58 protein-coding genes and 1 pseudogene are annotated in these 52950 nt (G+C 61.9%); 32 read left to right on the top strand and 27 right to left on the bottom strand.

Annotation, left to right across the window (positions count from 1 at the left end; all coding sequences use genetic code 11):
- Nucleotides 1-165: 165 nt before the first annotated feature.
- The 3 genes from CSZ94_RS17715 to CSZ94_RS27680 all read right to left on the bottom strand — a co-directional run bounded on the left by CSZ94_RS17715 (nt 166) and on the right by CSZ94_RS27680 (nt 1983).
- Complete coding sequence (locus CSZ94_RS17715) at nt 166-543, bottom strand: cytochrome c (RefSeq protein WP_102122721.1); 378 nt, start codon at nt 541-543, stop codon at nt 166-168.
- Nucleotides 544-803: 260 nt separating this feature from the next.
- On the bottom strand, nt 804-1250 hold the full coding sequence (locus CSZ94_RS17710) for a hypothetical protein (RefSeq protein ID WP_102122714.1): 447 nt from the start codon (nt 1248-1250) through the stop codon (nt 804-806).
- Entirely contained in the window at nt 1237-1983 is a 747-nt protein-coding gene (locus CSZ94_RS27680) for a hypothetical protein (protein WP_146009833.1), read from the bottom strand. The genes CSZ94_RS17710 and CSZ94_RS27680 overlap by 14 nt, the downstream gene beginning before the upstream one ends.
- Before the next feature lie 536 nt (nt 1984-2519).
- On the opposite strand from CSZ94_RS27680, the gene CSZ94_RS17705 reads away from it, so the two are divergent.
- The 3 genes and pseudogenes from CSZ94_RS17705 to CSZ94_RS17700 all read left to right on the top strand — a co-directional run.
- Nucleotides 2520-2717 carry a DUF3079 domain-containing protein gene (locus CSZ94_RS17705; protein ID WP_102122713.1) on the top strand — a complete coding sequence of 66 codons (198 nt, stop codon included), beginning with the start codon at nt 2520-2522 and terminating at the stop codon, nt 2715-2717.
- A 69-nt stretch (nt 2718-2786) separates the two neighbouring features.
- Nucleotides 2787-2939, top strand: coding sequence for a hypothetical protein (locus tag CSZ94_RS28065; RefSeq protein ID WP_180977523.1), 153 nt, complete (start codon nt 2787-2789; stop codon nt 2937-2939).
- Nucleotides 2940-2957: 18 nt separating this feature from the next.
- A pseudogene (locus tag CSZ94_RS17700) lies at nt 2958-3281 on the top strand (YbaK/EbsC family protein); the annotation flags it as partial.
- A gap of 7 nt (nt 3282-3288) precedes the next feature.
- Here CSZ94_RS17700 and CSZ94_RS17695 read toward each other — a convergent pair.
- Entirely contained in the window at nt 3289-4434 is a 1146-nt protein-coding gene (locus CSZ94_RS17695; RefSeq protein ID WP_219726018.1) for an MFS transporter, read from the bottom strand.
- A 304-nt stretch (nt 4435-4738) separates the two neighbouring features.
- On the opposite strand from CSZ94_RS17695, the gene CSZ94_RS17690 reads away from it, so the two are divergent.
- Nucleotides 4739-5299 (top strand): TetR/AcrR family transcriptional regulator, encoded by a 561-nt coding sequence (locus CSZ94_RS17690; RefSeq protein ID WP_258001059.1) that lies wholly within the window; start codon nt 4739-4741, stop codon nt 5297-5299.
- Nucleotides 5300-5302: 3 nt separating this feature from the next.
- Here CSZ94_RS17690 and CSZ94_RS17685 read toward each other — a convergent pair whose 3' ends face one another.
- From CSZ94_RS17685 to CSZ94_RS17675, 3 genes are all read right to left on the bottom strand, one after another.
- Nucleotides 5303-5773: a GNAT family N-acetyltransferase gene (locus CSZ94_RS17685; RefSeq protein ID WP_102122709.1), complete on the bottom strand. Its 471-nt coding sequence runs from the start codon at nt 5771-5773 to the stop codon at nt 5303-5305.
- Between the two features lie 33 nt (nt 5774-5806).
- A complete protein-coding gene (locus tag CSZ94_RS17680) occupies nt 5807-6466 on the bottom strand; it encodes an XAC2610-related protein (RefSeq protein WP_146009832.1) in 660 nt (219 codons plus the stop codon).
- Between the two features lie 180 nt (nt 6467-6646).
- A complete protein-coding gene (locus tag CSZ94_RS17675; RefSeq protein WP_258001058.1) occupies nt 6647-7657 on the bottom strand; it encodes a ribonuclease Z in 1011 nt (336 codons plus the stop codon).
- Between the two features lie 200 nt (nt 7658-7857).
- Between CSZ94_RS17675 and msbA the strand changes: the two genes are divergently transcribed.
- Entirely contained in the window at nt 7858-9693 is a 1836-nt protein-coding gene (msbA, locus tag CSZ94_RS17670; protein WP_102122707.1) for a lipid A export permease/ATP-binding protein MsbA, read from the top strand.
- Here the strand turns inward: msbA and CSZ94_RS17665 are convergent.
- Nucleotides 9690-10097 (bottom strand): hypothetical protein, encoded by a 408-nt coding sequence (locus tag CSZ94_RS17665; protein WP_102122706.1) that lies wholly within the window; start codon nt 10095-10097, stop codon nt 9690-9692. The two genes, msbA and CSZ94_RS17665, sit on opposite strands and share 4 nt — an antisense overlap.
- A gap of 77 nt (nt 10098-10174) precedes the next feature.
- Between CSZ94_RS17665 and CSZ94_RS17660 the strand changes: the two genes are divergently transcribed.
- From CSZ94_RS17660 to CSZ94_RS17650, 3 genes are all read left to right on the top strand, one after another.
- Entirely contained in the window at nt 10175-11296 is a 1122-nt protein-coding gene (locus CSZ94_RS17660) for a toxin-antitoxin system YwqK family antitoxin (RefSeq protein WP_180977522.1), read from the top strand.
- 26 nt (nt 11297-11322) lie between these two features.
- Entirely contained in the window at nt 11323-12408 is a 1086-nt protein-coding gene (locus CSZ94_RS17655) for a toxin-antitoxin system YwqK family antitoxin (RefSeq protein WP_180977521.1), read from the top strand.
- 87 nt (nt 12409-12495) lie between these two features.
- The gene (locus CSZ94_RS17650) at nt 12496-12990 is read left to right on the top strand and encodes a MarR family winged helix-turn-helix transcriptional regulator (RefSeq protein ID WP_102122703.1); all 495 of its coding nucleotides are present in this window, start codon (nt 12496-12498) and stop codon (nt 12988-12990) included.
- On the opposite strand, the gene CSZ94_RS17645 is transcribed toward CSZ94_RS17650, so the two are convergent.
- Together CSZ94_RS17645 and nhaR are read right to left on the bottom strand one after the other, a co-directional pair.
- Nucleotides 12980-14314, bottom strand: a complete 1335-nt coding sequence (locus CSZ94_RS17645) for a chloride channel protein (protein ID WP_102122702.1) — start codon at nt 14312-14314, stop codon at nt 12980-12982. The two genes, CSZ94_RS17650 and CSZ94_RS17645, sit on opposite strands and share 11 nt — an antisense overlap.
- 341 nt (nt 14315-14655) lie before the next feature.
- Complete coding sequence (gene nhaR / locus CSZ94_RS17640; protein WP_102122701.1) at nt 14656-15555, bottom strand: transcriptional activator NhaR; 900 nt, start codon at nt 15553-15555, stop codon at nt 14656-14658.
- 157 nt (nt 15556-15712) lie between these two features.
- Here nhaR and CSZ94_RS17635 point away from each other — a divergent pair, with 157 nt between their 5' ends.
- Nucleotides 15713-16675: a TerC family protein gene (locus CSZ94_RS17635; protein ID WP_102122700.1), complete on the top strand. Its 963-nt coding sequence runs from the start codon at nt 15713-15715 to the stop codon at nt 16673-16675.
- 92 nt (nt 16676-16767) lie between these two features.
- Entirely contained in the window at nt 16768-17169 is a 402-nt protein-coding gene (locus tag CSZ94_RS17630; protein ID WP_258001055.1) for a TerB family tellurite resistance protein, read from the top strand.
- A gap of 6 nt (nt 17170-17175) precedes the next feature.
- Here the strand turns inward: CSZ94_RS17630 and CSZ94_RS17625 are convergent, their stop codons facing one another.
- Nucleotides 17176-17529 (bottom strand): YnfA family protein, encoded by a 354-nt coding sequence (locus CSZ94_RS17625; RefSeq protein WP_102122698.1) that lies wholly within the window; start codon nt 17527-17529, stop codon nt 17176-17178.
- Nucleotides 17530-17617: 88 nt separating this feature from the next.
- Here CSZ94_RS17625 and CSZ94_RS17620 point away from each other — a divergent pair, with 88 nt between their 5' ends.
- Complete coding sequence (locus tag CSZ94_RS17620; protein ID WP_102122697.1) at nt 17618-18886, top strand: glycerate kinase type-2 family protein; 1269 nt, start codon at nt 17618-17620, stop codon at nt 18884-18886.
- 2 nt (nt 18887-18888) lie between these two features.
- Here the strand turns inward: CSZ94_RS17620 and CSZ94_RS17615 are convergent, their stop codons facing one another.
- On the bottom strand, nt 18889-19902 hold the full coding sequence (locus tag CSZ94_RS17615; RefSeq protein WP_102122696.1) for a zinc-binding alcohol dehydrogenase family protein: 1014 nt from the start codon (nt 19900-19902) through the stop codon (nt 18889-18891).
- Nucleotides 19903-19997: 95 nt separating this feature from the next.
- Here CSZ94_RS17615 and CSZ94_RS17610 point away from each other — a divergent pair, with 95 nt between their 5' ends.
- The 4 genes from CSZ94_RS17610 to CSZ94_RS17595 all read left to right on the top strand — a co-directional run bounded on the left by CSZ94_RS17610 (nt 19998) and on the right by CSZ94_RS17595 (nt 24935).
- A complete protein-coding gene (locus CSZ94_RS17610; RefSeq protein ID WP_102122695.1) occupies nt 19998-20900 on the top strand; it encodes a LysR family transcriptional regulator in 903 nt (300 codons plus the stop codon).
- 99 nt (nt 20901-20999) lie between these two features.
- Nucleotides 21000-22547, top strand: coding sequence for a DUF1800 domain-containing protein (locus CSZ94_RS17605; protein WP_102122694.1), 1548 nt, complete (start codon nt 21000-21002; stop codon nt 22545-22547).
- A 10-nt stretch (nt 22548-22557) separates the two neighbouring features.
- Nucleotides 22558-23742 (top strand): DUF1501 domain-containing protein, encoded by a 1185-nt coding sequence (locus CSZ94_RS17600; RefSeq protein WP_102122693.1) that lies wholly within the window; start codon nt 22558-22560, stop codon nt 23740-23742.
- Between the two features lie 92 nt (nt 23743-23834).
- Entirely contained in the window at nt 23835-24935 is a 1101-nt protein-coding gene (locus CSZ94_RS17595; protein WP_102122692.1) for an AI-2E family transporter, read from the top strand.
- A gap of 214 nt (nt 24936-25149) precedes the next feature.
- Here the strand turns inward: CSZ94_RS17595 and CSZ94_RS17590 are convergent, their stop codons facing one another.
- Complete coding sequence (locus CSZ94_RS17590) at nt 25150-25374, bottom strand: hypothetical protein (RefSeq protein ID WP_010396348.1); 225 nt, start codon at nt 25372-25374, stop codon at nt 25150-25152.
- 171 nt (nt 25375-25545) lie between these two features.
- Here CSZ94_RS17590 and CSZ94_RS17585 point away from each other — a divergent pair, with 171 nt between their 5' ends.
- From CSZ94_RS17585 to CSZ94_RS17575, 3 genes are read left to right on the top strand one after another with little or no spacing between them, the layout of a single operon-like run.
- A complete protein-coding gene (locus CSZ94_RS17585) occupies nt 25546-26274 on the top strand; it encodes a phosphatase PAP2 family protein (protein ID WP_308410573.1) in 729 nt (242 codons plus the stop codon).
- A 5-nt stretch (nt 26275-26279) separates the two neighbouring features.
- Nucleotides 26280-27194, top strand: a complete 915-nt coding sequence (locus tag CSZ94_RS17580; protein WP_102122691.1) for a diacylglycerol/lipid kinase family protein — start codon at nt 26280-26282, stop codon at nt 27192-27194.
- 4 nt (nt 27195-27198) lie between these two features.
- On the top strand, nt 27199-28017 hold the full coding sequence (locus CSZ94_RS17575; protein WP_102122690.1) for a metallophosphoesterase family protein: 819 nt from the start codon (nt 27199-27201) through the stop codon (nt 28015-28017).
- A gap of 103 nt (nt 28018-28120) precedes the next feature.
- Here the strand turns inward: CSZ94_RS17575 and cls are convergent, their stop codons facing one another.
- A complete protein-coding gene (gene cls, locus CSZ94_RS17570) occupies nt 28121-29497 on the bottom strand; it encodes a cardiolipin synthase (RefSeq protein WP_374703590.1) in 1377 nt (458 codons plus the stop codon).
- 11 nt (nt 29498-29508) lie between these two features.
- Entirely contained in the window at nt 29509-31620 is a 2112-nt protein-coding gene (locus tag CSZ94_RS17565; RefSeq protein ID WP_102122718.1) for a site-specific recombinase, read from the bottom strand.
- A gap of 317 nt (nt 31621-31937) precedes the next feature.
- Here CSZ94_RS17565 and CSZ94_RS17560 point away from each other — a divergent pair, with 317 nt between their 5' ends.
- Nucleotides 31938-33047: a porin gene (locus CSZ94_RS17560; RefSeq protein ID WP_102122688.1), complete on the top strand. Its 1110-nt coding sequence runs from the start codon at nt 31938-31940 to the stop codon at nt 33045-33047.
- Here CSZ94_RS17560 and CSZ94_RS17555 read toward each other — a convergent pair.
- From CSZ94_RS17555 to CSZ94_RS17545, 3 genes are all read right to left on the bottom strand, one after another.
- A complete protein-coding gene (locus tag CSZ94_RS17555; RefSeq protein ID WP_102122687.1) occupies nt 33035-33601 on the bottom strand; it encodes a DUF3617 domain-containing protein in 567 nt (188 codons plus the stop codon). The two genes, CSZ94_RS17560 and CSZ94_RS17555, sit on opposite strands and share 13 nt — an antisense overlap.
- A gap of 67 nt (nt 33602-33668) precedes the next feature.
- On the bottom strand, nt 33669-35216 hold the full coding sequence (locus CSZ94_RS17550) for a TerC family protein (protein ID WP_102122686.1): 1548 nt from the start codon (nt 35214-35216) through the stop codon (nt 33669-33671).
- A 78-nt stretch (nt 35217-35294) separates the two neighbouring features.
- Nucleotides 35295-35570 carry a hypothetical protein gene (locus tag CSZ94_RS17545; RefSeq protein WP_102122685.1) on the bottom strand — a complete coding sequence of 92 codons (276 nt, stop codon included), beginning with the start codon at nt 35568-35570 and terminating at the stop codon, nt 35295-35297.
- Between the two features lie 281 nt (nt 35571-35851).
- Between CSZ94_RS17545 and CSZ94_RS28775 the strand changes: the two genes are divergently transcribed.
- A complete protein-coding gene (locus tag CSZ94_RS28775; protein ID WP_258001054.1) occupies nt 35852-37075 on the top strand; it encodes a M16 family metallopeptidase in 1224 nt (407 codons plus the stop codon).
- A 75-nt stretch (nt 37076-37150) separates the two neighbouring features.
- Nucleotides 37151-38698: a M16 family metallopeptidase gene (locus CSZ94_RS28770; protein WP_258001053.1), complete on the top strand. Its 1548-nt coding sequence runs from the start codon at nt 37151-37153 to the stop codon at nt 38696-38698.
- A 68-nt stretch (nt 38699-38766) separates the two neighbouring features.
- Here the strand turns inward: CSZ94_RS28770 and CSZ94_RS17535 are convergent, their stop codons facing one another.
- From CSZ94_RS17535 to CSZ94_RS17525, 4 genes are all read right to left on the bottom strand, one after another.
- Complete coding sequence (locus CSZ94_RS17535; protein ID WP_102122717.1) at nt 38767-39402, bottom strand: OmpA family protein; 636 nt, start codon at nt 39400-39402, stop codon at nt 38767-38769.
- A 214-nt stretch (nt 39403-39616) separates the two neighbouring features.
- Nucleotides 39617-39763, bottom strand: coding sequence for a lmo0937 family membrane protein (locus CSZ94_RS27675; protein WP_121670992.1), 147 nt, complete (start codon nt 39761-39763; stop codon nt 39617-39619).
- Between the two features lie 184 nt (nt 39764-39947).
- Nucleotides 39948-40193, bottom strand: coding sequence for a hypothetical protein (locus CSZ94_RS17530; protein ID WP_102122684.1), 246 nt, complete (start codon nt 40191-40193; stop codon nt 39948-39950).
- 165 nt (nt 40194-40358) lie between these two features.
- Nucleotides 40359-41021 carry a glycine zipper 2TM domain-containing protein gene (locus CSZ94_RS17525; RefSeq protein WP_102122683.1) on the bottom strand — a complete coding sequence of 221 codons (663 nt, stop codon included), beginning with the start codon at nt 41019-41021 and terminating at the stop codon, nt 40359-40361.
- Between the two features lie 176 nt (nt 41022-41197).
- Here CSZ94_RS17525 and CSZ94_RS17520 point away from each other — a divergent pair, with 176 nt between their 5' ends.
- Nucleotides 41198-41974: a Crp/Fnr family transcriptional regulator gene (locus CSZ94_RS17520; protein ID WP_102122682.1), complete on the top strand. Its 777-nt coding sequence runs from the start codon at nt 41198-41200 to the stop codon at nt 41972-41974.
- A 78-nt stretch (nt 41975-42052) separates the two neighbouring features.
- Here the strand turns inward: CSZ94_RS17520 and CSZ94_RS17515 are convergent, their stop codons facing one another.
- The gene (locus CSZ94_RS17515; RefSeq protein ID WP_034758955.1) at nt 42053-42271 is read right to left on the bottom strand and encodes a glycine zipper 2TM domain-containing protein; all 219 of its coding nucleotides are present in this window, start codon (nt 42269-42271) and stop codon (nt 42053-42055) included.
- 182 nt (nt 42272-42453) lie between these two features.
- A complete protein-coding gene (locus tag CSZ94_RS17510) occupies nt 42454-44502 on the bottom strand; it encodes an AsmA family protein (protein WP_102122681.1) in 2049 nt (682 codons plus the stop codon).
- 270 nt (nt 44503-44772) lie between these two features.
- Between CSZ94_RS17510 and CSZ94_RS17505 the strand changes: the two genes are divergently transcribed.
- From CSZ94_RS17505 to CSZ94_RS17475, 7 genes are all read left to right on the top strand, one after another.
- On the top strand, nt 44773-45177 hold the full coding sequence (locus tag CSZ94_RS17505; protein ID WP_102122680.1) for a DUF4398 domain-containing protein: 405 nt from the start codon (nt 44773-44775) through the stop codon (nt 45175-45177).
- Between the two features lie 25 nt (nt 45178-45202).
- Nucleotides 45203-46102 (top strand): OmpA family protein, encoded by a 900-nt coding sequence (locus CSZ94_RS17500; protein ID WP_102122679.1) that lies wholly within the window; start codon nt 45203-45205, stop codon nt 46100-46102.
- A gap of 87 nt (nt 46103-46189) precedes the next feature.
- Complete coding sequence (locus CSZ94_RS17495) at nt 46190-46726, top strand: ferritin-like domain-containing protein (RefSeq protein ID WP_102122716.1); 537 nt, start codon at nt 46190-46192, stop codon at nt 46724-46726.
- A 58-nt stretch (nt 46727-46784) separates the two neighbouring features.
- Complete coding sequence (locus CSZ94_RS17490; protein ID WP_034786336.1) at nt 46785-47087, top strand: DUF883 family protein; 303 nt, start codon at nt 46785-46787, stop codon at nt 47085-47087.
- An 18-nt stretch (nt 47088-47105) separates the two neighbouring features.
- Nucleotides 47106-47492 (top strand): phage holin family protein, encoded by a 387-nt coding sequence (locus tag CSZ94_RS17485; protein ID WP_070224915.1) that lies wholly within the window; start codon nt 47106-47108, stop codon nt 47490-47492.
- Between the two features lie 75 nt (nt 47493-47567).
- Nucleotides 47568-47906 (top strand): hypothetical protein, encoded by a 339-nt coding sequence (locus CSZ94_RS17480; RefSeq protein ID WP_071078646.1) that lies wholly within the window; start codon nt 47568-47570, stop codon nt 47904-47906.
- A gap of 141 nt (nt 47907-48047) precedes the next feature.
- Nucleotides 48048-49202, top strand: coding sequence for a patatin-like phospholipase family protein (locus CSZ94_RS17475; RefSeq protein WP_102122678.1), 1155 nt, complete (start codon nt 48048-48050; stop codon nt 49200-49202).
- Between the two features lie 28 nt (nt 49203-49230).
- On the opposite strand, the gene CSZ94_RS17470 is transcribed toward CSZ94_RS17475, so the two are convergent.
- From CSZ94_RS17470 to CSZ94_RS17460, 3 genes are all read right to left on the bottom strand, one after another.
- Nucleotides 49231-49539, bottom strand: coding sequence for a hypothetical protein (locus CSZ94_RS17470; protein WP_102122677.1), 309 nt, complete (start codon nt 49537-49539; stop codon nt 49231-49233).
- A gap of 44 nt (nt 49540-49583) precedes the next feature.
- Nucleotides 49584-49736, bottom strand: a complete 153-nt coding sequence (locus tag CSZ94_RS17465; RefSeq protein ID WP_010396415.1) for a DUF3309 family protein — start codon at nt 49734-49736, stop codon at nt 49584-49586.
- 67 nt (nt 49737-49803) lie between these two features.
- Nucleotides 49804-50250, bottom strand: coding sequence for a glycine zipper 2TM domain-containing protein (locus CSZ94_RS17460; protein WP_070278587.1), 447 nt, complete (start codon nt 50248-50250; stop codon nt 49804-49806).
- Nucleotides 50251-50518: 268 nt separating this feature from the next.
- Here CSZ94_RS17460 and CSZ94_RS17455 point away from each other — a divergent pair, with 268 nt between their 5' ends.
- The 3 genes from CSZ94_RS17455 (at nt 50519) to CSZ94_RS17445 (ending at nt 52736) form a co-directional block, all read left to right on the top strand.
- Nucleotides 50519-51073 (top strand): hypothetical protein, encoded by a 555-nt coding sequence (locus CSZ94_RS17455; protein WP_046682431.1) that lies wholly within the window; start codon nt 50519-50521, stop codon nt 51071-51073.
- Nucleotides 51074-51155: 82 nt separating this feature from the next.
- Nucleotides 51156-51467, top strand: coding sequence for a BON domain-containing protein (locus CSZ94_RS17450; protein ID WP_102122676.1), 312 nt, complete (start codon nt 51156-51158; stop codon nt 51465-51467).
- Between the two features lie 72 nt (nt 51468-51539).
- A complete protein-coding gene (locus tag CSZ94_RS17445; RefSeq protein WP_374703589.1) occupies nt 51540-52736 on the top strand; it encodes an AI-2E family transporter in 1197 nt (398 codons plus the stop codon).
- Nucleotides 52737-52950 lie beyond the last annotated feature (214 nt).

The following is a 52950-nucleotide window of genomic DNA, read 5'->3' as shown; positions in this document are numbered from 1 at the left end:
CGGCTGTGAAGGGCTTGGGTCATGGCGCTGGCGGTGAGGTGACAGGAATCAACAGTGTACTCAACAGGCGCCTGGCTTTGAAGTAGGGCAAGCTGCGAATAGGAATATGATCACCCAATTCTAAACATCTAAGGGCAGTATCGCGCGCCCCCTCGGATATCAAAATCATCGATTCTTTGAAATCACACCACTCATGTATTGATTTAAATCGCGGAAATCCTGAATCCTCCATGCGTACGGCGCTATTTTTACGCCATTTTCTCGCAAAGTTTTTGGAATCAAGTCGCCATTTGGGCGAAGTATGACTGATGAAACAATAGCACCCGGATAGTCTTGTAGTCGTTTTTTGAAAGCCGATGTTGTAAGATCAGGTGTTGGAGGATTGCTTTTATTAGCCAATGGTCCGGTTCCTTTGATATCTATTCCATGGCACATGGCACATCTCTGTATATAGAGATTTTTCCCGTTGATATTATCCGCGAAGGCTGGTGGTGTTTGAGTTAGCGATAGAATTCCTAGCGAGACGATGAGTAATATTTTCATATGGTATTGTAATATCAGTAAAATCTGCATCCATTATTATATCTGCCGTTGTTCGCTTTCACTAGCCTGGTGATTTTAGTAGCAAAATTGTGGTGCCATTGGCAAGGCAATGCAGCACGCCGTAAGCGCGGGTTCGTGGTGCTGCTTATCTTCTCGACTGAGCCAGCTTCTACGACAGCCAATGCCTCAGTTCTGGTACAAATGGCAGACCTCCCCCCTTGCGTGCATGGATAGTTGAATCGTTCATGAGCCGGACTTGATCATTTATGCGCCATCGTCCCCTTATCGATTGGTATGAACACTTGCCATTTCTTTTGTGTCGTGGGCTTTACAGTCTTGTCGCAAGTGACAGCAACATTCGGTCCAGACAGGCCTTGACTTTTCGGCACCCATTTCACATGCAAAGATATCGCGCATTTGGCAAGCAGAATCTTCCGGTTCGGCTCCATCGCCTGCCATCTTGTTCCATTTTTCAGATTCTCTGCTGCAATGAATTGTACAGCTGCCTCTCTTACCTCAAACAATCCATGTATGTCACCTCGTGTCCGATCTTCGTCCAGAGTGGTAGCGAGTGCCGATGAGACACCCGCAACAAGAAAAAAGGAGCCAACAAGGGTGGCGTACACGCCCTTATTCAAGCGTGCGACCATTTGCTGGCAAGTGCGAGTTGGCGACTTCCCCGCCATGACAAGGTCACGCTGCTTCATCGCGTCTGAAGACGAATTGTTGGCGATTAATGCCTTGTGTAACAAAGTCTGCATCCGGCGGTATTGTTTCCCAGAAAAATACATGTTTAAAAATTGGAATTTTGTTGAATTTTCGCGAACGGAATATCCATCTGTTTTTCGTGAAATCGCTGTAGCGGTCCCCTTTGAACTGCTGGTGTACAGCCGTGAAAGGAAGCAACCTTTCTGCAATATCCGGAAAGGAAAAACTTGGATTGTCGTCTTTGAGTTTTTCAAAAATTCCAAATTGATCTCTGCAGATGACTTGAATGGCAGTCTCTGGAAAACGATAGCGTGGAGACCATAGAACGTTCCAGCCTGATTCTATTTCATTGATGAAATTTACCAGGCGAGGCGTCAAAATATAGGCATCCGACTCGATATGGATGATTTTATCAACACCTAATTCATTTGCCACGTGAATGGAGTGGAGGAAACTCCGCCACCATCCGGGGTAGTCAGCTCCACTTTGTCGCCCCAGATTGTTGTCGAAGTGAACGATGAGATTTTTATCGGTATTTGCAGCAAGCGAAGTTGTATGGGAAATTGTATTAATAATTTCAGCAGACGGAAGATATGGCGACCCATCATCAATCATTATTTTTTTTATTGCATTGATTGGTATGTTTTCGTAATAGTCGAGCCACCGTTGATACCGACTTTCCCATGACGGGGCATCTTTTATAAAGCTGGTGCAGAATATAATGGCTTTCATTGGCTAAGCACATTCCTTGTATTTGGAAAATCCAGGTTGTTCATGGTCTAATCATTAAAATTTTCAACTATTTTAGCAGATTGGAGGCGGTTTAATAACTGAACGGCCATGCAGGCAATGCATATGTCGTTCGGCGCAAAGATTGGGTTCGCGCTTTCAAGAACTCCGGTGCCTGATGAAACCCGCTTTCGCCCGCGCCGAAGCCCTGGCACGACACCCCAGCCGCATCACCACGATCCACTCCCTCACGCTCGACAGCGCCAGACCCTACACGGGCCTGTAAGGCAGCCACGGCCTGTTCGCCTCCGACGCATGGTGGGAAAGCATCAAAGCGACGAGCTCAAGGCGCAGCCGGCAGGCGATGGCGGTATTCATGTCGCGCGTATCGTGCGGGAAGGGTATGGCGTTTTGCCGCCACACCACCGATCTGCATAGAATTGACCTCGGACAAATTGCTCATTGGAATTCGTTTGACCCGCGCCCGCGCCAGGTCTACAGTTGTTGAAGAGACCTCAACCGATTCCATCGCCCACCCCATGGCCAAGCCTTTTCCTTTAAACCCCAAGAACCCTGAACGCATCTGCTGGGGCTGCGACAAGTATTGTCCGCCGGACGCCATGCGCTGCGGCAATGGTTCCGAGCGCACGCAGCATCCCATCGAGCTGTTCGGGGAAGGCTGGAATGACTGGGGGCTGGCAGCGGCCGATAAAGCAGAGGCGGAGAAAAAACCTTAGCGGCGACAGCAAGCGAACAGCGCAGCAACCACCTACCATCCTTCATCGCGTCCGCGCTGAGGAGTCACCATGCCCAACCCCCTGTCCCGCTGGCTGGCAAGCAACGCCGGCGATCACACCTTGGACGAACACCCGGCCGTGCACACCATCGCCGAAGCGCTCATCCATGTGCCTGCCATGCCCGGCCTGATGGTGAAAAACCTGTTCGTGCGTGACGAGTAGGGCCGCCGGCATTTTCTCGTCATCGTGCCTTCCGACATGCGCATCGACTTGGCGGCACTGGGGCGCTTGCTGCCGGCCAGCAAGTTGAGCATGGCCTCGCCCGAGCGCTTGCTGCAGCACCTGGGCATCACGCCCGGCTCCGTCAGCCTGTTTGCGCTGATCCACGACAGCGCGCAGGTGGTAGAACTGGTGCTGGACCAGGCCGTGTGGGAGGCCAGCCATCTGCAAGTCCATCCGCTGCGCAACACGGCCACGGTGGCGCTGTCGCCCGCTGCCTTGCTCAGTTTCATTGCGCACACCGGACATGTGCCGCACATCGTGACGGTGCCGGCGATTCAATAAGACAATCTCAATGCCCGGCCACGGATGCCGCACCGCTGCGCCGTCCCGGCCGGAAGCCATGTGCGCGGGCGGACCAGGCGAGTACGAACGCCAGCACGAGCAATGCCACCATGGCCCACGGGAAGGCACCCGCGCCCCAGGTTTCCAGCAGGGTGCCACCCACTACGCCCGCGGCCGCAATTGCGCCATTCCACGCCACCACATTCATCGACAGGGCCACGTCGGCGCCGCTGCCGGCCGTGTCGGCCAGCGCCGTTTGCAAGAGCGTTGCCGCGCCGCCAAAGCTCAGACCCCAGACGGCCATGCCCAAGTAGATGACGGCAGGCAGATGTGACGCGACGCCCAGCACGAAGGCGGTGCCGGCGAACACGGCCAGGCTGGCCAGCACGGTGCTGCGCAAATGGCGCTCGACCAGCTTGCCCGTGATCCAGATGCCGGCCATGGCGGCGGCGCCGAAGACGAGCAGGACCAGGTCGATGCGTCCCGTCAGTCCGGCCGGCGCCACGAACGGGGCGATGTAGGTGTAGAGAATGTTGTGCGCCAGCATCCAGGCGATGACGACGGCCAGCACTGGCCGAACGCCCGGCGTCGTGAAAACGCGACGCAGGGGCAGGCGCTCATGGATGGACTGGCCCGGGTAGTCGGGCACCTTCGCCAGCACCCAGGCGATGAGGATCAATGTCAGTGCGGAAATGATCCAGAACGCTGCGCGCCAGCCCACCAGCGAGCCGAGCAGAGTGCCCAGCGGCACGCCCAGGGACAGGGCGACGGGCGCACCCACCATGGCCAGCGCCAGGGCCCGGCCTTGCTGCTGTGGCGCCACCATGCGCCGCGCGTAACCGGCCAGCAAGCTCCACGCCAGCCCGGCCGCCATGCCGGCAAAGAAGCGTGCCGCCAGCGTCAGCCAGTAGTGGGACGACAGCGCTGTGACGGTATTGAACACGAGAAAGCCGATGATGGTCAGCAGCAGCACGTTGCGGCGGCGCCAGCCGCGCGTGGCGATGGTCAGCGGAATGGCTGCCAGCAGGGAGCCGAGGGCATAGGCCGTGACCATTTGCCCGGCCAACGCGGCGCTGATGCCGAGGCCGGCGCTAATCTGCGGCAACAAGCCGGCGGGCAAGGTTTCTGTGACGATACAGATAAAACCCGTCATGGCCAGGGCCAGCAAGCCGGCGACGGGGAGGCGGTCGGCCAGCGCGGGGCTGGTTCCGGTGGTGATAGTGGCGTGATTCACGGCAAACATCCTTGTAAAGTGATCAGGCGCAGGAATGCCCTTGACCATCGTGGCGATACATATGTATCGATCGGTATAAATATAGGCGATGGCACACTCCGTTGTCAATGACTTCTGTATCGAGTAGTATGTAAGTGGCATATAAGTAGATGAGAAGGAGCGATGGATGGCGCAAATGGGGCGGCCGCGCACGTTTGACCGGCGGGCAGCGGTCGAGCAGGCCATGTTTTTATTCTGGCAGCAGGGGTATGAATCGACGTCCTTGAGCCAGCTCAAGGCGAGCCTGGGCGGCGGCATTTCCGCGCCCAGCTTTTATGCGGCGTTCGGCTCGAAGGAAGCGCTGTTCCGCGAGGCGGCGCAATGCTATCTGGACACCTTTGCACGCGTGACGGAATGCCTGTGGGACGATGGCCTGGCGCCGCGCGCGGCCATCGAGCTGGCCTTGCGCCAGTCGGCCAGCATGCAGTCTGAGGCGGGACATCCACCCGGCTGTATGGTGGCGCTCGGTTGCATGAGCGCGCCGACGGCCGAGCATGCGGCCGTGGCTGCACCGCTCACGGCCTCGCGCATGCGCACGCGTGCCGGCTTCGTGCGCTGCGTCGAACGGGGCATGGCCCGCGGAGAGTTGCCCGTTGGTACGGATGCAGCGGCGCTGGCAGCCGTTTTCGACAGCTTTTTATCGGGCGTGGCCATCCAGGCCCGCGATGGCGTTGACTATGCCGTGTTTGACGCGGCCATTACGCAGATCCTGCGCGTGTGGGATGCCAATCGCGTGCCTGGCTAGACGCTAGGCCGTAAAGTGAAACTCCAGCACGTCGTCGCCATACTTGTCCGTCTCCCCCGTCGCGGTCCAGCCCAGGTAGCGGTAAAAGCCGTAGGAGCGCGAGGCGGGGTCGCTGGAGCAGCCCAGGAACAGCCGTTGATGGCCCTGTGCGCGCAGTTCCGTCATCACCAATTCCAGCATGTTCTTGCCGATACCGAGACCTTCGAACTCCGGCAGCAGCGCCAGGACGATGATTTCGCCCGTGTCGCGCTCGCCAAAGCAGTAGCCGACCAGCTGGCCATCGTGATGGCAGACCTGGCCGGGCAAGCTGCCTGAGCGCATCATCTCGGCCCAGGAATCGGCCGTAATGCCCACTTCGGCCAGGCGCTCCGCAGAAATGGCGTTTTGCCGCGTCTTGCCGCGCAATGCGATGAAGGCCGGGGTATCGTCCGCATTGGCGGCATGGAAAGTAATCGATACTGGATGTGTCGTCATGTGTGCGTTAATTGTTGCATGGTAGTTAAGGATTTACTCCCAAGGTTTGCGCATGATTTGCGCCTGGCGCTGCCAGTCAACTGCGTTGGTATTCTCGATGGCCTGCTGGCCGGGATTGCCGCTATCGATGATTTCATCCTTGACGATGATCAAGTCCTGCTTGTCATTCAAGCGGTATTGCCGATAGCGTTCGCAATCCTGTTCGCGCCGGGCGATGGCGATTAATTTGTCAGCTCGCCAGGCATAGCTGTCTTCATAAAAACATTGCGCCGCGCAGCCGCAATTGGCGATGCCGCCTTCGATTCTTTGATCGGCGATGCTGATATCCAGATTCGGAATCGCTGATAATGGCTTGTTGAAACTGTATTGCTTCGCTTGCGCATCCCATAGCCACACATCGGAACAGCGGATGCGCCCCTGGCTATCCGTGTAGCCGGTGACCCACAGGTCGGCATGGCCGTCAAAATTCATGTCCAGCAGCAGCGCGTGCAAATTGCCCGTGCCGCTGCTGCTGCAACTGCCAGGTATCCACTGCTTTCCGATTTTCAGCTGATACGTCTGCTTTTCATCGCGATTCACATAACGGATATCGGCCGCTTGCCGCACTTTTCCTGTCGCGGCTTTTTCCAGGTGCAGCGTGCCGCCATAAGCCGAGGTGGAAATCAGGGATAAAAGCAGAGCAATCAGTTTCATGGAGATATTCTTGGACAGCATCGGGGCAAAATGCCCGGATTACATTATGCGGAGAATGATCATACTGCATGAATCCGGCAATGCGCCACACCGCTCTTTATCGTGCATTCTGCGCGGAACAGTGCTGTGTACAAAGCCATAAAATCCCCGCACAAGGCGGCCATCCCCACTAAACGGTTGTTAGTGGGATTTCGCCGGCAGCTTGCTCAGCACGCCGGCCGCGTCGAGTTCATAGCTGTCGAAATCGCGCGCCAGGAACAGCTCACCCGAGTAATGCAGCCGCGCTTCCGCTTCCAGTTCGGCCATGCCGTCCGCATGGTGATAGCGCGCACTGAAGTGGGTGAGGATCAGGTTCGGCAAGCGTACCGATGCGGCGAACTGCGCCACGCGTTGCACGGAACTGTGCGTGGGGCCGGGGCCCACTTTTTGCAGTATCGCTTCCGTGTAGGTGGCTTCGTGCACCAGCAGTTGCACACCTGCACAAGCCTCGGCCAGCAACGCTGGCGTGTCGTTGTCGCCGCCGATCACCACCGTGGCGCGTTGCGTTTCCACCTGACGGAAAGCGGCGGCGCGCAACACCGTGCCATCGTCCAGGATCGCATCCTGGCCCGTTTGCAAGAGTCCCCAGGCGGGACCGGGCGGCACGCCGGCCGCCTGCAGGGCCGCCTTGTCCAGCTTCCACCTGCTTGTTTCCAGCGCGAAACGATAAGCGACGCTGGGTGCGCGGTGCGACAGCGCGTGGCGCGAGATGGTCAAGCCCGCTGCTTCATGCACGACTTGCGCACTGTCCACGTCGATGTGGATCAGCGGATATGTCAAGAACAGTTCCGTGTGCAGCAGGGTCGCTTCGATCCATGCCTTGATGGCGGCCGGGGCGATCAGCAGCAAGGGCTTCTTGCGCCCCGTCATGGAGGCGCTGGCCAGCAAGCCCGGCAGTCCGTAGCTGTGGTCGCCATGCACGTGGGTGATGCAGATGCCCACCAGGTCGTGCACGGACAAGGGCAGGCGCTGCAGCCGGTGCTGCGTGGCTTCGCCGCAATCGATCATCCACCAATCGCGGTTGTGCGTGGTTTGCAGGGCCAGCGAGGTAACGTTGCGGTGGCGCGTGGGCACGCCGGACGACGTGCCGAGAAAAGTCAGTTTGAACATGCCCGCATTATGCGGCAGGGCAGCGTTTTTGTGCAGTGGCAAGCCATTCTCGCCTCCCACTGTCCTACTGCAGGATGTTGTTGGGCCGTTCCTGATGCGATTTTCGATCAAGAACAGGGAGCGAAGCGCAGCTTCCGCAGCACTGCCCTTGCCAGCGATCTGTACCGGCAGGGCAACGACTTTCTCATAGCTAAGTCTGGCAGCGGTTAGAATCACGCTTTACCCTCACTTTTACCATCTGCATGCAGCAAAGTCGCCTCTTGTTTTTCCGCCTGGTCGGCCAGTTTCGCCGCTATGGCGCCATCGTTGCCGCCACTTTGCTGGCCGTGGGCGTGGCGTCCGCCACCGATGTGTTGTTAATCCGCCAGTTGCAAAACGTCGTCGATGCCATGCGCACGACGGCCAGCGCACAGGTCGCGCCCGCGTCCGGCGTGATGGGCATGCTGCAGGGCTGGGTCGACCGTTTCCTGCCGGCACAGGCAGGACAGGTGGACTTGTGGGTCATCCCCGCCACCATCCTGGGCCTGGCCGTGCTGCGCATGGTCTCCAGTTTTGCCGGCGATTACGGTTCCGTATGGCTATCGAGCCGGGTGCAGGCGGACCTGCGCGAAAAGATGTTCGTCACCATCATGCGCCTGCCCAGCCGCTTTTTCGACACCACCACCACCAGTTTGACGCAGTCGCGCGTGGCCTTTGACGCCAGCCAGGTGTCGCAGGCGGGCTTGAACGTGCTCAATGTGATGGTGCGCGATTCCGTGGCCACCATCGGCTACCTGATCTTGCTGTTCAGCATAGACGTGAAACTGGCCCTGTTCTGCATGGCATCGATGCCCATCGTGGCCATCGTCGTGACCCTGGCGGGACGCCGCATGCGCCACCTGAGCAAGAGCTCGCAGCAAGCCGTGGGCGAGCTGACCTCGGTGCTGGACGAAAGCATCGCCGGTCAGCGCGTGGTGAAAATTTTCGGCGGGCAAGATTATGAACAGGCGCGCTTCGTCGACGTGGTCAAGCGCAACCGCCAGCTGGCCGTCAAGCATGCGGCCACCTCGGCCATGAATTCCGGCTTCATCATGATGCTTGTCGGCATTACCCTGTCGTCCGTGATTTACTTTGCCATGCTGCGCGCGCAAAGCGGCGCCATCACGCCGGGCGCTTTCGTCGCCTTCATGGGTGCGCTGATGGCCATGCAGTCGCCGATCAAGAATTTGACCAAGATCAATGAGCCGCTGCAGCGTGGCCTGGCGGCGGCCGAGTCCGTCTTCGGCCTGATCGACACGCCGCTGGAACCGGACCCCGGCAGCATCGCGCCGGCGGCAGTGCAGGGCAATCTGTCGCTGCAAAACGTGCATTTCCGCTACAACAGCGACGATCCCGATGCGCCCACGGCCTTGAGCGATATCACGCTCGACATCCGCGCCGGCGAAACGGTGGCCCTGGTGGGGGGGTCGGGCGGCGGCAAGACGACCTTGCTGGGCCTGCTGCCACGCTTCTACGACGTCAGCGGCGGCCAGATCCTGCTTGACGGCGTCGACCTGCGCGACTACGCGTTGCTGGCCCTGCGGCGCCAGTTCGCCCTCGTCAGCCAGGATGTGATTTTGTTTAACGACAGCATGGCGGCGAATATCGCGTATGGCGACCCGGCGCCGGACATGGCGCGCATCGAAGCGTCGGCGCGCGCCGCCTACGCGCACGACTTCATCATGCAGTTGCCGCAAGGCTACGCAACGCAGGCGGGGCAGAACGGTTCGCGCCTGTCAGGCGGGCAACGCCAGCGCCTGGCCATCGCCCGCGCCCTGTACAAGGACGCGCCCATTTTGCTGCTCGACGAGGCCACCAGCGCGCTGGACACGGAATCGGAGCGACAGGTGCAGGCGGCGCTGGAAGTGCTGATGCGCAACCGCACCACCATCGTCATCGCTCACAGGTTATCCACCATCGAAAGCGCAGACCGCATCGTCGTCATGCAGGGTGGGCGCCTGGTGGAGTCGGGCAGCCATGCCGCCTTGCTGCAGCAGGGCGGCGCGTATGCGCGGTTGCATGCGAGCCAGTTGTCGCCCGTCAAGGATGGCGCGCCTTAGAACACGTGAATGTCCTGTAATACCAGCCTGGCGCCCAGCGCCGTGCTCTGCACACGAAATGTGGCGGTCAGATCGGACCAAACGCCGTTCAGGGGCAGGGCGTGGCGCGCCTCGGCAATGGCCATGTCGCCGTCCTGCTTGGCCGGGCGCTCGACGCAGCGTTCATGCGGCGCGCCGCTGGCCTGCGCCGCCGGCGTGACGCGATACACGCTGCCGTCCGCATACGCTTCCGGCGAACCATACCCTTCGATCACGGCGCGCAACAGTGCCGGCGTCCAGCCGTAATACGCGTCATGCGCCGTGCGCGCATGGGCGCACGCGTAGTCGCCGCGCGCCAGGTCGGCGATCCAGGCATCGATGAGGTCCAGTATCTGGGTGTCGCTGGGAGCGGCTGGCAAGTGCATGCATGTCTTTCGTGACTAGGAAAACCGTTGCTTTCCCTTATGATGGCAGCCGCACCATAACATTGCAACGGAACACAATGCACACACAACAGACGATGCGCTGGCTGCTAGCTGCCGCGCTGGGCATGGGCGCAGCCTTGCCCGTGGCGGCACAGGAACAGCCCGCAGCGCAAACGCCAACGCTACAGGAGGAAGAGCAGACCATGTATTTGGATGACAATTTCATGCCCAGCAAGCAGCGCGGCGCCGTGTATGCGCTACGCACGCCGCCCGTACGCGACGAGGCGCTGGGCGCCTGGCATGTGCGGCTGGAATTTCCCGACACGCCGGGCGCGCTGGCCTTTGAAATCTATGCCACGGACCTGGACTTGAGCCAGGTCAGGTTCGTGCGTTTTCGCAAGTATTACTACGAGAATGGCCAGCTGCTGCGCGAAACCTATTTCAATGCCGAGGGCAAGGAGTTGCTCGGCGGCTGCGTGTACTACGAGAATGGGCAGGTCCAGCAGCGGGTGACCGCCTTGCCGAACGGGCGCGACAGCATCTCGGAAAGTTACCATGAGAATGGCCAGTTGGTGCACAAGACGCTGTACCACGGCACAGTGATGGCCGATGGCGAGCATGTGTCCTACGACGCGAATGGGGCCGTCAGCAGCCGCTCGTATCAACGCAACGGCAAGATGCATGGCGTGGAGGAATCGTTTTATGGCGATGGCAAGCTGCACCGACGGGGACAGTTCGTCGATGGCAAGCGCGAGGGCGAGTTTGTCATGTATGCCCGCGACGGCAGCCTGCTGGCCAAGACCGTGTGGGTGCACGACAAGCCCGACGGCTGGTCGTTTGAAAGCCATGGCAATGGCGTCGTGTCGAACAAGACGCTGTACCAGAAAGGTGCCACGCTCAGTTTGCAAACGTGGGCTCCGAATGGCCGTCCTATATTTGCGTGGCAGAAAGACGCACAGGGGCGCGACCACGGCGATACGACGGATTGGCATGCAAACGGCGTGCGCGCCAGCGTGACCCCGTTTGTCGAAGGCCAGCGTCACGGCTTGCTGCGTGTCTGGCACAGCGATGGCAGCCTGCGGCAGATCGTGCCGTATGCACATGGCAAGAAGCACGGCATCGAGCGCCACTGGGACCAGGCCGGCAAGCTGGTGCTGGAGCAGGCGTGGCAGGATGGCCAGCCCGTAGCGGCGAAGTAGGGGATCGCATGCCATATCGACAAACTATGCGAACCATGCGCCTGGCGCTGCTGGCGGCGCTCATGACGGCCCTGCCGCTGGCGGCGCAGGAGCAGCCAGCGCAGGACAAGGGCCTCTACCTGGACGAAGATTACGCGGCGAGCGACGTGCGCCATGCCGCGTATGCGCTGCGCACGCCGCCCGTGCGCGACGAGGCGCTGGGCGCCTGGCATGTGCTGCTGGAGTTTCCCGACGCGCCGGGCACGCTGGCGCTGGAAACCTATGCCACCGACCTCGATTTGCGCCAGGCCACGTTCGTCCACCTGCGCAAGTGGTATTACCCGAATGGACAGCTGGCCCGCGACGAGCGGCTGGACGCCAGGGGCAATGTGCTGACCGGCGGCGCGTCATTTTATGCAAACGGGCAAGTCAAGCAGCGCGTGACCGTGCTGCCGAACGGGCGCGACAGCCTCTCCGAGAATTACCATGAAAATGGCCAGCTGATGAACCGCATCCGCTACCACGGCAAGCAGATGGCCGATGGCAAGTATGTGTCGTACGGGCCGAATGGCAAGATGAGCAGCCACGCCTTCCTGAAAGGCGGCAAGATGCATGGGCTGCAGGAAGTGTTTTACGCCGATGGCAAGCTGTTCCAGCGCAGTCATTTTATCCATGACAGGCAGTATGGCGAATTCCTCACCCTGGCCGAGGATGGCAAGGTGCTCGCGCGCAAGGTCTGGGTGGATGGCGAAGCCGATGGCTGGTCGTTTGAAAGCCATGACAATGGCCAGCTGGCGCAAAAGGCCCTGTACCGCAAGGGCAAGCTGCTCAGCATGCAGAAGTGGGGCAGCAACGGCAAGCCGTCGATCGCCTGGCAGCAGGACGCGCAGGGGCGCGAGCAGGGCGATGTCACGGAATGGTATGACAATGGCGTGCGCGCCAAGGTCACCCCCATGCGCGATGGCCAGCGCCATGGCTTGCTGCAAGTCTGGGCCAGCGACGGCAGCCTGCTGCAGCTGGTGCCGTATGAGCACGGCAAGAAGCAGGGCATCGAGCGCCGCTGGGACAAGCGGGGCAAGCAGGTGTGGGAGAAGGCTTGGCAGGCCGGGGCGCCAATGCCTGCCGGTCAGTAGGCTGTCGGGGCGCGCCCGCCTTTGCAGGTATCATGTACGGATTCCGGCCCGCCAGCAGGTGCGAAGCCGGCGGGATAATGGGAGGCAATGGTGGTGGAAGCGGAAGTTTCGGCGATGGCCAAGGCGCAAGGCATGGCCTTGCAAAACATGCGCGTCGTCATGCGCGCGGCGCAGCGGCATTCGGTACAGATCGAGAAACAATGTGGCGTGTCGGGCGCGCAATTGTGGGTGATGCAGGAATTGCTGGAGCGGCCAGGCTTGCGCATGGGCGAGCTGGCCAGCAAGATGTCCATCCACCAGACGACGGCCAGCAACCTGGTCGATGCGCTGGTGAAAAAAGCCTATGTGCGCAAAGCACGCGACCAGCCCGACCAGCGCGTGGTCACCCTCACCCTGACGCTGGAAGGGCAGGCCGTGATCGCTGGCGCGCCGCAGCCGGCGCGCGGCTTGCTTCCCAGCGCGCTGGCCCAGCTGGACCCCGGCAGCCTGGCGTACCTGAACCAGGGCTTGAGCGCCTTGCTGGCCGTGGTCGCCCCCGATGACAGGCAGGCGGGCATGCTGCCGTTGCCGTTTACGATGTAGTTTCCCGGCTGGCCTGCGGCAGCCGTTGCAGCTGCAGCTGCGCCAGCGCCCCGTACAGCGGTTCGCTGAGCACGCGCGAGACCGTGCTGGCTACCACGGCGCAAGCCATCAGGCTCAGCACCATGCCGTGGCCATCGACCATTTCCATGACAATGATAAAAGCCGTCAGCGGCGCCTGCGTGGCGGCGGCCAGGAAGCCCACCATGCCCAGTGCGATCAGGGCGGGCGCGTGCGGGTAGTGCAGCAGCACGGCGATATCGTGGCCGATGCCGGCGCCGATGGCCAGCGAGGGCGCAAAGATGCCGGCGGGCACGCCCGACCACACGGTCAGCCAGGTGGCAACATACTTGAAAGCAACAAAGGCGGGCGAGGCGTCACTGGCCCCGTCGAGCATGGCGCGCGTGGCCACGGTGCCGCTGCCGAAGGTGGCGCCGTGGCTGGCAATGCCGATGGCTGCCACCAGCAGGCCGCAGACGGCGGCGAACAACACGGGACGGCCTTTTCTCCACGCGGATAATTTCCCCAGCGGATTGCCGCGGGCGGAGGCCAGCAGCAGCCTGGCGAACAGGCCGCCGGCCACGCCCGCCACCAACGTCACCAGCAGGCCGGGCAAGGCCAGCGCCATGCCGATGGGGCCCGGGTGGATGATGCCGAAGTGTGTGGCGTTGCCGTGTATCGACACAGCCATCATGCCGGCCAGCACGATGCCGGCGACGATCAGGCCGCTGTTGCGCTGCTCCGGCGAGCGCGACAGCTCCTCGATGGCAAACATGACGCCCGCCAGCGGCGTGTTGAAGGCGGCCGCGATGCCGGCCGCGCCGCCCGCTACCAGCAGGGAATGGGCGCTCACCTGCGAGTGGCGCGGCAGCAAGCGGCGCGCGGCCAGCATCACGCCGGCGGCGATCTGCACGGACGGGCCTTCGCGTCCCAGCGACAAGCCGCCCAGCAAGCCGCCCGCCGTCAGGACGATTTTCGCGGCACTCAGTTTCAAGGAGACAAACAGCGAGCGCTGTTCGGGCGCCACGGCCGGGTCCAAGGTGGCCATCACTTGCGGGATGCCGGAACCGGCGGCGCCGATGGCAAAGCGGCGCGTCAGCCAGATCAGCAGGGCGGCGCAAGCGGGTGTCCACAGCAGGGAGAACCACCAGGCCTTGCCGTTAAAAAAGAGAAACAGGTCCAGTGCTTCCTCTGCCAGCCATGTAAAGCCGACGACGACGAGGCCCGCGACGGCGGCCATGCCGACGACGACGGCGCGCGACCACCACAGGCGCGGGTTGGCAAATTCATGCTTGAAGGCAGAGGGTATATCGTGCAAGTGCTTCATTGCGGCAAGTCCAGGAAGGGGCGCGCAGGGCGTCGGGGAGGAGTGCCATTATATAGATGTATTTGCTCGAATGTATTTCCGTGGTCTCAGCCGTGGGCGACTGGCAACAGAATGCCTGCCTCTGCCAGGAAATCGACGAGGGCCGCACTTTCTTCGACTTTGCCGCTGTGGCGGAAACCCTAGTACAGGCAAACATGTTGTTGCCGCTCAAGGGGGAGCGGAGGGTGCCGTGGCGCGCCAGAGCCGTGTGGCGGCACGGCTGGACGATGGCGTGCTGCGCCATGCGCTGCTGCAGCGGGGCGGGCAGCCGGGCAAGATCGTCGTCAGTGACTGAAGCGGGTTTACACGAACAGCTCGTGCCGCGCGCTCTGGCTGATGGCGATGGTGGCGGGGTGGCTCAAACGCCGTTCCGTGGTGATGGCATACACTTGCTCGACCAGGCTGTCGACCCGGCCCAGCGCCACCACGGCATATTGCTCGCAGACCTGGGGCGCGATCACGGTGGGCGCAAAGAACAAGCCGGCGCCGGCCTGGCCGAAGGCCTTCATCATGGCGCTGTCGTCGAACTCGCCAACGATGCGCGGGTGCAGATGGTTGTCGCCCAGCCACTGCAGCAAGCGCCCGTAGATGGCGAAGTCTTCGCCCGGCAGCAGCAGCGGCGCGCCATCCAGGCATTGCGGGAAGCCCCCTGTCAGGGTGGCGGCCAGGGTTGGCGTGCCGAACACGGTCATGCCGCTTTCGCCCAGCAAATGGTTAAAGCCGCGCACGCTCAAATGGGCGGGCATGGGGCGGTCCGCCATGATCAGATCCAGCCGGTGCACGGCCAGGTCCGCCAGCAGGCTGGCCAGCCGTCCTTCGCGGCAAATGATGCGCAGCGGTTCGGCCAGGCCCAGCGCCGGCGCGACCAGGCGGCAGGCGATCAGTTTCGAGACGGAATCGGCGCAGCCCACGCGAAACGTGGTCGTCGCCGTGCGCGACTGGTCGCGCACGATTTCCAGCAATGCATCGCCTGTGCTGAAAATGCTTTCGGCATGGCTGAGGATGCGTCTGCCCGTGTCCGTCAATTCCAGCTGGCGCCCGCTGCGGCGGAACAATTCCACGCCCAGGGTGTCGGCAAACTCGCTGAGCTGGCCGGAGATCGATTGCGGCGTCAGGTGCAGCTGCTCGGCCGCGCGGGCGATGCTGCCCGTCTTGGCCACCATCCAGAAATAGCGCAAGTGCTTGAAGTTGAGTGTCGACATGCTTTTCCCGGAAACTAGTGCATCGAATTTTTCGATGTATTCATAAATTATATTCGATTTGTTCGATGTTTATACTCGGACTATGATGGCTGCTCAATTCATGCAAGGAGAGTGTCATGGGCATCAGGATACAGACAGACAGTTGCGGAGGCCGCCGATGAACGGCCTGGAAAGCATTGCTACGGCACCCATGTGGGCCGGCTTCATCGTATTCGTCCTGTTCATGCTGGCGCTGGACCTGTTTGTCTTCGGCGGCAACAAGGCGCACAAGGTCAGTGTCAAGGAAGCGGCCACGTGGTCGCTCGTGTGGGTCAGCCTGGCTCTGCTGTTCAACGGCGGCCTGTGGTGGTATCTGAACGGCACGGCCGGTCCCGAGATCGCCAGCCAGAAGGCGCTGGAATTTTTCTCCGGCTACCTGATCGAGAAAGCGCTGTCGGTCGATAATGTGTTCGTCTTCCTGCTGATCTTCAGCGCCTTCCAGGTGCCGATCCAGTACCAGCGCCGGGTCCTGATTTACGGCGTGCTGGGCGCGATCGTCATGCGCGCCGTGATGATACTGGCCGGCGCCTGGGTGGTGAGCGAGTTCAGCTGGGTGCTGTACCTGTTTGGCGCCTTCCTGTTGATTACCGGCATGCGCATGCTGGTGGCGGCCGATGCGGAACCGGACGTGGCGAACAACCCCGTGCTGCGCTTTGCCCGCCGCCACCTGCGGGTAGCGGACGGCGATCACGGCGAGCGTTTCTTCGTGGTCAAGGGTGGCTTGCGCTATGTCACGCCGCTGTTCCTGGTGCTGATCCTGATCGAGGTGACGGACCTGGTCTTCGCGGTCGATTCGATCCCGGCGATTTTCGCCATCACGACGGACCCGTTCATCGTCTTCACGTCGAACCTGTTCGCCATCATGGGCTTGCGTGCCCTGTACTTCCTGCTGGTGGACGTGGCTGACCGCTTCCACATGCTCAAGTATGGCCTGGCGATGGTGCTGGTGTTCATCGGCGCCAAGATGCTGATCATGCCGTGGTACCACGTGCCGGTGGAAGCGTCCTTGCTGGTGGTGGCGGTCCTGATCGTGGCGAGTTGCGTGGCCAGTGTATTCATCACCCGCGGCGACAAGAAATAAGCAGCGAATTTAACGGCGATACGGCGCGCCCCGCAGGGCGGTGGCGCGCTTTTGAACGTTTTATAATTAATTCACTGAGAAAGTAGAAAATCATGCGTACCTATGCAATGAACAGTCCCCAGGCAGCGGGACGTATTCTGGCCCTGATGATGGTGGTCGACGGCAATTTGGCCAGCGCCGAGCTGCAAGCCATGCACCGCAGCAAGATCCTCGAGCATATCGACCTGGCGCCGGCGGCTTTTCAACAGCTGCTGCAAGACTTGTGCGACGACATGCTGACCTCGACCGTGCATGGCGCCGTGCAACTGGCCAATGGCGTGATCGACAGCCTGCTCGATGAAATCGATGACCCTGACCTGCGCCGCAAGCTGCTGCAAGCCATGTGGAAGATCGCCGATGCCGACGACTGGCTGGCCGATGGCGAAGCGGTCTTGCTGGCCCGTGCCAGCGCGGCATGGTCGGCGGAAACGAACTTCCGCGCGCATGCCGCCTGATGTACATCAAGCCGCCTTGTGGCCCATGGCAATGACGGCGGCGCCGGCCAGTGCCAGGCCCACGCCCGTCACATCCGTCCAGGCGGGCGTGATGCCATCCACCAGCCACAGCCATCCCAGCGCCGTGGCGATATAGATGGCGCCATACGTGGCATACACCCTGCCGCTGGCGGCTGGATGCAAGGTCAGCAGCCACACGAAGATGAGCAAGCTGATGGCGGCCGGCAACAGTAGCCAGGCGCTGCCCTTGTTGCTCAACCACAGCATGGGCAGGTAGCAGCCCAGCAATTCGGCCACGGCCGTGACGGTAAACAGCCCGAAAGTGCGGGCAAGACTGGTCCATTCGATGGCGTCGTTCATGGTGTTCCTGTGATGTGCTCAAGACGCTATTCTAACTGCCAGGCTGCCGGCACTGCTATGATCGGGAACGGATACCGGAGGAAACAAAATGACGACCACCCCAGCGCCGCGCGCCTTGTTGCAAGCCATGTTCCACGCTGCCATCGCTGCGGCGCAAGCGTCGCACTGCGTGCCGCCCCATCTGCCTCCCGTCCCCAAAGGGCGTTTGATCGTCATCGGCGCCGGCAAGGCGTCGGCCGCCATGGCGCAAGCCGTGGAACAGCATTGGCCTGGACCGCTCTCGGGGCTGGTGGTGACGCGCTACGGTTACGCCGTGCCATGCCAGCGCATCGAGATCGTGGAAGCCGCGCATCCCGTGCCCGACGCTGCCGGCATGCAGGCCGCGCAGCGCATGCTCGATCTGGTGCGCAACTTGCAGGCCGACGATACCGTGCTGTGTCTGATTTCGGGCGGCGGCTCGTCGCTGCTGGCCTTGCCGCTGGATGGCATCAGCCTGGAAGACAAGCAAGACTTGAACCGCGCACTGCTGGCGTCGGGCGCCAGTATCGGCGAAATGAATTGCGTGCGCCGGCATTTGTCCGCCATCAAGGGAGGGCGTCTGGCGGCCGCCTGCCATCCGGCGCAAGTGCTGACTTTGGCGATTTCCGACGTGCCCGGCGACAAGCTGGGCGATATCGGATCCGGCCCCACGGTGGGCGACGCCACCACCTGCGAGGACGCGCTGGCCATCGTGCGCCGCTATGGACTGGACTTGCCGGACAGCGTACGCGCCGTGCTGGAAAGCGGGCGCGGCGAATCCGTGAAACCCGATGACCCGCGCCTGGTGCGCACGCGCACGACCCTGATCGCCACGCCGCAGATGGCGCTCGAAGCGGCGGCGGCCGTGGCGCGCGCGGCCGGCTTCACGCCGTATATATTAGGCGACAGCCTGGAAGGCGAGGCGCGCGACGTGGGCAAGGTGATGGCCGGCATTGCGCTGCAAACGGCCGTGCGGGGCCAGCCGTTCCCCGGCCCGTGCGTGCTGCTGTCGGGCGGCGAAACGACGGTCACTGTGCGCGGCAATGGCCGTGGTGGGCGTAATGTGGAATTCTTGCTGGCGCTGGGCATCGCGCTGGAAGGACAGGCGGGCATCCATGCGCTGGCCGGCGACACGGATGGCGTCGACGGCCAGGAAGACATCGCTGGCGCGGTTCTGGCGCCGGACACCCTGCAGCGCGCCTGGACGCTGGCTATCCGTCCCCGCGACAGCCTGGACAACAACGATGGCCACGGCTTCTTCCAGGCGCTGGGAGATAGTGTGATCACGGGCCCGACCTTGACGAACGTCAACGATTTCCGGGCCATTTTGATTAGCTGATTTTAAAAGCCTTCCAGCACGATCTTGCCCTTGGCAGTATTGCTCTCCAGCAGGGTATGCGCGCGTTTCAAATTTGCTGCGTTGATCGTGCCGAAGCGCTCGGCCAGGGTGGTCTTGATGATGCCCGCGTCCACCAGTTGCGCCAGTTCCTCCAGCAAGACATGTTGCTGCACCATATCTTCCGTCTGGAACAGTGAACGGGTAAACATCAGTTCCCAGTGCAGGGACACGCTTTTGCCCTTGAGCTTGCGCACGTCGATGTGCTCGGGGTCGTCGATCAGGGCGAACTTGCCTTGCGGGGCGATCAGTTCCACGATTTGCTCGAAATGCTTGTCGGTCTGGTTCAGGCTGATCACATAATCGACGGGCGGCAAGCCCAGGCGCGTGATTTCCCCCGCCAGCGGCAAGCTGTGGTCGATCACGTGGTGGGCGCCCAGTTGCCTGACCCAGTCGGCCGTTTCCGTGCGTGACGCCGTGCCGATGATGGTCACGCCCGTCAATTGCCGCGCCAGTTGCACCAGCACCGAGCCGACACCGCCGGCCGCGCCGATCACCAGCAGCGACTTGCCCGTAAGGCTCTTGTCACGGCTCAGCTGCAGGCGCTCGAACAACAATTCCCAGGCCGTAATCGCCGTCAAGGGCAGGGCGGCGGCGGGAGCAAAGTCCAGGCTGGCGGGCATGTGGCCCACGATGCGCTCGTCGACCAGCTGGAATTCGCTGTTGCTGCCGGGGCGGTTGATGGCACCCGCGTACCAGACTTTATCGCCGACCTGGAACAGGGTGACGTCGGGGCCGACGGCGGCGACGACGCCGGCCGCATCCCAGCCCAGCACTTCCGGCTGGCCGTCCTTGGGCGCGCGGTTCTTGCGCACCTTGGCGTCGACGGGGTTGACGGAGATGGCCTTCACGGCGACAAGCAGGTCGCGTCCCGTGGCGACGGGCGTGGGCAGCTCGATGTCGAGCAGGGCGTCGGCATCCGTGATGGGCAGGCTGTGGTGGTACGCGATGGCTTTCATGTTCTTCCTCGTTGAGTCGATACCGTATGATGGTGGTAATGCCGCCCTGGAAACAGGGGGCGCGTACCGAAACACTTTCAAAGGAATGTTGAAAATTGCTGCGAATCGATGACTTGCAGGTATTTGTGCGCACGGCCGACCGGGGCAGTTTGTCGGCGGCCGCGCGCGAGATCGGCATCTCGCCCGCGCTGGCCAGCGCCGCCGTCAAGCGCCTGGAAGGAGAGTTGGGCTTGCGCCTGCTGGCCCGCACGACCCGTTCGCTGAGCTTGACGGCGGAGGGCACGCAATACCTCGAACATGCGCGGGAAGCCTTGCGCGTGCTGCGCGCAGGCCACGACGCGCTGCTGGCCGGCAAGGATAGTTTCGGCGGAACCTTGAAAATTGCCATGCCGTCCGACCTGGGCCGCAATCTGATGCTGGGCTGGCTGGACGAATTCCAGTCGCGCCATCCCAAGTTGCAGTACCAGCTCAGCGTCAGCGACCGGGTGGCCGACATGGTGCGCCAGCAAGTGGACATTGCCTTGCGTTACGGCCAGCAGGACGATTCGTCCATGATCGCCATGCCGATCGCGCCCGCCAACGACCGCGTGCTGGTGGCCTCGCCCGACTACCTGCGCGCGCATGGCCCCCTGCTGGCGCTGGAAGACTTATCGCAGCGCAATTGCCTGCGCTTCGCGCTGGAAGACGGCTTGCACGACCGCTGGACTTTTTACCGCCTGCCGCAGCGCGAGCAAGTCACGGTGCCAGTGAGCGGCAACCGCAGCGCCGACGATGCCGAACTGGTGCGGCGCTGGGCCGTGGCGGGCCTGGGCATCGCCTACAAATCGCGGCTGGACGTTGCCGGCGACCTGGCTGCGGGCCGCCTGCAAGCGCTGTTGCCCGAGGTGGCGGGCGAAGCTGCGCCATTGCACCTGGTGTGCACGCACCGGGCGCAGGTGACGCCGTTGGTGCTGCAGCTGCGCGATTTCCTGCGCGAGAAGTGTGCGGAGTTGGCATAACGGCACTATTGATTACAACTCGTTGCAAATGGCAATCATGCGCCGGTCAAGCTGGGCGTACTCTCAGGCATTGTGCATGAAACCGCTTGAAGGATAGCCATGACTCCGAAACGACTGTTGCCGACGACCTTGATGTCCCTGCTGTTGCTGGCCGGCTGCGCCGCGACGGCGCCGCCGGCCGCGCAGCATGCCGTCGCCGCGCCCGACAATGCCGCGCAAGGCATCGGCATGCTCGAGCGCGTCAGCTGGGGCGTGAACGGGGGCAGCGTGCGCCAGTTGCAATCGCAAGGCTGGAGCGCTTATCTGCAGGCGCAGTTGCACCCAGGAAGAACGACCTTGCCGCCTGCCGTCCAGGCGCAGATCGACGCCATGACCATCAGCCAGATGCCGCTGGATCAATTGGTGCTTTCTATGGAGCAAAAGCGCAAGGATGCTGCTGGCGTGATGGACGACATGGCGAAGCGGCAGGCGCAAAAGGATTACCAGCAGGAACTCAATCGCCTGGCGCGCGAAGCGGCCACGCGCTCGCTGTTGCTCGATGTGTATTCACCAAACCAGTTGCAGCAGCAACTGAGCTGGTTCTGGCTCAACCATTTCAGCGTGCATCAGGGCAAGCACAACTTGCGCGCCATGGTGGGCGATTACGAGGCGAACGCCATCGCGCCGCATGCCTTGGGGAAATTTCGCGATTTGCTGGGCGCGACCGTCCACCATCCGGCCATGCTGCGCTATTTGGACAATGAAGCCAATGCCGTCAAGCGCATCAATGAAAACTATGCGCGCGAGCTGATGGAGCTGCATACCCTGGGCGTGAACGGCGGCTACAGCCAGGCTGACGTGCAGGAACTGGCGCGCATCCTGACGGGCGTGGGCGTCAACCTGGGCACGGACACGCCGAAAGTCAAACCGGCGCTGCAATCGCAATACGTGCGCCGGGGCTTGTTCGAGTTCAACCCGAACCGCCACGATTACGGCGACAAGCAATTCCTCGGGCAAACGGTGAAGGGCCGGGGGCTGGCCGAACTCGATGAAGCGCTGGACCGCCTCAGCCGCAGTCCCGCCACCGCGCATTTCATCAGCGGCAAGCTGGCCCAGTATTTCGTCGGCGACAATCCACCCGCGCCGCTGGTGGCGCGCATGGCGGCCACCTTCCAGCACAGCGACGGCATGATCGCCGACGTGCTGCAGACCATGTTCAGCAGCCCGGAGTTCAGGCAATCGCTGGGCAAGAAATTCAAGGACCCCATGCATTATGTGGTGTCGGCCGTGCGCCTCAGCTATGACGACAAGCCCATCCTGAACGCGGGTCCCATGCTGAACTGGCTCTCGCGCATGGGTCAGCCCCTGTACGGGCGCCAGACGCCCGATGGCTATCCGCTGGCTGAAGCCTCCTGGGACAGTCCCGGGCAGATGACGACGCGCTTCGATATCGCCCGCACCATCGGCTCGGGCAGCGCCGGCCTGTTCAAGACGGATGGCCCGCAGCCGCAGGAAAAGGTCGCGTTTCCCCAGCTGGCCAGCGCCTTGTATTACCAGTCGCTGCAGCCAGGCTTGAGCCCCGCCACGCGCCAGGCCCTGGAGCAGGCCGCTTCGCCGCAGGAGTGGAACACGTTTTTGCTGTCTTCGCCAGAAATGATGCATCGTTGAAAGGATTACCATGCACCGCCGTGACCTGTTGAAAGCCCTGGCCGCCGCGCCCTTGCTGTCGCACGCGGGCAGCTTGCTGGCCGCACCTGCCACGAATGCCCGGCTGCTGTTCGTCTTTTTGCGCGGCGGCTATGATGCGAACAACTTGCTGGTGCCTGTCGGCAGCGATTTTTACTATGCATCGCGGCCGAATATTGCCATTGCGAAACCGGGTGCGGACAATGGCGCGCTGGCCTTGACCGCCGACTGGGCCCTGCATCCCGCCTTGCGCGAGACCATTTACCCCATGTTCAATGGTGGCGAGGCGGCCTTCATTCCATTTGCGGGCACGACGGATTTGACGCGCAGCCATTTCGAGACGCAGGACAGCATCGAACTGGGACAGGACATCGGCGGGCGCCGCGATTTTCGCTCGGGCTTTCTGAACCGGCTGGCGCAAAGCTTGAATAGCAGTAATCACGCCATTTCCTTCACCGACCAGTTGCCCCTGATCTTCCAGGGCGGCGTGCAAGTGCCGAACATGGGGCTGCGCTCGGTGGGCAAGTCGGGCATTGATGCGCGTCAAAGCCAGCTTATCGCCGCCATGTACAAGGGCACGCCCCTGCAGCAACCGGTCAGCGCCGGCTTTGCCGTGCGCGACGATGTGACGAAGGAATTGACGGGAGAAATGCAGGCGGCCAACCGCAACGCCATCAGTACCAAGGGTTTTGAACTGGAAGCGCAGCGCATCGCCCGCTTGATGAAGGACAAATACAAGCTCGGCTTTGTCGATGTGGGCGGCTGGGATACGCATGTGGGGCAGGGCGGCGCCAACGGCTACCTGGCGGGGCGTTTTGACGAGTTGGGGCGAGGCCTGGCCGCGTTTTCGCAGGAAATGGGCAGCGCATGGCGCGATACCGTGGTGGTGGTGGTCAGCGAATTTGGCCGCACCTTCCGCGAAAACGGCAACCGCGGCACGGATCACGGCCACGGCAGCGTGTTCTGGGTGCTGGGCGGCGGGATCAAGGGCAAGCAGGTGGCGGGCGAGCAGGTGGCGATGTCGCAGGCGACGTTGTTCCAGAACCGCGACATGCCCGTGCTCAATGAATACCGCGCCGTGCTGGGCGGCTTGCTGCGCCGCACGTTCGGCTTGACGCCGGCGCAACTCGATCATGTGTTTGCCGGCGTCAAACCGGTGGAGCTGGGACTCGTGTAAATCAGCGAACCTCCGTGTTACGCTACGCCTGCGCAACTGGCGCGTAACTAAGCCCCGTCCCTGTCCCCGGTGCGGGGCACGAATGGAGTGGTATGAGCGATACCCAGCGCGACATCGTCAGCGCAGGCTTTTCCCTGGCCCTGATTGCCGTGACGGCCTTCGTCATGCAGCGTTTCTTTTTGCCGCTCGTGTGGGCCGGCATCCTGTGCGTGGCCACCTGGCCCCTGTACCTGCGCGTGCGTGCGGCGCTGGGCCAGCGCACCATCATCGCGGCGGCCGTGCTGACCCTGGCGTTTGCCTGCATCTTCATCATACCCGTGCTGTTCGGCGTGGCGCAGGCGGCGCGCGAAGTGCCCGTGCTGGCCAATTTCATCGTCCATGCGAATACCGAGGGCTTGCCCGTGCCGGACTGGGTTGCGCACATTCCCCTGGCGGGCAGCGCCATCGGCGACTGGTGGCTAGCCACCCTGAGCCAGCCTCATGGCCTCGGCCACTTCTTTGCGGGCAGCGCCGTGGGCGGCTTTCATTCCGCGCGCGACATGCTGAAAATCCTCGGCGCAGACGTGTTCCACCGCCTGGTCGACTTTGGCCTGGCCTTCTTGTGCCTGTTTTTCTTTTACAAGGATGGCGAAGCGCTGACGCGTCAGATCACGGCCGTCGGCAGCCATTTCCTGCGTCCTGAACGCTGGGGCCGCTATGCGCAAAAAATTCCCACGGCCATCCGCGCCACCGTGAATGGCCTGGTGCTGGTGGGCCTGGCCGAAGGCGTGCTGATCGGTATCGCCTACGCCATCGCCGGCTTGCCGTCGCCGGCCCTGTGGGCGTTTGCCACGGGCATCCTGGCCATCATCCCGTTCGGCGCGCCCTTGGCTTACCTGTGCGCCGCTGCCTTGCTGGTCTTCCAGGGCAATGTGGGCGCCGCCATCGGCGTGGCCGCGTGGGGTACCGTGGTGCTATTCGTGGCCGACCACTTCGTGCGCCCCGGCATGATCGGCAACGCCACCCGCTTGCCCTTCCTGGCCGTGCTGTTCGGCATTCTGGGCGGCGTGGAAACCCTGGGTCTCGTGGGGCTGTTCATCGGCCCTGTCGTGATGGTGCTGTTCGTGACCTTGTGGTACGAAGCGAATGTGTATGACAAGGTGCCTCCAGTGAAAACACCTGCCAGCCCGGCCACATCGGAACGCACACAGTAATGAGGGGTCGGTCAGCGTTGCCGCTGGCCGGTACTGGCGCGCTCCCGGCGTGGCCGGGCGAGGCTTTCAAGTAAGATTACCGAAAACCCCGGAATACGCCGAGAAAAATCGTAGCGAGCGGCAACGAGTTGTGGCTAAGAAGCGCAGCTGTACTTTAGTACAGCGAGCATCGCAGGCCGCAAATCGCGCCGCGTAGTAGATTTTTACGGCGTATTTAATGCGCCTTGGATAAGATAAGCAACCAACGGCGCATCAGCAGCACTTCAACATAGCCCGGCTCGATGCCCGTACCGCACTCGATCAGGGGATTGACGGTGTAGTAGCGCTTGCGGAAGTCGCGGCAGACGAGGATTTCGCGCTTGCCCATGCGGACGAGGAAAGAGCTTGGGGCGTATTCCAGGCCGAAGCGTGAGCCAAAACCGCTATTCAATGTTGCCATGACAATTCCTTTGAGGGAGATGTGTTGAACGAGTCACCAGAATAGCATAACTACTGTATGAAAACACAGCTACTGTATGAATAAACAGTATTTTTTTACGGGTGTGGTTTTTTTGATCAGCACCACGAACAGGAAAGTGAGCGCAGTTTGCAAGAGAAGAATGACATGGGCATGACGACGGGTTGGACCACGAAACTGCGCCGCTTCGTCGAGGCGCGCCTGTCGCCCGAGGGCGAACTGGGTCTGCATATGACTGTCGGCGTGGCGCTGATGCTGGTGGCCATCGTGGTGTTCCACGAGATCGCCGAAGCCGTGATGGGCATGGCCCGGATCACCGTGATCGACTTGCAGGTGGCGCAGTGGTTCAACCAGCATGCCGTGCCATGGATTACCCGTTGCCTGCTGATCGTCACGCATATGCACGGCGTGATCGGCGCCATCACCCTGGCGACCTTGCTGGGCGGGTATCTGCACCGCAAGGGCGCCACCTATTGGCTGTTTACCCTGCTCATCACCATGCCGGGCGTCATGTTTTTGAACCTGCTGCTAAAGTACATTTTTATCCGTGCGCGGCCCAGTTTTGACGAGCCCATCTTGCAGACGGCCCTCAGCACCTACAGCTTTCCCAGTGGCCATACGGCCACTTCGACGGCCCTGTACGGTTTGCTGGCCGCCTACCTGATTTGCCAGACGGCACCGGGCGCCTGGGGCAAGCGCATCGCCATCGCGCTGGGTGCCTTCCTGATGGCCTCACTCGTGGGTTTCAGCCGCATCTACCTGGGCGCACATTATCTGAGCGATGTGCTGGCGGCCATGGCGGAAAGCTATGGCTGGCTGGCCATCTGCATCGCCGGCGTGTCGACCCTGCGCCGCCGCCGGCATATCCGACAAACCACATAAGGGGAATGATCCTGAGCAAAATTGCAGTCATCATCAACGGGGGCGCCGGCTGCGGCTATGCGCCCGACTGGGCGCAGCAGCTCGAAGCACAGTTCCTGGCCGTGGGGCTCGACGCCGCCATCACCCTGGCGCAAAGCGGGGCCGAGATGATCGCCACGGCCGAGCAAGCCTTGCGCGATGGCGCGCCTATCGTCGTGGCCGGTGGCGGCGACGGCACCATCAATGCCGTCGCCTCTGTCGTCATGGGCAGCGGCACGCCGTTTGGTGTCTTGCCGCTGGGTACCTTGAACCATTTCGCCAAGGATTTGAATATTCCCTTGGCGCTCGATGCGGCCATCGCCAATGTGGCGCAGGGCGTGCTGCACCAGGTCGACGTGGGCGAAGTGAATGGCCGTATCTTCCTGAATAATTCCAGCCTGGGCCTGTATCCCGATATCGTGCGCGACCGCGAAAAGCAGCAGCGCCGGCTGGGGCGGGGCAAGTGGCTGGCCTTCAGCTGGGCCCTGGTGGCTGCCTTGCGCCGCTATCCATTTCTCAGCGTGCAATTGAAACTCAAGGACGCCGTGCATGCGCGCCGCACGCCGTTTGTCTTCATCGGCAATAATGAATACCTGATGGAAGGCTTGAATATCGGCGAGCGCGAGCGGCTCGATGGCGGCCAGCTGAGCCTGTACGTGGCGCAGCGTCCGGGCCGCCTGGGCTTGCTGAAACTGGCCTTGCACGCGCTGTTCGGCAAGTTGTCGCAAGCCAAGGATTTCGATATGCTGACGGCCAATGAGCTGGAAATTGCCACGCAACATCGCCGCCTGCGCGTGGCCACCGATGGCGAAGTGAGCATCATGAATACGCCGCTGCAATACCGCATCCGCCCGGCCGCGCTGGCGGTGCTGGTGCCGGCCCCGCCTCCAGCGTCGGAGTAAGGCCATGCGTACCCTCGTGCATTTATCTGATTTGCATTTTGGCAGGGTCGATGCGGCCCTGCTGCCGCCCTTGCGCGCGCTGGTCGAGCGCCTGGAACCGGACGTGGTGGTGGTCTCGGGCGACCTGACCCAGCGCGCGCGCAGCGCCGAATTCCAGCAGGCGCGAGCCTTTCTCGACAGCTTGCCGGGGCCGCAGATCGTGGTGCCGGGCAATCATGACGTGCCCCTGTATAACGTCTTTTCCCGCTTTTTGACGCCGTTGCTGAAATACCGACGCCATGTCACGGACGATTTGTCGCCCGAATATGTGGACGAGGAAATCGCCGTGCTGGGCGTCAATACGGCCCGCTCCCTGACGTTCAAGGATGGCCGCATCAGCCACGAGCAGATTGATTTCCTGCGCGAACGCCTGGACCGTTTGTCGCCCGGTTTGACGCGCATCATCGTCACGCACCATCCATTTGACTTGCCCGAGCATTTCGACAACGATGACTTGGTCGAACGCGCGCCGCTGGCGCTGCAAATGTTTTCCGAATCTGGCGTGGACCTGTTACTGGCCGGCCATTTGCACGCCAGCCATGCGGGTGACACCTCGGTGCGCTACAAGATCGACGGCTACGCTGCCCTGATGGTGCAGGCGGGCACGGCCACATCAACGCGGGGCAGGGGCGAGTCGAACTCCTTCAATGTCATCCGCATCGAAGACAGCTGCATCAGAGTCGAGCGCTACAGCTGGAATGAAGACAGCGCCGACTTTGAAAAAGTCAGCACGGAAGCGTTCGAGCGCCAGGGCGGCGCGTGGGCCAGTTTGCGGCCCTTGTAGCTTGGATGATGGGGGTAGACGTCAACCGGCACCAGGAGTGGCAGGCAAACTGACCAGGGCGAGGCAATGCAACAACGCCCTGGACTGTTTGACGGCAACTCCCTTACAGCCAGTAATTCATGAAACGTGCCGCCCACTCCTTCATGCGGTCGCTCAAAGGCCGCATTTCCCATTTCGCTTTGGTAATTTCTTCCGAGTCGCGCAAGTCTTCTTGGAAGGCGTTTTCCATTTCGCGGCCGAAGCTGTCGCCCAGCACGATCACGTTCAGTTCGCTGTTATGCAGGAAGCTGCGCATGTCGATGTTGGTCGAACCTACCGTTGACCAGGCGCCGTCGATGACGGCCGTCTTGGCGTGCAGCACGGCCAGTTTCAAGTGGAAGATGCGGATGCCGCCGGCCAGCAGCTGCTTGTACAGCGCGTGTCCTGCATGGAACACCAGGCCGCTGTCGGATACGCCGGGCAGCACCACGGTGACATCCACGCCCCGCTTGGCGGCTGCGACCAGCGCGTCGACTGTCTGCTGGTCGGGCACGAAATAGGCGGACGTGATGTGGATGGATTTTTTCGCTTCCTGGATGGCTAAAATATATGCCTTGTAGATTTCAAAGCCGCCGTCCGGCTCGCTGGCCACCACGCGCACCAGCTTGTCGCCCACTTCGGACAACACGGGGAAATAATTGGCGTCCGGCAAATCGGCCTGGTCTTGCTGGGCCCAGGTGCGGATGAATAGCCACTGGAAGGCGGCCACGGCCGGGCCTTCCACTTTCACGTGCGTATCGCGCCAGCCCACGTCCTTCTTGTCGGTGGGTTTCGATTTCGAGCGGAACAGCGAGCTTTTCGCATAGGTATCGCTGATATTGATGCCGCCCGTAAATGCCATCTTGCCGTCGACGATCAGCACCTTGCGGTGGTCGCGGTTGTTGATCTTCCAGTCGTCGCCCTTCAGCTTGGCCGGATTGACGGGGTTGAAGGCCACCAGGTGCACGCCGGCGGCGCGCATGCGCTCAAAGAAGGCCTGCGGCACGCCCAGGGTGCCCACGCTGTCGTAAATGACGTTGACCGTCACGCCCGATTGCTGCTTTTCGATCAGCATGTCGGCAAATTTCAGACCCAGCGGATCCTGGTCGAAAATATACGTTTCCAGGTTGATGCTGTTCTTCGCTTCGCTGATGGCCTGGAACATGGCGGCCATGGTTTGCGGGCCGTCAAACAGCAGGGTCACCTTGTTGCCCTTGATCAAAGGCACGCCCGTGGCCGCCTCTTCCAGCGCGGCCTGGGTCTTCAAGTCCATGCCGGACTTGGCCCAGCGCTTGTTGAGCAGGGCGGCGCGGCTGTTGACGTTCAGCATGGCGCCCTTGCCCGTGATCACATTGGGCCTGTCCACGGGGGCCAACGTGGTGTTGAGGTTCTTGACATCGGGCAGCGAGGCGCATGCAGCCAGGGTCCAGCACAGCAGTAGGGCGGTGAGGCAGGGTTGCATGCGACAAGCGGTCATTTTTGAGCCTTGATGGTGGGGGACAGGTTTGCCGAGTCATCGGCCAATGCCAGAGGTGGCGGGTTTTTCGAGCCGAAGAAGAAGACGATGGGCGAGCGCAGGAAGCGCTTGCCCAGAATCTTCAACAATTGCATGCCGTGCTTGAAGCGCACCTGGCGCGAACGCAGGGCCACCCACAGGGCCAAACCGAAGCTGACCAGCAGGTTGGCCGTGCCGATGGCGAAGATGCCCGACAGCGACTTGACGGCCAGTTGCCAGCTCATGTTGTGGTCCAGTCCCACCAGCGCCGTGGCAAAGTTGGCGGCCGAGAAGGTGATGTGGCGTATATCGATCGGCAAGCCGATCAAAAAGCCCAGGGTGCCAATGGAGCCCAGCAGGATACCGAAATAGAAATTCCCCATCAGCCCGCCCAAGTTGTTTTCCAGGTACAGGCCCAGCCGTTGCAAACGCTCCTGGCCGATCACACGGCCCAGGCCGCGCAATTGCGCGATGCGCTGCGCCCAGCGCGTGTACAGCGCTTGGTTGTCATAGTAGCCCGAAATCAGGCCGGCCACGAACAGGCACACGCCGGCAATCATGGCGTAGAAGATGGCGGGGCTGCCGATGGGGTCGATATCGTGCAACAGATGCATGGCTTTTTCCGGCGACACCAGGTGGTGGCCCGTGATCGCCTTGTAGCCCAGTGCGATCAGCCAGGCCGTGGGAATGGCCGTGGCCAGGTTGCCCAGCACGGCCATGTTTTGCGTGCGGAAGACCTTGCTGATCAGTTCCGCCATACTGTCGAGGTCGATATTCCTGCCATCCTTGCTGTGCAGGCCGGCGGCGATGCGCGAGGCCGTCATGGCCGGCTGCTTGGTGGCTACCGTGAAGTGCAGCAAGTGGATGAACATGAAGCCGATCGAGTAATTCATGCTGAACATGAACGCTTCGACCAGCGGCGCCGAGCGCAAATACGACATCAGGATCTTGAACAGGGCCATGAAGCCGATGATGATGCCTGCGCCCGCCGATGACAGGAACATGGCGCCCATCTCGCGCCGGCTTTCCGCGATGTAGTGTTCGCCCGTGCGGCTGGCGTTTTCCGTCACATTGCGCGCCAGCAAGTTGATATTGTCGGAAAACAGGTCGCTGACCTTGTACTTGTGGTTATGCGCGCGTATCAGTTCCAGCGCCAGCCCAACGGCGCCTGCGCGGCGGCGGCTGACAGGCTGCGGGTGCAGCAAGTCTTGCGTGGCGTCCACCGTGATGGCGGCGATATCCACGTTGGCGGAGCTGGGCAGCTCGCCGCTCGTGTCGACCAGAAACAGCAGCTTGCGCAGGCGGTCGATGCTTTGCGCCAGCGCCACCAATAAATACGTGAGGGGAATGCTGGTGCCCTGGTACAGCGCTTTCTTGCGGATCTTGGCGATGACGGCATCGCACTGGTCCAGCATTACCAGCAAATGGCGGGCGTCCTCGATGTGCTCGATATTGCCGTGCAGCAGATTCGTGTAGGCGTCCAGGTAGGCGTTCACTTCCGTGTTCTGCACCATGAACGGCGACTGGAACACTTCAATTTCGTTATGGAAACGCGTCAGTTCCGGTTCCAGTCCCATGGCGCAGACGCGGTAGGACAGGGTGCGGATGGCGTCGAGCATGCCCGGCAGCATGATATTGCCATCGCCGATGGCCAGTTCGATATCGTCGCTGGTGAGCACGTCGAACAGTTCCAGCCAGTCCGTGGCAGGCACGTTGCTGATCCACAAATAATCGGTCTTCAGGTACAGCACCTGATCGAGTGCGTCGTTCAGGTACTCGTCGCCCAGGGCGGGTGGCAGCATGCGGTAGGCGATGCGGCGTTTCAATTCGGTGAAAAAGCCGTTGTTCGACAGCACGCCGATGTCCGTGTACAGGCTGGCGTGGCGGCGCGCGGCCAGCACGCGTAACACGTATTCGTGCAGGGCGCGCGCTTGCGCGGGGTTACCTTTGAGTAGTTGGCGCAGGGTGCGCACGTTGGCGATCGCGGTAGCGCTATCGTGGGGATGCTTGGGACGCAGTGAGTTGAATAATTCCACCAGCAAGTCGATATTGCTGGAGTTGGGGTCAATGCGTTCGAGGATAGCTAGCATGCAAAAAAAACGGGCGAGCCGCTGTCGGTAAAACCAGTAGTGTACCGCCTGCATCAAATCGCGCAACGTTCGCCACCGAACGTTGCGTTACGGCAGGGCCTGCTTTTAACGCCATTTTGCCGCAAGTACCACAATCGTGGCCACTCTTGCGTGTTGTCAGTGCGCGACTCTTTTCCCCGGGCTAAGCTGAAGTTTCTGTTGTACAACGCACGGATGGCTGGACAAAAAGCGAGGATAAGGTAACACTAAGATCAGACATACAGCGCATGTCCTGATCAATACCGGGAAGTTTCATTCACGTTACCGAGATATTTATCATGAAGACCTCGTATTTTGCGCTTGCTGTGATAGGGATGGGGCCATTCGCGCTGTGCGCAGCGGCCCAGGCTGCCGATGGCGCGGGCAGTGCCGCATCGAGTAACGTTGCCGTGTATGGCGTGCTTGACGCGGGTATCGTTGCCGAACGGGGCTGTGCCGCCAATTGCGCCGGCAGCAAAGTGTCCGGTGGCGTCGCATCCGGTTCGCGCCTGGGGCTGCAGGGCCGCGAAGCCTTGGGCAATGATGTCTCCGCCGTATTTACCCTGGAAGCGGGCGTGCAGAACGGCACGGGGCAGTCGGAAGACGGGCGTCTGTTTGGCCGCCAGGCTTACGTGGGCCTGGACAGCCGCCTGGGCGCGCTGACCTTGGGGCGCCAGTACAACCTGCAATACCTGGCGCTCAGCGACGTGGCCGACCCGTTCAAGGGCGGCATGGCCGGCAGCGCCAGCAACCTGGCCGGCTACAGCGTGAAACGCTATGACAATACCGTCAAATACGTGACACCCGCCTTGCGCGGCGTCTCCGCCAGCACCATCTACAGCTTTGGCGAGTCACCGTACAGCAGCGCCAACAATCGCGCGTATGGCGCCACGCTCGGCTATTCGGCCGGCGCCGTGAATGTCAGCGTGTCGCACCAGCGCAAGAACAACTTCATCCTCGCCTCCGGCACCCTGCCCGCCATCGACATGTCATCGCGCAACACCCTGATCGCGGCAAATATTGACCTGAAAGTGGCCACCGCCTTTGCCGCCGTGGGCGTCAACAAGGGCTATGGCAGTTCGCCGTGGGACCCCAGTAATGCGTACAGCTCGCTGGCCCTGTCGATGTCGTCGTCGGACAGCCGCGACACCTTGCTGGGCCTGTCCGTGCCCGTGGGCGGCTTCAAGCTGCTGGCCTCGTACGTGCGCAAGGATGACCGCGACCTGGCCAACCGCGACGCCAGCCAGGTGGCTGTCGGGCTCACGTATTCCCTGTCAAAACGCAGTGACTTCTACGCCTCTTACGCGAAAATCCACAACAAGAATGGCGCCCGCTACACGGTGGGCAATGCCAGCGACGCTGGGCGCGGCGACGCGGCCTTCAATATGGGCTTTCGTCACGGCTTTTGAACGGCAGCGGTGGAGGGCGCAGGGCACCTTGCCCCCAGCCACTTGCCATTGCTCGTCACGTTCACCTGTTCCGGCGTGCCGCGCGCGCTGGTCGTCACCGCCAGTTGCATGCTGAAAGCCTGGTCGCCACTGAAGCGTACCTGGCCTTCGCCGCTCGATTTCGGGTTCGCGCAGCTGAACGACACGTTCATGCCGCCCGCGATGTCGGTGTTCTTCGAGCTGCAATCGCCGGGCTGGCCCGTGGGTATCTGCTTGCGCGCCGCCATTTCCGGCGTCACGCACGCCGTCACGCGCACGGCGCCATCGGCGCCCACGGTGGGCATGGCCATGCCGCGGCTGGCGGCCATGCTTTCCAGCTGTTTGCGTTGATCGGGAGGAAGGTTGCCCAGCTGCTGCAGCACCATGGACATGGCGTTGTCGGTGGCGGCATCCGGCGACGCCATCTTGCTGTCGACTTGCCACAGGCCCGGCTTGATGGTGGCCGTCTGGGCGCTGGCCTGGGCGCCGAGGGCGGCGCAAGCGAGCAGGGTCAGGCGTAGCAGGGATAAGTTCATTGTGGGGTCTCCGGTATGGGCAGACCCCAGCATACGGCATGGCAAGCGGGGCACGCTTGCCATTGTGTTACAAACTGTGATCGGGCTCGATGCGGCGCACGTCCACGCAGGCGATGCGGCGCTCGTCGGCCTCGATGATTTCATAGCGCAAATCATCGAGTTCCAGTACTTCGCCCACGGCCGGCATGTTTTCAAAGTGCGCCAGCAGGAAGCCGGCCAGCGAGTTGTACTCGCCGTCTTCGCTGACCAAGGTTTCTGTTTCGAAGACTTGCTCCAGGTAATGCAGGTCCGTGGCGCCATCGATGCGCCAGTGGCCGGGGCCCAGCACTTCCACGTCGGGTAGCTCGTCCTCGTCGGGGAATTCGCCGGCGATGGCTTCGAGGATGTCGATGGGCGTCAGCACGCCTTGCACGGTGCCGAACTCGTCGACCACCAGCACCAGCTGGCCGCGCGAGCGCTTCAAGGTTTCCATGGCCTTCAGCACGCCGGCCGCTTCCGGCACGACGACGGCTTCGCGCATGCTGGCCGGGTCGATCTTGCCGTGCGACACGAGATCTTCGATCAAGTCCTTGCTGCGTGCAATGCCCGTCACATTGTCCAGGTCATCATTGCAGACAGGAATCATGCTATGCGGCGTTTCGCGCAGCAGTTGCAGCATTTTCTCGCTACTGTCGTTCAGGTTGACCCACGAGACGTCGCCGCGCGGCGTCATCACCGAGCGGATCGAGCGTTCGGCCAGGGTCAGCACGCCGCTGACCATGTTGCGCTCTTCCACGCCGAAGGCGGAGACGTCAGGCAGTTCCTTGACTTCATGTTCTTCGATGGCTTCACGGCCCTTGCGCCCGCCCAGCAAGCTCAGGACGGCTTGCGCCGTGCGGTCGCGCAGCGGGGCGTTCGATTGCAGCTTGAGGAAGTTGCGGCGCGCCAGCTGATTGAAGAACTCGATGACGATCGAGAAACCGATAGCGGCGTACAAATACCCTTTTGGAATGTGGAAGCCCAGGCCTTCGGCTACCAGCGACAGGCCGATCATCAGCAAGAAGCTCAGGCACAGCACCACGACGGTGGGGTGGGCGTTGACGAAGCGCGTCAGCACCTTCGATGCCAGCATCATGACGACGATGGAAATGACGACAGCCGCCATCATCACATACAGGTTGTCGACCATGCCGACGGCCGTGATGACGGCGTCGAGCGAGAAGACGGCGTCGAGCACGACGATCTGCGCCACCACCAGGCCGAAGCCGGCGTAGACTTTCGGGCCCGTCTGGGCATGCGTGACGCCTTCGAGGCGTTCGTGCAGCTCGCTGGTCGCCTTGAACAGCAGGAACAGGCCACCGAGGAGCAGGATCAGGTCGCGCCCCGAAAACGAAAATATCCCGAGGGAAAACAAGGGCGTGGTCAGCGTGACCAGCCAGGAAATCAGCGAGAGCAGGCCCAGGCGCATGACGAGGGCCAGGGTCAGGCCCAGCACGCGCGCCTTGTCGCGCTGGTGCGGCGGCAGTTTCTCGGCCAGGATGGCGATGAAGATCAGGTTGTCGATACCCAGTACGATTTCCAGTACGACCAGCGTCAGCAGGCCGACCCAGATTGTCGGGTCAAATAACCATTCCATGTGTGTAACCTTGTAAAGTCAGTAAGTATCAAACTTGCCTGGCGGCCCTATGCCCCAGGCGTGATGGGTGCTGCGGTATCAGTGGCGGACGCGCGGCGGCCGGGTGGCCTGCCGCGCGTCCGCTTCGGCAAGTGTCCCCGGTCCCGCTTGCCAAATGATGGCGCAAAACGGCGCGCCCTGGCGCGAGGTCTGGTACAGCGTGATGGGGTCGTTATCGCATTCGTCGGCGTCGCAGTTGTCGCCGGGCTGACCCGCATGGGCGCCGGGGTCAAGGCAATCGGCGGCGAAGGCGGGCGTGGCGGTAGCGCCGGCCGCGACTGCATGCTGGAATGGGGAAGGGTTGGCGTAGGCCATGCTGGCGAACGCCTGGGGTAAAGCGATGAAAACAAAAAGGCAGAGCAGGACGAGAGCTCGTCTCATATACAGGCAGATAGTTCTGGAACCGTGGAGTATAACACGGGCAGATAACAGCTTGACGACAGGGACTTGCGTAACTGATAAGTATGCCGTAAATTGTGAGAGCAATCATTGCACCGGGCAGCGAAGACGCAGCGCGGGCCCGGGGACAATTTTTGCGTTTGTATCGTATGGCGCTTGCGCTTCTTTATATAACGTAGTGTTACCAGGACTTTGCCTTGAAACCAATTACCGCCCTCCTGCTTGCCGCCGGCATCCTGTCGCCGTCGTTCATCCTGGCCGCCACCCCGGTGGAAGCCGCACCGACCCAGAAAGCCGGCAAGGCCGCACCCAACCGCGGCGCCGCCGTCAAGGTCACGTCCGTCGAAGGCATCACCGAATACCGGCTGGCCAATGGCTTGCGCGTGCTGTTGTTCCCCGATGCCAGCAAGCCGACCCTGACCACCAACATCGTCTACCTGGTCGGTTCGCGCCATGAAAACTATGGCGAAACGGGCATGGCCCACTTGCTGGAACACTTGCTGTTCAAGCCCAGCGCCAACTTTGGCATCAAGAAGGGCACGAAAACCCCCGTCGAGATCCTGAACTCGACGGGCGCCCAGTTCAACGGCACCACCTGGTACGACCGCACCAATAATTACGCCACCTTCCCCGCCAACGACGATAACCTGCGCCAGATGCTGGCCATGGAAGCGGACCGCATGGTCAACGCGGCCATCGACCAGAACGACCTGTGGAATCCGAAGACGCAAAAGGGCGAGATGACGGTCGTGCGCAACGAGTTCGAGATGGGCGAGAGCGACCCGATCGGCGTGACCAGCGAACGCATCCAGGCCATCGCCTACGACTGGCACAACTATGGCAAGTCGACCATCGGCGCCCGCTCCGACATCGAGCAGGTGAACATTCCCCGCTTGCGTGCGTTTTACCATAAATATTATCAACCAGATAACGCCGTGCTGATGGTGGCGGGCCGCTTCGATGAAGCCAAGGTCTTGCAGCAGATCAATGCGCTGTTCGGCAAGATTCCAAAACCCACGCGCGTGATCGAGCCGACCTACACGGCCGAACCGGTGCAGGATGGCGAGCGCGCCGTGACGGTGCGCCGCAGCGGCGGCACGCAGTTCGTCGGCGCCGGCTACCACGTGGCGCCGTCCGGCAACCCGGACGCCGTCGCCATCGAGGTGCTCGGTCACGTGCTGACGGACGCCCCGGCCGGCCGTTTGCACAAGGCGTTGGTGGAAACCAAGTTGGCCAGCAAGATCGAATACAACTCGGTGAGCAACCTGGAGCCGGGTTACAACCTGTTCGGCGCGCTGGTGCCCGTCGATGGCAACCTTGATGCGGCGCAAGCGGCCATGCTGAAAGTGCTGGAAGAGCTGAAATCGCAGCCGATCACGGACGCGGAAGTGGCGCGCGTCAAGCAGCAGTTGAACAAGTAGATCGAACTGGCCACCTCGAACACGGCGCGCCTGACGATTGCCCTGACGGAGTCCCTGGCGGCCGGCGACTGGCGTTTGTTCTTCCTGCAGCGCGACTTGCTCGACAAGCTGACGACGGCGCAGGTACAGGCGGCAGCCGAGAAATACCTGAAGACATCGAACCGCACCCTGGGTCGCTTCATCCCCACCGATGCGCCTGACCGCACCGTTGTGCCGGCCTACGCCGACGTGGCGCCGCAACTGGCCGGCTACACGGGCCGCGCCGTAGTGGCGCAGGGCGAAGCGTTCGACCCCAGCCCGGACAATATCGAAGCGCGCACCCAGCGCTTCACCTTGCCGAACGGCTTGAAGGGCGCCTTGCTGCCGAAGAAAACCAAGGGCAATACCGTCAGCGTCGTGTTGAAATTGCAGATCGGCAGCGAAGAGAGCTTGCGCGGCAAGGCGCAAGTAGGCAGCTACACGGCCAATCTCTTGTCGCGCGGCACGGATAAACTGTCGCGCCAGGAAGTGAAGGACAAATTCGACCAGCTAGGCACGCAAGTGGCCATCACGGGCGGCGCCGAAGGCGTCACCGCCATGTTGACGGGCAAGCGAGAGAACTTGCCGGCCGCCATGGACTTGCTGGCGCAAGTGCTGCAAAAGCCGGCCCTGAACAACACGGAATTCCTGGAATTGCAGCGCGAGCGCGTGGGCCGCGCGGAGCAGGAATTGCCTGAACCGCAACCGCAGGCCGTGAACGCCTTCCGCCGCCTGCTCGACGCCACGCCGCCAGGCCATGTGCGCCATATCGGCACCTTGCCGGAAGAACTGGCGCAATGGAAAGCCATCCAGGTGGCCGAGGTGCAAGCCTTCCATGGCGCCTACTATGGCGCGTCGAATGCCACCTTTACCGCCGTGGGCGACTTTGACCCGGCCGCGCTGAAGGCGCAAGTGGCCAGCCTGTACGGCAGCTGGAATGCGCAGCAGCCGTATGTGCGCATTGCCGACGCCGTCAAGCCCGTCAGCGGCGAGAAAGTCACCCTGGAAACGCCGGACAAGGCGAATAGCGTGCTGTTCGCCATCCAGCCGATTCCGCTCAAGGATGACGCCGCCACCTATCCGGCCTTGATGATCGCCAATCACATGCTCGGTGGCGGCGCCTTGCGCAGCCGCCTGGCCGACCGCATCCGCCAGAAGGAAGGCCTGTCGTACGGCGTTGGCTCGCAAGTGAGCATCCCGTCGCGCGAGCCGGCCGGCTACTGGATGGCGTATGCCATCAGCGCGCCGCAAAACACGGTCAAGGTGGAAGCGGCCCTGCGCGAGGAAATCGCCAAGGTGCTGGCCGACGGCTTCACGGAAGCGGAACTGGCCGAAGCGAAGAAGGGCTGGCTGCAATCGGAAGAAGTGGGCCGCACGCAGGACAGCGGCCTGGCGCGCGGTCTGGCCGATTACCTGGCGCAAGACCGCAGCATGGCCTACGACAAGGACCTGGAAGCGAAAGTGGCCGCCTTGACCCTGGCGCAAGTCAATCAGAGCCTGCGCGAGTACCTGAAGCCATCGGCCATCTCGATCGTGACGGCGGGCGATTTTGCCAAGGTGGCGAAGGAAGGTGAAAGCGGCGCCAAGGCAACGACGTCGAAGTAAGCTGTTTTGGATGAAAAAACCCCGCTGGCAATGACATTGCCAGCGGGTTTTTTTATTGATGTGTCAACTTAGCGTGGCGCCATTTCGGCTACATAAATTTCCACGCGGCGGTTGCGTGCGCGTCCCGAGGCATCCGCGTTCGAGGCGATCGGCTCGCGGGCGCCGCGGCCTTCCGTGACGACGCGCGTCGGCGAGACCCCGCGCATGGACAGGTAGTCGCGCGTGTGGGCCGCGCGTTCCACCGACAGCGGTTCATTGATGGAAGCGCTGCCCGTGCTGTCCGTGTGGCCGATGATGCTGACCGTGGTGTTCGGATTTTCATTCAGGGTGGCGGCAAAGCGGTCGAGAATCGGGCGGAAGTTGCCCTTGATGTCGGCGCGGTTGGTGTCGAAGGAAATATCGCTGGGGATTTCCATTTTCAGGCGGTTATCGGCCGTTTGCGTCACTTGCACACCGGTACCCTGTGTCGCTTGTTCCATCGCGCGCTTCTGATTTTCCATGCGGTTCGACCAGATATTGCCGACCACGGCGCCCGCTGCCGCGCCCAGCAGAGCGCCCCCGGCCGTGCGGCCGCCGCTGCCGCCACCGGTGGTGCCGCCGATCAAGGCGCCCAGGCCTGCGCCGATGCCGGCGCCCGTGGCCGTGCCACGCTGCGTCGAGGACATGTCCGCGCAGCCAGTGGCGGCCAACGCGAGGACCAACATGCCGATCAGGGATTTGGCGCCAGCGCCGATTTTGAATGTTTCTTTCATGGATTTTCTCCTTGTTTTGTTATTGGGACATACCCAGGACTACCTGTACACGTTACTGCAAAATGCAGTTGCTTGCCAGTGCGTGCCCACTGTCGCTAAAAGCGGCAAAAGAGCGGCGCTCGTTTGCACGCGCGCCGCTCTTGTCAGGCCAGGCTAACGGCCTGGGCTATAAACCGCGCCCGCTGATCAGGCGCAGCAGGATCATGATGACGGCGACTACCAGCAGAATGTGGATGAAGCCGCCAATGGTATAAGAAGTTACCAGGCCCAGCAGCCAAAGAATAATGAGTACGACGGCGATTGTATACAGCATGATATGTCCTCCGAGAGTAATGTGTGGATGACGGCGACTGCCGTGGCCTTGCGAGGCGTTGGCGTCTGGCGCTGTCATCGGTTTTTGTCATTGCGCGGCGACTGGGTCGCTGAACGCTGATGCCATGACTTAGTGTCTACTTTGTTTCCCTTGCGTTCTGTACGCTGTCGTACACAAGGATCAACTATTGGGCCCGGTCAGCGTGTTCATTTGCCATGCCCGGTACCCAGGTCAGCATACCGGTCATGCCGACGGCGCCCGCCAGGCAACTGACCATGCCACCCGTCAGCAGCAGCATGACGCCGAACACGGGCGCGCTCGCTTGCAATGGCGCCAGGTCCAGCGCGCAGAAGCCCAGCGCGGTGGCCAGGATGCCGCCGCCGATAAAGCCGAGCCAGATTTTGTTGCCGCCTGTCTTGTCGTATTTCATCGCATCTCCTTGAAGACATCCGTTGAGCTTTCCTGAGTGCATCATCTCGCGGGACGGCAAACTCATCTGTTCGCCAACGAACATTGCTAAAAAGAAAACGCCCGGACAGGCCGGGCGTGTGGTTAATTTGCAAGGAATCGCGGCAGCGGCGCCGCCGCAGGTCGCTTAGCCCAAGGCGCGCAAGCCGCCGTTGACGATGCGCACGCGGTCGCCCTGGCGCCAGTTCGGCGCTGCGCTCTGGTGCACGGTGCGCGTCTTGCCGTTGTCGAGGCGCACGACGATGTTGTAGCTTCGCGTGGCGCGCACGCTGCCTTCGATCTGGTTGCCGGCCACGGCGCCGCCAACGGCGCCCAGCACGGTAGCCAGTTGCTTGCCGTGGCCGCCGCCGACCTGGTTGCCCAGCAAGCCGCCAACGACGGCGCCGCCGGCCGCACCCACGCCGCTGCCTTCGGCGCGCGTATTGACTTCATGGATGGCTTCGATCACGCCGCAATTGCTGCACACCTGCGGCGCCGGGGCGGCTGCCGCGTATTGCTGCTGTGGTTGCTGTTGGGGCTGGCGCACGGGTTGCTGTTGAGGCTGCTGTGGCTGTTGCTGCGGCGGCAAGGCAGCCAGCGCTTGCGCGCCGGCGGGCTGCAAGTTCGCTTGCGGCTGGTTCGCCTGCAGGCTGGCCAGCTGTTCGGCCGAGGTGCTGGCCGCCAGTGGCTGGGCATCGCTCTGGGACGAGGGCAGCCAGCCCATCAGGGCCGCCGTGCCCACGCCGCAGAACAGCAGGACGGCGACGGCGGCGGCAAGCACCAGCGGATGGAGGGATTTGGTGGTGGTCATGGAAAGCTCCTTGGTGTTTTTAAATAATGAAATGGGTAGTGCGTGTTATCCGTGCATGCAGTCAGTGTGCTGTGCCGCGTGCCGTGCTTCCGTGCGTCACCGTACATACAGGGGCGGTACTGCACCGTAGGCTAAGTAAAAATTATGTCGAGTTGTAACGACACAAAGGAAAAGCAATGCCACCAACGAATGCCAGCATGACCCTGTCCCGCGACGCAGGCCGATCCGGCCTGGGCACGCCTGCGGGCGCGTTTGACGCCGGCAACCGCTTGCTGGCCAGCTTGCCCGAGCACGACTTGCGGCACTTGACGGCGCTGTTCGATAGCGTCACGGTCGAGGTGGGCGAGGTACTGTACGAACCTTGCCAGCCCATCGGCTACATCTACTTCCCCCGCGACTGCCTGATCTCGCTGCTGGCCGTGGCGGAAGGACGGATGACGCTGGAAGTCGGTTCTGTCGGCCGCGAAGGCGTGCTGGGCGCTTCCGTCGCGCTGGGCCATGAGCTGGCGCAAGTGCGTGCCGTGGTGCAACGTTCCGGTACGGCCAGCCGCATCGGGCGGGCCGAGTTCTGCGCCGAGTTCGCCCAGCTCGATTCCCTGCAGCGTTTGCTGTACCGCTACACGGACACCTTGCTGGCGCAAGCCATCCAGATTGCCGTGTGCAGCCGCTTCCACGTGCTCGAGGCACGCCTGGCCCGTTCGCTACTGATCACGCGCGACCGCCTGCAGTCGGAAAAATTTCACCTGACGCATGAATTCCTCGCCCATACCCTGGGGGTGCGGCGGGTCGGCGTGACCAAGGCAGCGAGCGCGCTGCAACAGCAAAAACTGATCACCTACAGCCGCGGCAATATCGAAATCCTCGATTCCGCCGGCCTGGAAGCCGTCTCCTGCCGCTGCTATGCGCTGGTCAAGGATAGCGGCACCACCGGCATGGCCAACGTCTTCGTCTGATTTCCCTCCTCCTTGTGCCGTGGACGCAAAAAAGCGGGGCGGGCGCCTGGGCACCCACCCCGCTTTTTTGCGCAGCGATTACTTCGGCTTGACCTGGTTGCCGATCACGCCGCCGACGGCGGCGCCACCGACTGCGCCGACGGCGCTGCCGCCCGTCAGCACGGAGCCGGCAACGGCGCCGACACCGGCGCCGATGGCCGTGTTTTTATCCTGGCCCGACATGTTGGCGCAAGCAGTCAAGCTCAGCAGCAGAGCGGCAACGGAAGTGGTAGCGGCGATTTTTTTAATGATTTGCATGATAGTTCTCCTATGAATTCGGACCTCGTGGCGCCGGCTTGGTAGGGGCCGGTGGAATGTCGTGTCGCCACGTCTTGGGTGTTTCAGGCACGACCACAGAATAGGATTGTGACAAGGCAGGGTCTGTTCGGCAACGCACATAGGGGTGTAACAATTGTAATTGCCCCAAGTTGCCGTGCCCATCACCGGCTTTTGCGCGCTGCCTTGCCCGGTTTCGGCGCCACCGGCTTGACGCGCGCCTGGGCCAGCAGGGCTGCGCATTCACTATCCTCGCCGGGGCCGGTATTGACCAGCGGCAGCAGGGCGGCGACGGGCGCCACCACGGCCAGCGCCAGGGCGCCGCCGGCGCGCAGGGCCAGCACCCCCTTGTCGACGCTGACGTCGGGCTTGCTGAAAGTGCCCCGCACATACAGGGGCGAGCGCAGCGAAAAGACGCGCAGCCCCTTGCTGTCCGGCTGCAAGGTCAGGTCCAGTTGCTCATTGGCCAGGTTCACGGTGCCGTCGACGTGCAGCACCGCATCGTCCGTATCGACGATGAACTGGCGCGTGCGCACCAGCCCTTTGGCGACGACGAAATCGGCGGCCATGCAGTTCAGTTTGACCTGCTTGTCACCCACCAGCTTGGTCAGCACGACACTACCGATATTCAAGCCCATTTCTTCCAGCAGCAGCTTGCTGATGCTGCCCCGGTTGATCAGCGCGCGCACTTCGCCGTTCGAACTGCCCAGCAGGCTGGCGACAGAATTGCCCGTGGCCGACAGCGAAGCGTCGCCATTGATTTCGCCCACGCTGGCCTGCAAGGCCGGCAGGCGGGGAAACAGTTGCTGGATATGCAGGTGGCGGGCGCTGGCCTTGAGTTCGGCGGCGATGCCGTTGGCGATGACCTTGCCGCTGCCGTCGAGCTTGATCTGCGACGTCAGGGTACCGCCCGCCACATTGAAGTTGAGCGGCGTCAAGGACAGCACGCCGTCCGTCAGCACTACATGCGTGTCGAGCTTGCTGATCGGCAACTCGGCGTCGCGCGTGATGTTATCGGCCGTGTAGCGCACGTCGGCGTCCAGGCTGGTCCAGCGCTCCGTCTTGAAGGTTTCCACCGGCAGCACGCGGCCGTCCGGCTGCGTCGAAGGCACGCCCCGTTCCTTCTTGCTGGCGCTGGAATCGGCGCCCACCAGCGGACCCAGGTCGGAAAATTGCAATAGGCGCGAGTGCACTTCGCCCGTCAGGCGCTTGCGCGGCGTGCTGGCCGAAAAGGCCAGCTTGCCACGGATGTCACTGGAACCCACCTTGCCGCTGAACTGGTCGTACACCCATTCGCCGCCGCGCGGCGCCAGGGTGCCCGTCAAATGACCTTCCGTACTGAAATGCGGCGTTTCCGGCAGCAGCACGCCCGTCAATGGATACAGGCGCGCCATGCTGGGCCCCGATATTTTCAGGCGCACATCGAGCGCGGCCAGGTCCGCCGGACGCGTCAGGGTGCCTTCGATGGCCACGCTGCTGCCGCTTGCGCGCATGTCGGCCTGGATGGGGAAGGGCGTGCCTTGCTGCTGCAGCGACAGCACGCCGCCCGCCTTGCCGCCGCCCTGGATGCTTTCGCCACGGTATGTGCCCGACAGCTTCCAGGCGATGCCGTAGCGCGCATCGTTCGCGATGGTATCGACATCGGCGCGCATCGCCGTGTGCGTGACGTCATCGTCCAGCGTCACGGTGCCCTTGCTGAAGACCACGCTTTGCAGTTCCAGCTGCCACGGCGACGGCTGCTCCTGCTTCTCGAAGGTCCAGTTGTTCTTGCCATCCTTGTTGCGTAGCAAGCGTACTTGCGGCGCGTCGAAGCGCAATTGCGGGATGATGATTTTCTTGTCCAGCAGCGCCAGGGGATTGAGTGAAAACGCCAGCTGGCCCACGTTGGCCAGCGGCGCTTGCTCATCTGCTACCACCATGCCGCTTGGGTTGCCCAGGCGCACGTCTTGCGCCTGCAAGTGCGGCCACGGCAGGTAGCTGCGCCAGCTGTGTTGTCCTGCAGTCGGCGGCTGCTGCCACGTCAGCGACAGGTCGCCCGCAATGGCGAAGGGCCGGCCCAGCGCTTCGCTGGCGCGTGCATTGAGCCAGGGCTTGGCGCGGTTCCAGTCCATATTGAGCAGGACGACGGCGGCCGTGACGGGCAGGGCGACGAGCACGGCGGCGCTGGCGAGGGCGATTTTCTGGCGGTGCGAGAGGGAGATAAAACGTGGCATAGGGTGTGGGCTAAGAAGTGTTTCTTTCTGGATAGAAGCACGATGCTACAGGAATCGCTACCAAACCGGGTCGGTTTCAGGTTTTGCTGGTGCAGGCGTGCGCTGGCGCACCTTGCCCACGCAAGTATTGTCGATTTCTTACCCTATGTGCGGCACCGAACGGATATGTGGGGAGCCGCAGCCTATAACGTTATACATCAAACGCCGTTCCTGATTCCAGATGCACCGACGTATGAACCTTATCGCTTAACATTCTCCAGGAGAAGAAAAATGACAAACCGAGATTTCAAGATTTCCCCGCTGGCCGCTTTCGCCGCATGTGCCACCGCCGTCGTCCTGATGACGGGCTGTTCCAGCCTGAAAACGCCAGCCACGGCCGATGTCGCCGTGTCGCGCGCCGCCGTCGATAATGCCGCCAGCGCCGGTGCCGCCGACCTGGCACCCGATGAAATGCGTTCGGCCCGCGAAAAAATGCGCATGGCTAACCAGGCCTTGAAAGACCGCGACTACAAACTGGCGCGCGACCTGGCCGACCAGGCGCAAGCCGATGCCAAGCTGGCGCAAAGCAAGGCCAACTCGGCCAAGGCCACCAGCGCCGCCGATGAAATCAACGAGAATATCCGCGTCATGCGCGAAGAACTCGACCGCGCCAACCAGCAAGCCCCGAAACAATAACGAAGAATAAGAACAGGACCCCATCATGAAAAAAGCTAACTACACCACCATTCCCGGCCTGCTGGCCATGGCCGCTTTTGTTGCCGCCTGCAGCTCCGCACCGACCACCACCAGCCTGCTCGACCAGACGCGCGGCGACTACATGGCGGCGCAATCGAACCCGCTGGTATCGACCTATGCGCCACGCGAATTCCGCGAAGCGAGCGCTGCGCTGGAAGCGGCGAACGCGGCCGCCACGCGCCAGGATGACAGCGAAAAGGTCGACAAGCTGGCCTACCTGGCCAAGCAAAAAATTGCTACGGCACAAGAGATAGCCAAGCAGAAAGCCGCCGAAGCCGATGTCGCCAATGCCGGCAAGCAGCGCGATCAATTGCGCCTCGATGCGCGCACGCAGCAGGCTGACCAGGCCACGGCCCGCGCCCAGGCGGCACAAGCGGATGCGCAAGCAGCCCAGGCCCAGGCCCAATCGGCCCAAGCATCGGCGCGTGACGCCACCGCCCGCGCCGCCGCGCTGGAAGTGCAGCTGGCCGACCTGGCCGCCAAGAAAACCGAGCGCGGCATGGTCATTACGCTGGGCGACGTGCTGTTTGGCACGGATAAGGCGAATTTGACGGCTGATGGCGCGAATACGGCACGCAAGCTGGCCGATGTGCTGAAAAACAATCCGCAGCGTACCGTGCTGATCGAAGGCTTTACCGATAGCACGGGTGGTTCCGCGCACAACCTGGAATTGTCGCAGCGCCGCGCCGAATCCGTGCGCAATGCGCTGCTGGAACAAGGCATCAGCCGCGACCGCGTTGCGACGAAAGGCTATGGCGCCGCCTATCCGGCCGCCGGCAATGACAGCGCGGCGAACCGCCAGCTGAATCGCCGGGTGGAAATCGTCTTGTCGGAAGATAACACGGCCATTCCCGCCCGCCGATAAGCTGCGCCAGTTGGCGCGGCAGTACCCAGGCAGCACCGGCCGCATGTCGGCCGGTGGATACCCATGCAAGATTTGAAAGGAAACATCATGACCCTAACATCTGTTGAAATTCCAGCTGGCATCGATACGGCCGCCATCCGCGCCGCCGCCAAAAACCTCGACGACGGCGCCGTGACGGCCGGCTACCAGGGCGACCGCCAGGAGTTGATCACCCTGTTGAATGGCGCGCTGGCCACCGAGCTGGTGTGTATTGCGCGCTATAAACGCCATTACTACACCGTGAGCGGGCGCGACAATGGCAGCATCAAGGCCGAGTTCCTCGAGCATGCGCAGCAGGAGCAGGAACACGCCGACTGGCTGGCCGAACGCATCGTGCAATTGAATGGCAAGCCAGATTTTAATCCTGCAACATTGCTTGCACGCAGCCATGCCGAGTATGATGAATCCGAAGACGTGCAAAGCATGGTGCGTGCCAACTTGATCGCGGAACGGGTTGCGATCGAGTCGTATCGCCAGATGATCGTGAAAATTGGCGACAAAGACCCGACTACACGCCATTTGTTGATCAAAATCATGGCTGTCGAGGAAGAGCACGCCGATGATATGCGCGATCTAATGGAATAGTGTTTTTGAGTAAAGTAGGTATAGTAACTACATTCATCCACAGCTAAGGAGCTAAACCATGTTGGAAAACAATATCACCACCGTTAATAACGATGTCAAAACCCTGGTCAAGGATGCGCAAGCCCTGTTCAGCGCCGCTGCCGCCCTGACCGGCGAAAAAGCCGATGAAGTGCGCGTCAAGGGCATGAAAACCCTGGATGCAGCCTTGGCCAAGGCGCACGAAGCGCAAGCATCGGCTATCGTTGCCACCAAGCAGCTCGCCTCCCAGGCTGACGGTTATGTCAAGGAAAACCCATGGCGCACGGTGGCCGTCGCCGCTGGCGTCGGCGTGCTGGTCGGCTTCATCCTGGGCCGCAAGTAATCCACCGTCAGGAGCGATATGGACAAGTCTGCTTCGTCTCACCAGGGGCCGGGATTGATCGGCTCGGTCGCCGGCCTGGCCAAAAACGCCGTCGGACTGATGTTGTCGCGGCTGGAACTGGCCACCATCGAACTGTCGGAAGTGCGCAATCACATGCTGCAGCTGGTGGTCATTTTCGCCCTGGCGACGGTGGCGGGCTTGTTTGCCATCGCTTACGGCAGCGTGCTAATCGTTTTCCTGGCCTGGGATAGCCTGGGCTGGAAGATCCTGGCGATCATGACGGTGGTGTTCGTACTGCTGGCCATCGCGCTGGTCATGTATGCACGTGCCATGCTGCGTCAAGGAAAGTTGTCCATGCCCGCCACTATGGCGGAATTGAAGGCCGACCGCGACATGCTGATGTAAGCTGCTGGCGGGAGCCACCCGGGTTTGTGCCGGAACGAAGTCCGCCATGTCCAGCCTGCCTTACGAGGAGAATTCATGTCGGAAAACGACAAACTGGCGGCGCAGGCCGCCCGCAAGCGCCTGCTGATCGCCCAAGGCGAAATGTACCGCGTGGGCATCGTGCATGCGCGCGCCAACGTGGGCTATGCCCTGCGTCCAGAATCGCTGCTGCAGGGCGTGGTCGAAACGGCTGTCGGCTTTGCCGGCCACCGCGTCGAATCCCTGCTGGCGCCGGGCGGCATGCGCCTGCAAGGCGCCATGCCCTACGTGCTGACGGCGCTATCGTTTATCGGACGCAAGAAGCTGGTCAAGCCGGCTCTGGTCCTTGTGGCCGTGGCCGCCGTTGCCGCCAGCTGGCTGCGTCGCAAGCGCTGAAGCTGCCAATACCCGCAACGCCGTCATCGACGGCGTTTTTTTTGTGCGTACGCTACGTCCTGCACTTGCCGGCGCAAGCGCGCACTATCCCTTACAATAATACTCGCCGCATTCCGCGCGGCGAACAGAGGGGCCATCTTGATGACGAATGCGAAGACACCGATCAATCAGTTAAATCCCACGCGCCTGCGCATCGTGCTGGTGCTGCAAGGCGGCGGCGCGCTGGGCGCCTATCAGGCCGGCGTCTATCACGCCTTGCACGAACATGGCCTGGCGCCCGACTGGGTGGTGGGCACCTCGATCGGCGCCATCAATGCGGCCATTTTGGCGGGCAACAAGCATGAGGACAGGCTGGTGCGGCTAAAGCAGTTCTGGCAGCGCGTGGCGCACCGCGACAGCGTCGACATGAATATGATTTCTGACCAGCAGCGCCGTTCGAACATCTGGCTGGCCACGCTCGATACGGTGCTGCGCGGCGTGCCCGGCTTCTTCAAGCCGCGCTCGTTCAGCCTGTTCCCGACAGGAATTGCCGTCAAGCCGGAAGACGCCAGCTATTACGACACGAGCGAGCTGGCCAGCACCCTCGATGAACTGGTCGATTTCGATTACCTGAACCAGCCCGGCGGCATGCGCCTGACGGTCAATGCCCTGCGCGTCAAATGTGGCAGCCTCACCAGTTTCGACAGCCAGCAGCAGCCGCTGACGGCCGACCATATCCGCGCTAGCGGCGCCTTGCCGCCCGGCTTTGCCGGCGTGCGCGTCGATGGCGACCTGTACTGGGATGGCGGCCTGTACTCGAACACGCCGCTGGAAACCGTGCTCGATGACACGCCCCACGTCGATACCCTGGTCTTCATGGTCGACCTGTGGAGCTCGGAAGGGCCGGAACCGACCACCCTTGATGAAGTGCAGACGCGGCAAAAGGACGTCACTTTCGCGTCGCGTTCGAAGCGGCATATCGAAGATTACGTCAATACGCATACCTTGCAGCACAAATTGCGCGAACTCTACGCCAAGCTGCCCGACGACGCACACAATCGGCAGCAAACGGAAGCGCTGGTAGCGCTGGGCTGCGACAGCACCATGCACATCGTGCGCTTGCCGTATGCAGGGCGCGACTGGCATATGGCGGCCAAGGATATCAATTTCTCCAAGGGTTCCATCGAATGGCGCTGGGAGCAGGGCTACCAGGACGCCTTGCGTGCGATCAAGGCGGCCGGCTGGCTGGCCTTCGTCACGGAAGACACGCCGCTGGTGGTGCACGAGTTGCCTCCCTACGAACGCGACGCCGCCTGATCAGGCGGCGTCGCAACAGCACGGCGCATCACTGCGGATGCGCCGCTATGCGCAGTTTTTCCGCGTTCGCCATGTCTTGCCGGTAAGTGTCTTGCGCCTCCTTCAGGCAAGTGGACCGCGTGGCGGACGGCTCCAAACGGCAGGCTTTTTTGGCTTCGGCCAGGGCGGCGGCGATTTCCTTGCGCAAGGTGCGCAACTGGGCTTGCGCCGTGCTGTCTTCCTGGTACCAGCGGGCCGGATCACCCGCTTGCGGGGCAGCGGTTTGTGCCTGGCTGAATGGTGCCAGGCTGCATGCCAGCACGAGGGCCAGCGCCGGGGAAGTGAGTCGGTGCGTCATGGTATTTCCTCCTTGAAATAAAAAAGGCGCCGCAGCGCCTTTTTTTACAACCTGCCCGTCAGTAATAGCAGGATCAGTATCACGACGACCAGGCCGGCGATGCCGCTGGGGCCGTAACCCCAGTTGCGGCTATGCGGCCAGGTAGGCAGGACGCCGACCAGGGCCAGGATCAAGATGATCAGAATGATGGTGCCCATGGCAACTCCTTGTTATCGTACGACGCATGCGGGATGGCGGGTGCCTGCTGGCACAATCCGCCGAAAATTAATAGCGGTAGACGCGGCCGTCAACGACGCGCACGCGGTTGCCTGGGCGCAAGTCATTCGCGTTGTCCTGCACTACGGTGCGGTATTCGCCGTTGTCGAGGCGCACACTGATCTGATAGGCCTGCGCTTGCTGCCTGCGGCCTTCCACCTGATTGCCGACCACGCCGCCGGCGACGGCGCCGGCCACGGTGGCGGCCGTGCGTCCGCCGCCCGAGCCGATGGTATTGCCCAGCAGGGCGCCGGCGATGCCGCCGACCACGGCGCCGGCGCCGCTGGTTTGGCCGCCACCCTGCACGATCTGGATCGAGTCGACGGTGCCGTACATGGCGGACTCAGGCTGGTTGGCCGGGTAGTATTGTTGTGACTGGGAAGGGCCGGTGGCGCAACCGCTCAGTACGGCGGTGGCAGCGAGCATCAGTGCAGCCAAGGTGGCATTGGTTTTCATTTTATTCTCCTGACGAGGTGAAGGTGTAGTGCCATCTTAGTTACGCACCTGTTCCCGGTCTGTACGCTGCCGCACGCACTTATTTCGTGTCAAAATAGTATTTTTGGCAAAAACGATGCATCAAAACGTTGTTATTTCTCCCTGCCTGCCTCCTGCTTTCAAAATAAATTACTTGTGTACGCCAGCGTACAGAAGTGCGGCGCCTATCCACGTAAAACGGTAGTCATGCCAAGCAGACATGCTTGTCACCACCAGGGAGAACTACAATATGAACAAGAATAAGCTTTTCACCGCCATCGTCGTCAGCCTGGCGTGCGCCGCCTGGGGCGGCCAGGCAGTGGCCGCCACGCCGGAAGCGAAAGCAGCCTACAAGGCTGCCAACGAACAGGCTGGCCTGAATTACAAGCTGGCGCATGCGGAATGCGAAAAAATCACGGGCAACCCGAAGGATGTCTGTATCGCCGAAGCGAAGGCCGTGCGCACCTACGATGAAGCAGTTGCTCAGGCGCAATACACGAATACCTTGCGCGCCTACACCAAGGCGCGCATCAAGATTGCCGATGCCAACTACGACGTCGACCTGGCCCGCTGCAATGCGCTGACGGGCAACGACAAGGATGTCTGCGTCAAGCTGGCCAAGTCCACCAAGGTGGCGGCCCTGGCCGACGCCAAGGCAGACAAGAAAGTCATCGAAGCGCGCAGCGATGCGCGTGAAGCAAAGAGAAAAGCCGAGTACAAGGTCGCGACAGAAAAATGCGATGCATTAGCCGGCGCAGCCAAGGACGACTGTATCAAGGCTGCAAAAACCCAGTTTGGCTATTGAGCTCCCTCCGGCGCACAGTCACCAGATTGGTATAAGAAGCTCATTGTGAGCACATTGATTGACCACTCCTAAGGAAAAAACCATGAAATTCACTAAATCTATCGCTACTGGCCTTTTCGTCGCTTCCCTGTTCGCCGTTGCAGGTTGCGCTTCGACCCCAACCAAAGAAGGCACGGGCGAGTACATCGACGACGCGGCCATCACCACCAAAGTCAAAGCCAGCATCTTCAACGAGCCTACCCTGAAAGCGACGGAAATCAACGTTGAAACCTTCAAGGGCGTGGTTCAGCTGAGCGGCTTCGTGGCTCAGCCAGCTGATGCCGCCAAAGCGGGTGAAATTACCCGTGGCGTCAAAGGCGTGAAGTCGGTGAAAAACGACATCCGCGTCAAGTAATGGCATGACCTGCCGCAGCGCCTTGCCCGATGGCTGGCGCTGTGGCCCTCCACCGACCGTTGCGGGAATCGCATGCCTATCCAGCCTTCAGATATCCCGCCCGAGCCGGTGGCGGCTGCCTCCATCGAGCCTGCCGGGCCACCTCCCGGAACGCCCGTGGAGCACCTCGATCCATCCCTGCGCCTGCCGCTGCATGTCAATGCGCGCGGCCTGGCCTTGGGCATCATCGCTACTGTCAGCTTCATCTATGCGCTGCAATGGGCGCAGAAATTCCTCATTCCCGTCATCTTCGGCATTTTTATTGCCTACACCCTCAATCCCGTCGTCGCCTGGCTGGAAAAGCTGCGCCTGCCGCGCGCCATCGGCGCCACGGCCGTCACGGCCCTGATCCTGTTCGGCTCCATCGTCGTGGTCGAGCGCGTGCAGGGTGAATTTGAATCCATCGTTGAAGAGTTGCCGGCCGCCACGCACAAGCTGTCGCGGCTGATTGCCGCCAATACGGGCGGCAAGAACAGCACCTTCCAGAAAATGCAGGCCGTGGCCAATGAAATCGAGCAAGTGGCCGCCGGCGCCGAAGCGCGCCGCAACAACCGCCGCGCCGCCGCCGCCGAGGCGCCCAACTTCAAGATCATGGACTGGGTCTGGGCCGGTTCGCTGGGCCTGGTGGGGTTCATCAGCCAAGCCACCATGGTCATCTTCCTCGTCTTTTTCCTGCTGCTGTCGGGCGACACCTTCAAGCGCAAGCTCGTCAAGCTGACAGGGCCGTCGCTGAGCCGCAAGAAGGTCACCGTGCACATTCTGGAGGATATCAATACCTCGATTCAGAACTATATGTTCATGCTGCTCGTCACGAATGGCTTGCTGGCGGTCCTGATGTGGATCGCCTTGCGCGTCATCGGCCTGGAAAATGCGGGCGCCTGGGCCATCGTGGCCGGCTTGCTGCACATCATGCCGTATTTCGGCCCCTTGCTCATCACCATCGCCACGGGGCTGGTGGCCTTTTTGCAATTCGAATCGCTGGAAATGGTCTTGCTGGTGACGGGCACGTCGATGGCCATCGCCACCCTGGTCGGCACCTTTGTCACCACCTGGATGACGGGGCGCATCGCCCGCATGAATCCCACGGCCGTCTTCATCAGCCTGCTATTCTGGGGCTGGCTGTGGGGCGTCTGGGGCCTGCTGCTGGGCGTGCCCATCATCGTTATCGTGAAGGTGGTAGCCGAGCGTGTGCAGGGCATGGAAGTGGTGGCCGAGCTGCTGGGCGAATAGCGTGCGGCAAGGCCTACGGCGCCCGCAGGCGCCGTTGTAACGTGCACACTAGTGTACTGCTTGCGAAATGGTTACACTATTTAAAGACTGCGCTATCATCTACATATTGAGTTTGAGATGAGGTGAGCAATGCTGACTGCGGCGCCGATTATATTGAGCGAGGAAGACCGTGCCGAACTGGAACGAAGGGTCCGGTCGCAAACCATCGATACAC

This window comes from Janthinobacterium sp. ROICE36 (assembly GCF_002869965.1).
Classification (GTDB): Bacteria; Pseudomonadota; Gammaproteobacteria; order Burkholderiales; family Burkholderiaceae_D; genus Janthinobacterium.
Note: the sequence above shows the minus strand (reverse complement) of the source record. Positions and strands in the feature narration are given on the sequence as shown.

Excerpts from the sequence above, each read along its gene's own strand:
- CSZ94_RS17575 (WP_102122690.1), top strand. The coding sequence starts at position 27,199 with ATGCGTACCCTCGTGCATTTATCTGATTTGCATTTTGGCAGGGTCGAT.
- CSZ94_RS17505 (WP_102122680.1), top strand. The coding sequence starts at position 44,773 with ATGACAAACCGAGATTTCAAGATTTCCCCGCTGGCCGCTTTCGCCGCA.
- CSZ94_RS17630 (WP_258001055.1), top strand. The coding sequence starts at position 16,768 with ATGCGTACCTATGCAATGAACAGTCCCCAGGCAGCGGGACGTATTCTG.
- CSZ94_RS17480 (WP_071078646.1), top strand. The coding sequence starts at position 47,568 with ATGTCGGAAAACGACAAACTGGCGGCGCAGGCCGCCCGCAAGCGCCTG.
- CSZ94_RS17605 (WP_102122694.1), top strand. The coding sequence starts at position 21,000 with ATGACTCCGAAACGACTGTTGCCGACGACCTTGATGTCCCTGCTGTTG.
- CSZ94_RS17615 (WP_102122696.1), bottom strand. The coding sequence starts at position 19,902 with ATGAAAGCCATCGCGTACCACCACAGCCTGCCCATCACGGATGCCGAC.
- CSZ94_RS17645 (WP_102122702.1), bottom strand. The coding sequence starts at position 14,314 with ATGAAGCACTTGCACGATATACCCTCTGCCTTCAAGCATGAATTTGCC.
- CSZ94_RS17650 (WP_102122703.1), top strand. The coding sequence starts at position 12,496 with ATGGTGGTGGAAGCGGAAGTTTCGGCGATGGCCAAGGCGCAAGGCATG.
- CSZ94_RS17470 (WP_102122677.1), bottom strand. The coding sequence starts at position 49,539 with ATGACGCACCGACTCACTTCCCCGGCGCTGGCCCTCGTGCTGGCATGC.
- CSZ94_RS17555 (WP_102122687.1), bottom strand. The coding sequence starts at position 33,601 with ATGAACTTATCCCTGCTACGCCTGACCCTGCTCGCTTGCGCCGCCCTC.
- CSZ94_RS17565 (WP_102122718.1), bottom strand. The coding sequence starts at position 31,620 with ATGCTAGCTATCCTCGAACGCATTGACCCCAACTCCAGCAATATCGAC.
- CSZ94_RS17585 (WP_308410573.1), top strand. The coding sequence starts at position 25,546 with ATGACGACGGGTTGGACCACGAAACTGCGCCGCTTCGTCGAGGCGCGC.
- CSZ94_RS17530 (WP_102122684.1), bottom strand. The coding sequence starts at position 40,193 with ATGAAATACGACAAGACAGGCGGCAACAAAATCTGGCTCGGCTTTATC.
- msbA (WP_102122707.1), top strand. The coding sequence starts at position 7,858 with ATGCAGCAAAGTCGCCTCTTGTTTTTCCGCCTGGTCGGCCAGTTTCGC.
- nhaR (WP_102122701.1), bottom strand. The coding sequence starts at position 15,555 with ATGTCGACACTCAACTTCAAGCACTTGCGCTATTTCTGGATGGTGGCC.
- CSZ94_RS17520 (WP_102122682.1), top strand. The coding sequence starts at position 41,198 with ATGCCACCAACGAATGCCAGCATGACCCTGTCCCGCGACGCAGGCCGA.
- CSZ94_RS17445 (WP_374703589.1), top strand. The coding sequence starts at position 51,540 with ATGCCTATCCAGCCTTCAGATATCCCGCCCGAGCCGGTGGCGGCTGCC.
- CSZ94_RS17495 (WP_102122716.1), top strand. The coding sequence starts at position 46,190 with ATGACCCTAACATCTGTTGAAATTCCAGCTGGCATCGATACGGCCGCC.
- CSZ94_RS17660 (WP_180977522.1), top strand. The coding sequence starts at position 10,175 with ATGCACACACAACAGACGATGCGCTGGCTGCTAGCTGCCGCGCTGGGC.
- CSZ94_RS17455 (WP_046682431.1), top strand. The coding sequence starts at position 50,519 with ATGAACAAGAATAAGCTTTTCACCGCCATCGTCGTCAGCCTGGCGTGC.
- CSZ94_RS17680 (WP_146009832.1), bottom strand. The coding sequence starts at position 6,466 with ATGAAACTGATTGCTCTGCTTTTATCCCTGATTTCCACCTCGGCTTAT.
- CSZ94_RS17690 (WP_258001059.1), top strand. The coding sequence starts at position 4,739 with ATGTTTTTATTCTGGCAGCAGGGGTATGAATCGACGTCCTTGAGCCAG.
- CSZ94_RS17475 (WP_102122678.1), top strand. The coding sequence starts at position 48,048 with ATGACGAATGCGAAGACACCGATCAATCAGTTAAATCCCACGCGCCTG.
- CSZ94_RS17510 (WP_102122681.1), bottom strand. The coding sequence starts at position 44,502 with ATGCCACGTTTTATCTCCCTCTCGCACCGCCAGAAAATCGCCCTCGCC.
- CSZ94_RS17665 (WP_102122706.1), bottom strand. The coding sequence starts at position 10,097 with ATGCACTTGCCAGCCGCTCCCAGCGACACCCAGATACTGGACCTCATC.
- CSZ94_RS17710 (WP_102122714.1), bottom strand. The coding sequence starts at position 1,250 with ATGAAGCAGCGTGACCTTGTCATGGCGGGGAAGTCGCCAACTCGCACT.
- CSZ94_RS17450 (WP_102122676.1), top strand. The coding sequence starts at position 51,156 with ATGAAATTCACTAAATCTATCGCTACTGGCCTTTTCGTCGCTTCCCTG.
- CSZ94_RS28065 (WP_180977523.1), top strand. The coding sequence starts at position 2,787 with ATGCCCAACCCCCTGTCCCGCTGGCTGGCAAGCAACGCCGGCGATCAC.
- CSZ94_RS17515 (WP_034758955.1), bottom strand. The coding sequence starts at position 42,271 with ATGCAAATCATTAAAAAAATCGCCGCTACCACTTCCGTTGCCGCTCTG.
- CSZ94_RS17545 (WP_102122685.1), bottom strand. The coding sequence starts at position 35,570 with ATGGCCTACGCCAACCCTTCCCCATTCCAGCATGCAGTCGCGGCCGGC.
- CSZ94_RS17485 (WP_070224915.1), top strand. The coding sequence starts at position 47,106 with ATGGACAAGTCTGCTTCGTCTCACCAGGGGCCGGGATTGATCGGCTCG.
- CSZ94_RS17580 (WP_102122691.1), top strand. The coding sequence starts at position 26,280 with ATGATCCTGAGCAAAATTGCAGTCATCATCAACGGGGGCGCCGGCTGC.
- CSZ94_RS17685 (WP_102122709.1), bottom strand. The coding sequence starts at position 5,773 with ATGACGACACATCCAGTATCGATTACTTTCCATGCCGCCAATGCGGAC.
- CSZ94_RS17500 (WP_102122679.1), top strand. The coding sequence starts at position 45,203 with ATGAAAAAAGCTAACTACACCACCATTCCCGGCCTGCTGGCCATGGCC.
- CSZ94_RS17550 (WP_102122686.1), bottom strand. The coding sequence starts at position 35,216 with ATGGAATGGTTATTTGACCCGACAATCTGGGTCGGCCTGCTGACGCTG.
- CSZ94_RS17705 (WP_102122713.1), top strand. The coding sequence starts at position 2,520 with ATGGCCAAGCCTTTTCCTTTAAACCCCAAGAACCCTGAACGCATCTGC.
- CSZ94_RS17625 (WP_102122698.1), bottom strand. The coding sequence starts at position 17,529 with ATGAACGACGCCATCGAATGGACCAGTCTTGCCCGCACTTTCGGGCTG.
- CSZ94_RS17600 (WP_102122693.1), top strand. The coding sequence starts at position 22,558 with ATGCACCGCCGTGACCTGTTGAAAGCCCTGGCCGCCGCGCCCTTGCTG.
- CSZ94_RS17590 (WP_010396348.1), bottom strand. The coding sequence starts at position 25,374 with ATGGCAACATTGAATAGCGGTTTTGGCTCACGCTTCGGCCTGGAATAC.
- CSZ94_RS17465 (WP_010396415.1), bottom strand. The coding sequence starts at position 49,736 with ATGGGCACCATCATTCTGATCATCTTGATCCTGGCCCTGGTCGGCGTC.
- CSZ94_RS17535 (WP_102122717.1), bottom strand. The coding sequence starts at position 39,402 with ATGTTGGTCCTCGCGTTGGCCGCCACTGGCTGCGCGGACATGTCCTCG.
- CSZ94_RS17490 (WP_034786336.1), top strand. The coding sequence starts at position 46,785 with ATGTTGGAAAACAATATCACCACCGTTAATAACGATGTCAAAACCCTG.
- CSZ94_RS17635 (WP_102122700.1), top strand. The coding sequence starts at position 15,713 with ATGAACGGCCTGGAAAGCATTGCTACGGCACCCATGTGGGCCGGCTTC.
- CSZ94_RS17525 (WP_102122683.1), bottom strand. The coding sequence starts at position 41,021 with ATGACCACCACCAAATCCCTCCATCCGCTGGTGCTTGCCGCCGCCGTC.
- CSZ94_RS17595 (WP_102122692.1), top strand. The coding sequence starts at position 23,835 with ATGAGCGATACCCAGCGCGACATCGTCAGCGCAGGCTTTTCCCTGGCC.
- cls (WP_374703590.1), bottom strand. The coding sequence starts at position 29,497 with ATGCAACCCTGCCTCACCGCCCTACTGCTGTGCTGGACCCTGGCTGCA.
- CSZ94_RS17560 (WP_102122688.1), top strand. The coding sequence starts at position 31,938 with ATGAAGACCTCGTATTTTGCGCTTGCTGTGATAGGGATGGGGCCATTC.
- CSZ94_RS17715 (WP_102122721.1), bottom strand. The coding sequence starts at position 543 with ATGAAAATATTACTCATCGTCTCGCTAGGAATTCTATCGCTAACTCAA.
- CSZ94_RS17620 (WP_102122697.1), top strand. The coding sequence starts at position 17,618 with ATGACGACCACCCCAGCGCCGCGCGCCTTGTTGCAAGCCATGTTCCAC.
- CSZ94_RS17655 (WP_180977521.1), top strand. The coding sequence starts at position 11,323 with ATGCGAACCATGCGCCTGGCGCTGCTGGCGGCGCTCATGACGGCCCTG.
- CSZ94_RS17460 (WP_070278587.1), bottom strand. The coding sequence starts at position 50,250 with ATGAAAACCAATGCCACCTTGGCTGCACTGATGCTCGCTGCCACCGCC.
- CSZ94_RS17695 (WP_219726018.1), bottom strand. The coding sequence starts at position 4,434 with ATGACGGGTTTTATCTGTATCGTCACAGAAACCTTGCCCGCCGGCTTG.
- CSZ94_RS27680 (WP_146009833.1), bottom strand. The coding sequence starts at position 1,983 with ATGAAAGCCATTATATTCTGCACCAGCTTTATAAAAGATGCCCCGTCA.
- CSZ94_RS27675 (WP_121670992.1), bottom strand. The coding sequence starts at position 39,763 with ATGCTGTATACAATCGCCGTCGTACTCATTATTCTTTGGCTGCTGGGC.